Source organism: Streptomyces sp. NPDC058864, from assembly GCF_042742985.1.
In the GTDB taxonomy this organism is placed as follows: Bacteria; Actinomycetota; Actinomycetes; order Streptomycetales; family Streptomycetaceae; genus Actinacidiphila.
Window position 1 is genome coordinate 1 of sequence record NZ_JBHYMQ010000045.1, and the last position, 57,671, is coordinate 57,671.

At 71.4% G+C, this 57,671-nt stretch carries 41 protein-coding genes and 2 pseudogenes (1 of these 43 running past the window's edge); 23 read left to right on the forward strand and 20 right to left on the reverse strand.

Annotated features, from left to right (window positions below; all coding sequences use genetic code 11):
• Positions 1-324: 324 nt before the first annotated feature.
• On the reverse strand, positions 325-1,611 hold the full coding sequence (locus tag ACFW3D_RS28050; RefSeq protein ID WP_500508423.1) for a nucleotidyl transferase AbiEii/AbiGii toxin family protein: 1,287 nt from the start codon (positions 1,609-1,611) through the stop codon (positions 325-327).
• A gap of 149 nt (positions 1,612-1,760) precedes the next feature.
• Here ACFW3D_RS28050 and ACFW3D_RS28055 point away from each other — a divergent pair, with 149 nt between their 5' ends.
• From ACFW3D_RS28055 to ACFW3D_RS28070, 4 genes are all read left to right on the forward strand, one after another.
• Positions 1,761-2,663, forward strand: coding sequence for a metallophosphoesterase family protein (locus ACFW3D_RS28055; RefSeq protein ID WP_500508425.1), 903 nt, complete (start codon positions 1,761-1,763; stop codon positions 2,661-2,663).
• Between the two features lie 186 nt (positions 2,664-2,849).
• Complete coding sequence (locus tag ACFW3D_RS28060; RefSeq protein WP_500508427.1) at positions 2,850-4,871, forward strand: alkaline phosphatase family protein; 2,022 nt, start codon at positions 2,850-2,852, stop codon at positions 4,869-4,871.
• Positions 4,872-5,110: 239 nt separating this feature from the next.
• A complete protein-coding gene (locus ACFW3D_RS28065; RefSeq protein ID WP_500508430.1) occupies positions 5,111-5,878 on the forward strand; it encodes a dienelactone hydrolase family protein in 768 nt (255 codons plus the stop codon).
• Positions 5,879-5,940: 62 nt separating this feature from the next.
• The gene (locus tag ACFW3D_RS28070) at positions 5,941-6,801 is read left to right on the forward strand and encodes an alpha/beta fold hydrolase (protein ID WP_500508432.1); all 861 of its coding nucleotides are present in this window, start codon (positions 5,941-5,943) and stop codon (positions 6,799-6,801) included.
• Here ACFW3D_RS28070 and ACFW3D_RS28075 read toward each other — a convergent pair.
• Positions 6,796-7,689 carry a class I SAM-dependent methyltransferase gene (locus ACFW3D_RS28075; RefSeq protein WP_500508434.1) on the reverse strand — a complete coding sequence of 298 codons (894 nt, stop codon included), beginning with the start codon at positions 7,687-7,689 and terminating at the stop codon, positions 6,796-6,798. The genes ACFW3D_RS28070 and ACFW3D_RS28075 overlap by 6 nt on opposite strands.
• Positions 7,690-8,113: 424 nt before the next feature.
• Between ACFW3D_RS28075 and ACFW3D_RS28080 the strand changes: the two genes are divergently transcribed.
• Together ACFW3D_RS28080 and ACFW3D_RS28085 are read left to right on the forward strand one after the other, a co-directional pair.
• Positions 8,114-10,000: an ABC transporter ATP-binding protein gene (locus ACFW3D_RS28080; RefSeq protein WP_500508436.1), complete on the forward strand. Its 1,887-nt coding sequence runs from the start codon at positions 8,114-8,116 to the stop codon at positions 9,998-10,000.
• Positions 10,001-10,850: 850 nt separating this feature from the next.
• Positions 10,851-11,414, forward strand: a complete 564-nt coding sequence (locus tag ACFW3D_RS28085) for a glycine-rich domain-containing protein (RefSeq protein ID WP_500508438.1) — start codon at positions 10,851-10,853, stop codon at positions 11,412-11,414.
• Between the two features lie 45 nt (positions 11,415-11,459).
• On the opposite strand, the gene ACFW3D_RS28090 is transcribed toward ACFW3D_RS28085, so the two are convergent.
• Complete coding sequence (locus ACFW3D_RS28090) at positions 11,460-11,630, reverse strand: hypothetical protein (protein WP_500508441.1); 171 nt, start codon at positions 11,628-11,630, stop codon at positions 11,460-11,462.
• Between the two features lie 369 nt (positions 11,631-11,999).
• On the opposite strand from ACFW3D_RS28090, the gene ACFW3D_RS28095 reads away from it, so the two are divergent.
• The 8 genes from ACFW3D_RS28095 to ACFW3D_RS28130 all read left to right on the forward strand — a co-directional run bounded on the left by ACFW3D_RS28095 (position 12,000) and on the right by ACFW3D_RS28130 (position 20,349).
• A complete protein-coding gene (locus ACFW3D_RS28095; RefSeq protein WP_500508444.1) occupies positions 12,000-12,443 on the forward strand; it encodes a hypothetical protein in 444 nt (147 codons plus the stop codon).
• A gap of 91 nt (positions 12,444-12,534) precedes the next feature.
• A complete protein-coding gene (locus ACFW3D_RS28100) occupies positions 12,535-13,464 on the forward strand; it encodes a hypothetical protein (protein ID WP_500508446.1) in 930 nt (309 codons plus the stop codon).
• A 582-nt stretch (positions 13,465-14,046) separates the two neighbouring features.
• A complete protein-coding gene (locus ACFW3D_RS28105; RefSeq protein ID WP_500508449.1) occupies positions 14,047-15,093 on the forward strand; it encodes an aldo/keto reductase in 1,047 nt (348 codons plus the stop codon).
• Positions 15,094-15,163: 70 nt separating this feature from the next.
• Entirely contained in the window at positions 15,164-15,916 is a 753-nt protein-coding gene (locus ACFW3D_RS28110; protein WP_500508451.1) for an SDR family NAD(P)-dependent oxidoreductase, read from the forward strand.
• A gap of 59 nt (positions 15,917-15,975) precedes the next feature.
• Positions 15,976-16,794, forward strand: a complete 819-nt coding sequence (locus ACFW3D_RS28115; protein WP_500508453.1) for an oxidoreductase — start codon at positions 15,976-15,978, stop codon at positions 16,792-16,794.
• A gap of 93 nt (positions 16,795-16,887) precedes the next feature.
• Complete coding sequence (locus ACFW3D_RS28120; RefSeq protein WP_500508456.1) at positions 16,888-17,562, forward strand: TetR/AcrR family transcriptional regulator; 675 nt, start codon at positions 16,888-16,890, stop codon at positions 17,560-17,562.
• A gap of 532 nt (positions 17,563-18,094) precedes the next feature.
• Positions 18,095-19,714 (forward strand): tannase/feruloyl esterase family alpha/beta hydrolase, encoded by a 1,620-nt coding sequence (locus tag ACFW3D_RS28125; protein ID WP_500508529.1) that lies wholly within the window; start codon positions 18,095-18,097, stop codon positions 19,712-19,714.
• Between the two features lie 44 nt (positions 19,715-19,758).
• The gene (locus ACFW3D_RS28130) at positions 19,759-20,349 is read left to right on the forward strand and encodes a DUF308 domain-containing protein (RefSeq protein ID WP_500508458.1); all 591 of its coding nucleotides are present in this window, start codon (positions 19,759-19,761) and stop codon (positions 20,347-20,349) included.
• A gap of 78 nt (positions 20,350-20,427) precedes the next feature.
• On the opposite strand, the gene ACFW3D_RS28135 is transcribed toward ACFW3D_RS28130, so the two are convergent.
• Positions 20,428-20,709 carry a hypothetical protein gene (locus ACFW3D_RS28135; RefSeq protein WP_500508460.1) on the reverse strand — a complete coding sequence of 94 codons (282 nt, stop codon included), beginning with the start codon at positions 20,707-20,709 and terminating at the stop codon, positions 20,428-20,430.
• A gap of 316 nt (positions 20,710-21,025) precedes the next feature.
• On the opposite strand from ACFW3D_RS28135, the gene ACFW3D_RS28140 reads away from it, so the two are divergent.
• Together ACFW3D_RS28140 and ACFW3D_RS28145 are read left to right on the forward strand one after the other, a co-directional pair.
• Positions 21,026-21,472: an LppU/SCO3897 family protein gene (locus ACFW3D_RS28140; protein WP_500508462.1), complete on the forward strand. Its 447-nt coding sequence runs from the start codon at positions 21,026-21,028 to the stop codon at positions 21,470-21,472.
• A gap of 73 nt (positions 21,473-21,545) precedes the next feature.
• Positions 21,546-22,430, forward strand: coding sequence for a metallophosphoesterase family protein (locus tag ACFW3D_RS28145; RefSeq protein WP_500508464.1), 885 nt, complete (start codon positions 21,546-21,548; stop codon positions 22,428-22,430).
• Here the strand turns inward: ACFW3D_RS28145 and ACFW3D_RS28150 are convergent, their stop codons facing one another.
• Positions 22,431-23,282, reverse strand: a complete 852-nt coding sequence (locus ACFW3D_RS28150) for an endonuclease/exonuclease/phosphatase family protein (protein WP_500508466.1) — start codon at positions 23,280-23,282, stop codon at positions 22,431-22,433.
• Positions 23,283-23,503: 221 nt separating this feature from the next.
• On the opposite strand from ACFW3D_RS28150, the gene ACFW3D_RS28155 reads away from it, so the two are divergent.
• Positions 23,504-24,619, forward strand: a complete 1,116-nt coding sequence (locus ACFW3D_RS28155) for a DNA polymerase III subunit beta family protein (protein ID WP_500508469.1) — start codon at positions 23,504-23,506, stop codon at positions 24,617-24,619.
• Between the two features lie 33 nt (positions 24,620-24,652).
• On the opposite strand, the gene ACFW3D_RS28160 is transcribed toward ACFW3D_RS28155, so the two are convergent.
• The 3 genes from ACFW3D_RS28160 to ACFW3D_RS28170 all read right to left on the reverse strand — a co-directional run bounded on the left by ACFW3D_RS28160 (position 24,653) and on the right by ACFW3D_RS28170 (position 30,498).
• Entirely contained in the window at positions 24,653-25,810 is a 1,158-nt protein-coding gene (locus tag ACFW3D_RS28160; RefSeq protein ID WP_500508472.1) for a HupE/UreJ family protein, read from the reverse strand.
• A gap of 116 nt (positions 25,811-25,926) precedes the next feature.
• The gene (locus ACFW3D_RS28165) at positions 25,927-29,907 is read right to left on the reverse strand and encodes a metallophosphoesterase (RefSeq protein ID WP_500508474.1); all 3,981 of its coding nucleotides are present in this window, start codon (positions 29,905-29,907) and stop codon (positions 25,927-25,929) included.
• 306 nt (positions 29,908-30,213) lie between these two features.
• Positions 30,214-30,498: a hypothetical protein gene (locus ACFW3D_RS28170; protein WP_500508476.1), complete on the reverse strand. Its 285-nt coding sequence runs from the start codon at positions 30,496-30,498 to the stop codon at positions 30,214-30,216.
• Positions 30,499-30,589: 91 nt separating this feature from the next.
• Between ACFW3D_RS28170 and ACFW3D_RS28175 the strand changes: the two genes are divergently transcribed.
• From ACFW3D_RS28175 to zwf, 3 genes are all read left to right on the forward strand, one after another.
• Positions 30,590-30,907 (forward strand): hypothetical protein, encoded by a 318-nt coding sequence (locus ACFW3D_RS28175; RefSeq protein WP_500508480.1) that lies wholly within the window; start codon positions 30,590-30,592, stop codon positions 30,905-30,907.
• A gap of 313 nt (positions 30,908-31,220) precedes the next feature.
• Positions 31,221-32,252: a phosphogluconate dehydrogenase (NAD(+)-dependent, decarboxylating) gene (gnd, locus tag ACFW3D_RS28180; RefSeq protein ID WP_500508483.1), complete on the forward strand. Its 1,032-nt coding sequence runs from the start codon at positions 31,221-31,223 to the stop codon at positions 32,250-32,252.
• 7 nt (positions 32,253-32,259) lie between these two features.
• Positions 32,260-33,717 (forward strand): glucose-6-phosphate dehydrogenase, encoded by a 1,458-nt coding sequence (gene zwf, locus ACFW3D_RS28185; protein WP_500508485.1) that lies wholly within the window; start codon positions 32,260-32,262, stop codon positions 33,715-33,717.
• Positions 33,718-34,260: 543 nt separating this feature from the next.
• Here the strand turns inward: zwf and ACFW3D_RS28190 are convergent.
• The 3 genes from ACFW3D_RS28190 to ACFW3D_RS28200 form a co-directional block, all read right to left on the reverse strand.
• Complete coding sequence (locus ACFW3D_RS28190; RefSeq protein ID WP_500508488.1) at positions 34,261-35,970, reverse strand: hypothetical protein; 1,710 nt, start codon at positions 35,968-35,970, stop codon at positions 34,261-34,263.
• A complete protein-coding gene (locus tag ACFW3D_RS28195) occupies positions 35,967-36,692 on the reverse strand; it encodes an ABC transporter ATP-binding protein (RefSeq protein ID WP_500508532.1) in 726 nt (241 codons plus the stop codon). Before ACFW3D_RS28195 ends, ACFW3D_RS28190 begins: the two co-directional genes overlap by 4 nt.
• 489 nt (positions 36,693-37,181) lie before the next feature.
• Positions 37,182-38,945, reverse strand: a complete 1,764-nt coding sequence (locus tag ACFW3D_RS28200) for an NlpC/P60 family protein (RefSeq protein WP_500508491.1) — start codon at positions 38,943-38,945, stop codon at positions 37,182-37,184.
• A 390-nt stretch (positions 38,946-39,335) separates the two neighbouring features.
• Between ACFW3D_RS28200 and ACFW3D_RS28205 the strand changes: the two genes are divergently transcribed.
• Positions 39,336-41,564, forward strand: coding sequence for a carbohydrate-binding protein (locus ACFW3D_RS28205; RefSeq protein WP_500508493.1), 2,229 nt, complete (start codon positions 39,336-39,338; stop codon positions 41,562-41,564).
• 248 nt (positions 41,565-41,812) lie between these two features.
• Here ACFW3D_RS28205 and ACFW3D_RS28210 read toward each other — a convergent pair whose 3' ends face one another.
• Complete coding sequence (locus ACFW3D_RS28210; RefSeq protein WP_378356551.1) at positions 41,813-42,139, reverse strand: hypothetical protein; 327 nt, start codon at positions 42,137-42,139, stop codon at positions 41,813-41,815.
• Positions 42,140-42,832: 693 nt separating this feature from the next.
• Here ACFW3D_RS28210 and ACFW3D_RS28215 point away from each other — a divergent pair.
• Entirely contained in the window at positions 42,833-43,126 is a 294-nt protein-coding gene (locus ACFW3D_RS28215; RefSeq protein WP_179279986.1) for a hypothetical protein, read from the forward strand.
• 134 nt (positions 43,127-43,260) lie between these two features.
• Here the strand turns inward: ACFW3D_RS28215 and ACFW3D_RS28220 are convergent.
• Positions 43,261-43,712: pseudogene (locus ACFW3D_RS28220) on the reverse strand (transposase family protein); the annotation flags it as partial.
• An 837-nt stretch (positions 43,713-44,549) separates the two neighbouring features.
• On the opposite strand from ACFW3D_RS28220, the pseudogene ACFW3D_RS28225 reads away from it, so the two are divergent.
• Positions 44,550-44,795, forward strand: a pseudogene (locus ACFW3D_RS28225) (IS110 family transposase); the annotation flags it as partial.
• Between the two features lie 707 nt (positions 44,796-45,502).
• Here the strand turns inward: ACFW3D_RS28225 and ACFW3D_RS28230 are convergent.
• The 7 genes from ACFW3D_RS28230 to ACFW3D_RS28260 all read right to left on the reverse strand — a co-directional run.
• Positions 45,503-46,675: a hypothetical protein gene (locus ACFW3D_RS28230; protein ID WP_500508495.1), complete on the reverse strand. Its 1,173-nt coding sequence runs from the start codon at positions 46,673-46,675 to the stop codon at positions 45,503-45,505.
• 163 nt (positions 46,676-46,838) lie between these two features.
• The gene (locus ACFW3D_RS28235) at positions 46,839-50,144 is read right to left on the reverse strand and encodes a type ISP restriction/modification enzyme (RefSeq protein ID WP_500508498.1); all 3,306 of its coding nucleotides are present in this window, start codon (positions 50,142-50,144) and stop codon (positions 46,839-46,841) included.
• Between the two features lie 549 nt (positions 50,145-50,693).
• Positions 50,694-53,477 (reverse strand): DUF5682 family protein, encoded by a 2,784-nt coding sequence (locus tag ACFW3D_RS28240; RefSeq protein ID WP_500508500.1) that lies wholly within the window; start codon positions 53,475-53,477, stop codon positions 50,694-50,696.
• Entirely contained in the window at positions 53,474-54,592 is a 1,119-nt protein-coding gene (locus tag ACFW3D_RS28245) for an ATP-binding protein (protein ID WP_500508503.1), read from the reverse strand. The genes ACFW3D_RS28240 and ACFW3D_RS28245 overlap by 4 nt, the downstream gene beginning before the upstream one ends.
• A 90-nt stretch (positions 54,593-54,682) precedes the next feature.
• Positions 54,683-56,122 carry a VWA domain-containing protein gene (locus ACFW3D_RS28250; protein WP_500508505.1) on the reverse strand — a complete coding sequence of 480 codons (1,440 nt, stop codon included), beginning with the start codon at positions 56,120-56,122 and terminating at the stop codon, positions 54,683-54,685.
• Positions 56,119-57,537 (reverse strand): hypothetical protein, encoded by a 1,419-nt coding sequence (locus tag ACFW3D_RS28255; RefSeq protein WP_500508507.1) that lies wholly within the window; start codon positions 57,535-57,537, stop codon positions 56,119-56,121. Before ACFW3D_RS28255 ends, ACFW3D_RS28250 begins: the two co-directional genes overlap by 4 nt.
• Positions 57,507-57,671 carry the 3' portion of a hypothetical protein gene (locus ACFW3D_RS28260; RefSeq protein ID WP_500508510.1) on the reverse strand. Its footprint extends 339 nt past the window's final position, so only the last 165 of its 504 coding nucleotides appear in the window; its start codon lies off the right edge, out of view — the gene reads right to left on this strand; the stop codon is at positions 57,507-57,509. Before ACFW3D_RS28260 ends, ACFW3D_RS28255 begins: the two co-directional genes overlap by 31 nt.

A 57,671-nucleotide genomic window follows, 5' to 3' on the forward strand; every position in this document is an offset into this window, starting at 1 on the left:
CCCCTCGCGAGGGGCGCCGCACCCGCCCGCGTCCGCCGTCACTGCGGACGGCGCCCCCAACCCTCCGGCCACACCCGTGCTTTCGATTGCCGACGCCGTCGAGCCGACCGCGCCGGACACCCCGGCGGCGCCCGGACGCACCACGTGCGGACGCCGCCGACCTCGCGAAGGTTCACACCGCACCCGCCCACATGGCCGTCATCCTCCGGCCGTGAAAGGTGCTCCCGCGCCCGCACGTGCCCTGCCCCGGCATTGGACACCCGCTGCGGTCACCAACCGCCCGAACCCTCCGGCCGAAGCGCAGGCCCCGGCCGGAGGCCGCCCTCACTCCCCCGGCGGGATCAAGTGCTCCCGGCGCCAATGCGGTTGGCGCTCATAGATCTCCACCCACTGGGACCAGGCGGGGTCGGCCAGCATGACCTCGAGGGCGTCCTCGGGACTGCACCGGCCGGGCCCGAGCACGTGCCGGGTGATGACGACGGCGACCGGCGGGCCCGCCTCGGCGGCCAGCCGCTTCTGCAGACCCGTCATGCCCTCGCGCTCGTGGACGTCGCGGTACTCCGCGAGCCAGGGCGCCATCCACCAGGCCCGCAGGTCCGCGCCCTGCGGGGCGCCGTCGAACGTCGGGGCGAGTGCCTCGGTCAGGCGGCGGCCGTACGGCGCCGCGTCACCGCCGAGTCGGGGGTACTCGGAAACGAAGTGCCGCCACTCCACCGCCGGCACCAGTTCGCCGAGCGCGTCCGCGGTGACGGGCCGCAGCGCGTACCAGCCCTCGGCGTCGAGGAAGACGTCGCGCAGCACCTCGTAGCGCAGCCGGCAGGACTCGGCGAGCAGCACCGCGTCGTACAGGTCCTTGCCCTGCGGGTGCCGGTCGCTGACCAGCCACATCAGCTTCCACGCCAGCGACAGTTCCGGGGAGACCCCGAGCACCGCCGCCTCGGGGCCGCCCGCCGACAGGGCGGGGAGCCGGACCGGCTCCGGTGGCGTGGGCAGCCGCTCGTTGAAGACGATGTCGAGCTGGACGATCCCGCCGGGCAGCCCGTCCGCCGTCCACGGCAGGACGAGGCGGCGTCCGGGCACCCGCTCGTACGTCCAGATGTCCTCGGCGATCGCGTCCTCGGCCGAGATCCGCACCGGCCCGGACGCGGAGCCGTGCCCGGCCGCGCGGGCGATGCCGTCGAACATCGCCTTCGTCCGCGGCTCCTCGATCCGCCATTCCCGGGGCACGACGACGAAGTCCAGGTCGCCGGGCTCCCGGGCGGCGTCCCCGAACCACGCGCGCAGCAGCCTGCTGCCGCGCAGCACCAGGTGCTTCCCCCACGGCGAGTCCGCGACGGCCGCGAGCACGAGGTCCGTCGCCAGGCGACGCGCCTCCAGCCACGCGGCCTCCACCTCGGGGTCCGGGAACCGCGGGTCGGCCGCCCGGTAGGCGTTGGGGTACTGCTTCAGCGCCGGGTCGAACACCGGCCGCTGCACGGCCCGCCGGTCCTCCACGGCCCGCAGCGTCAACGGCAGCCCTTCCTTCAGGCGTCGCCGGTCGTCCAGCGGCGTCTGCGGCAACTCGGTGGCCTCGTCGGCCCCCCGGCCGAAGCCCCTCCACGACCATCCCATGGTGCGCCCCCTTCCGCGGCTCCCACCTGCCGGGACAAGCCTCACGAGCGACACGTCCGCCCGCAACCGGGTTCCGGCGCGGCGCCGTCGTCCGTTGCGCGGCGCAATGATCGGTGACGTCGCCGCGCGAGCCGAGTAGCGTACGCGCAATGCGGATCCTGCATCTCTCCGACACCCATCTCGACCGCTTCGGATCGCCGAAGGCGGGTGGTGTCAACGCGAGGGAGTCGCTGCGCGGGCTGCTCAACGACCTGGAGCCCCTGGCGGACATCGACGTCATCGTCATCAGCGGCGACATCGCCGACGACGGCTCGCTGGACGCGTACATCTCCGTGCGCGACATCGTCCGGGACTTCGCCCTGCGCCGGCAGGCGCCGGTGTTCTACAGCACCGGCAACCACGACGAGCGGCGTGCCTTCGCGCGGGCGCTGGGCAGCGGGCACCTGCGGCCGGACGGCCGCAACCACGCGCGGGCGATGCTGACCTCGCCCGCCGGGGAGCGGGCGGCCGTGAGCCTGGTCGACGGCTTCCGCTTCATCACGCTCGACTCGCTCGTGCCGGGCATGGGGTACGGCATCCTCGGCGGGGCCCAGCTCGCCTGGCTGCGGGAGGTCCTGGCCACCCCGGCCCCCATGGGCAGCGTCCTGGTGATGCACCATCCGCCGATCGCGCTGGACGTCGAGGTGCAGCACGCGCTGGGACTGCGGAACCCCGAAGAACTGGCCGACGCGATCCGCGGTACGGACGTCCGGCTGATCCTCTGCGGTCACTTCCATCTCCAGTTGTCCGGGCACCTGGAGTCGGTGCCGGTGTGGGTGACCCCGGGGGTGGTCGGCCGGGTCGACCTGACCGCGGCGCCCGGCACCGAGCGCGCCGTCCGGGGGGCCTCGGCCACCCTGGTCCAGATCGGCGCCCACGGCGGGCCGTTGTTCCACACCCTGCACGCGCGCGACCCGCGGGCCGGCGAGACGATCTACGAGCTCGACCGGGAGCAGCTGCGTACGATCATCGACCAGCTCGGCCCCAACGCCTGGACCACGCAGGGTCGTTGAACCCGGGTTCCGACCGGCGGATCCCTCCCGATTCCGTAAAGACCTGCCCATGCGTTGGTCCGTTTTGGCGATGCGCCGGATTCGGGTGAACCGGGGCGGCAGGTGAGCCGTACAGGCTTGTCGGTGGCCCAAACTCTCCAAGGGGGTCGCCCTCCATCACTGTGGCTCGCTTGGAAGGAACTTGGGGTGTCGCTCTCCAGCGCTCATCAGCGACCGGCTGCGAACCAGGCGGACACTAAGGACACATCGGAGCAACCGCCCCCGGGTGGCGACCTGGAGGAGACGGCCGCGGCAGGCCCCGGGTCGGACGCGGTCCCCGGGAACAAGGACGGCGCGGGGAACCCGGAAGCGTCGGATGCCGGCGACGACGCCGCTCCCGCACCGGATACCGCTCCCGCCGACGCCGGGGCCGAGGACGCCGGGGCCGCCGAGACCCCGACCGAAGACGCCGGAACCGCCGACGCCGCAACCAGCGAAGCCGGGACCGACGACGCACAGGCGCGCGACGAGGACCCCGGCGAACCGGCCGCCGCCCCCGCCGCCCCCGCCGCGAAGAACGCCCTCGCCCGGTGGCGGGAACGGCATCCCGACCTCACCCGCGCCCTGTCGCTGAGCCTGACGGTCCTGGCCGCCGTTCTGGTGCTCTTCGCCTTCGTGATGCCCAATCAGTTGGCCCAGCTGACCGTCCCGCGCATCGTCCGCATCCCGGCGGAGCCGATCCTGCTCGCCGCCCTGCTGCTCGCACTGCCGCCCAGGCCCCGGCGGGTGGTGGCGGTCCTCGTCGGGGTGCTCCTCGGGCTGCTGGTCGTGCTCAACTGCGTGGACATGGGCTTCTACCAGACGCTGGAACGGCAGTTCTACCTGCTGTTCGACTGGCCCCTGTTCTCCGACGGACTGTCGTTCCTGAAGGACTCGGCCGGGGCGACGACCGCGTACGGCGCCCTGGCCGGGGCCCTGCTCGCCGTCCTCGCGCTGCTCGTGCTGATGCCGCTGGCGATCGTCCGGCTCACCAAGGTGATGCTGCGGCACCCCTCGGCGGCGCGTCGCGGCACGCTGGTGGCCGGCGTGGTCTGGATGACGTGCGCGACACTCGGCATCCAGGTCTCCGGGGTGGGCCTCGCCGCCAAGAACGCCAGCCTGCGGGTCCAGGGCGAGATCGACCTGGTCCAGCGGGGCCTGGCCGACCAGAAAGTGTTCGCCAAGAAGGTGGCCAACGACCCGTTCGCCGACGTCCCGTCGGACCAGCTGCTGTCCCGGCTGCGCGGCAAGGACGTCATCTTCACCTTCATCGAGAGCTACGGCCGCGACGCGGTCGAGAACCCGGTGATGGCACCGGACGTCGACGCCGTGCTCCGCGACGGCACCCGGAAGCTCGCCGACGCGGGCTTCTCCGCCCGCAGCGGCTGGCTCACCTCCCCCGTCACCGGCGCGGGCAGCTGGCTCGCCCACACCACCTTCCTGTCCGGCCTGTGGGTCACGGACCAGCAGCGCTACCGCTACGTCAGCTCCAGTGACCGGATGACCCTGACCAGCGCCTTCAAGCGCACCGGCGACTTCCGGACGGTCGGCATGATGCCCGGCGTCACCCGGGCCTGGCCGGAGGGCAAGTTCTTCGGCCTGGACCACATCCACGACTCGCGCACCATGGGCTACCAGGGGCCCAAGTTCAGCTGGTCGCCGGTGCCGGACCAGTACACCCTGTCGGCGTTCGAGCGCCTGGAGCACGGCAAGGCGGCCAACCAGCCGATGATGTCGGAGATCGTCTTGGCCTCCAGCCACAATCCCTGGGCCCCGATCCCGCACATGATCGACTGGGACCAGGTTGGCGACGGCTCGGTCTACGACGCCATCAAGAAGGAGGGCAAGGACCCCAAGGAGGTCTGGAAGGACCCCAAGCAGGTGCGCCAGGAGTACAGCAAGGCGATCCAGTACTCGCTGAACAGCCTCATCGAGTTCGTGACGAGGCACGGCAACGAGAACACGGTGCTGGTCTTCCTCGGCGACCACCAGCCGGTGTCGACGGTCGTCGGCGTCAACGCCAGCCGGGACGTGCCGGTGGCGATCGTCGCCCACGACCCCAAGGTGCTGGACCAGGTCTCCGACTGGGGCTGGAGCGACGGACTGCAGCCCGAGCACGACGCTCCCGTCTGGCGGATGGACGCCTTCCGCGACCGCTTCCTGACCGCGTTCACCACCCCGCAGCCGTAGGGCCGTTCCCGTCGTCCTCCTGGCCGGCCAGGGGGACGACGGGAGCCGCGCGAAGGTGCCGGGAAAACCGGCTGCCCCGCGATCACGGGCGTGGTAGCGTCACCGCGCAGTGACGACCGAGGAGGTGAGACCCATCAACGCTGTATCAGGCCGGGTGCTCCCCTCCCGCACGGCTGCGCGGACCCTCTGACGCAGGTGTCCCCGGGAGTGCCCGCAGGCATCCCGAAAGGCACCGACCCATGCGCTTTCTCCCGGAGACGACCGCCGACGGCGTCTCGGAACACCTCTTCGTGCTCGACGGCATCACCGGCGTGCTCTGGTCCCCCGCCGGCGCGGACGGCGACCGCCCGCTGATCCTGCTGGCCCACGGCGGCGGACGGCACAAGAAGGCCCCGGGCCTCCTGGCCCGTGCCCGCCATCATGTGACGACCGGCGGCTTCGCGGTCGCCGCCATCGACGCGCCCGGGCACGGCGACCGCCCGAGAACCGCCGACGACGAGGCCGCCGCGGTCCGCATCCGGGAGGCCGTGGCCTCCGGAGTGCCCGTCGCCCCGCTCGTCGCGAGCCACAACGCGGCGCTGGCCGCCCGGTCCGTCCCGGAGTGGCGGGCCACCCTGGACGCCCTGCAGGCCCACGGCCGTGTGGGCCACGACGTCCCCGTCGGCTTCTGGGGCATGTCGATGGGCGGCGCCGTCGGCATTCCGCTCGCGGCCGCCGAACCCCGCATCACCGCCGCCGTGTTCGGGCTGGTCGGGAACGAGGAGCCGCTGGCCGACGCGGCGGCCCGGATCACCGTGCCGGTGCGGTTCCTCCTGCAGTGGGACGACGAACTGGTGCCGCGGTCGTCGTCCCTCGCCCTCTTCGGTGCCTTCGCCTCCCGCGACAAGACGCTCCACGCGAACCCGGGACGGCACGCCGAACTGCCCACGTACGAGATGGAGAGCGAACACCGCTTCTTCGCCGGTCGTCTCGCCCGGGTCCCCGGTGCGACGCGTGCGCAGCACTGACCTCCAGGCCCCGCCACCCGCCACCCCGCTTCCGCCGGCACACCGCCGAAAGGACCTCCGCCATGCCCGCCTTCCCCTCGTACGACGGCACCGAGCTCACGTACCACGACCTCGGCCCGGGCCGCCCGCTGGTCTGCCTGCCCGGCGGGCCGCAGGACTCCGTCTACCTCGGTGACCTCGGCGGCCTGTCCGCGCACCGGCGGCTGATCAGGCCGGACCTCCGCGGCACCGGCCCGTCCGGGCTGCCCGGCGACCTCGCCTCCTGCCGCTGCGACCGGCTCGTCGACGACGTCGAGGCGCTGCGCGCGCACCTCGGCCTCGACCGGATGGACCTGCTCGCGCACAGCGCCGGGGCGAACATCGCCGTGCAGTACGCGAGCCGCCATCCGGAGCGGGTCGGCAGGCTCGTCCTCGTCACGCCGAGCGTCCGCGCCGTCGGCCTCCCCATAGAGGGCGGCCTCAGGCGTGAGACGGCCCTCCTGCGCAGGGACGAACCGTGGTTCCCGGAGGCGTTCGCGGCCCTGGAGGCGATCGTGGCGGGCGAGGCCACCGCCGAACGGTGGCAGGCCATCGCGCCGTTCTCCTACGGCCGCTGGGACGAGGCGGCGCGGGCCCACCAGGCGGCCGAACGGGAGCAGACGAGGGACGAGGTGGTCGCCGCCTTCGGCGCCGAGGGCGCGTTCGACCCGGACGGCACCCGTGCCGCACTCGGCCGGCTGGCGGCGCCGGTCCTGCTGCTGGCCGGGCAGGTCGACCTCGGGGCGCCGCCGGCCACGGTCGCCGGGTTCGCCGGGCTGTTCCCGGACGCCGCGCTCGTCGTGCAGCCCGGCGCCGGGCACTTCCCCTGGCTTGACGACCCCGGCAGCTTCGTGACGGCCGTCGTGGGGTTCCTGGGGGGTGACGCCGAGGTCAGGGCCTCATGACGTACGGCGGCGGCGGGACGCCCGCAGCGCACGGGCCAGCACCGGCGGGACGAGGTCCTTCGCCAGGCGGCGCGCGGCGGAGGCCCGTTCCCCGACCAGGGACGCTCTGCCGTGCGGCGGCGCGTGGCGGGAGACCGGCGCGGCCGGGGACTCGGCCTTCGTGCCCCTGACGCGGATCAGGGGCACGCCCGCCACCTGGTCCACGGCGTGCCACAGGTCCTTGCGCGTCCTCAGCCACCGCAGCAGCTCCTCGCCCGCCGGGGCCGGGTCGCCCCAGGTGCCGTAGAGCTTGGTGCTGGTGACCACAATGGGTTTGAGCCCGACCGTCGCCACCGCCGCCCACACGGCGGCGGCGACGCCCGGGCAGTGCTCGCTGCGGAAGTCGTCGAAGGCCGCGATGCCCTCCGGGAGCAGCAGTTCGCGCGCCGCCGCGACGTCACCGGAGACGTGCTCGTACAGATGCGACGCGTCGACGTGCACGAAGCGGCAGCTGCCGGCGCCGACGTGCGAGGTGATCACCGAAGTCGGACCCTGCACCATGGTCGGCAGCCGTTCGTGGAACGACAGGTAATTCACCTCGAAAGCGCGCCGGGTGAGCGTCGCGTACGCCGAATTCATCTCGGCGCTGTTGGGGTCGTCCACTCCCGGGGAATCCCACAGGTCGCACACCGTGAACCGCTCCCCCTGACGGAGGTAGCTCCCCATGAAGATGGCGCTCTTTCCCAGGTAGGCACCGAGTTCCAGCAGGTCACCCCGGTGTTCCCGGTCGTCCTGCCGTCGCAGGAACCAGTCGAAGAGCAATTGGTCGACCGGCCAGAACCAGCCTTTGACGTCCGCGAACCGCTGCGGCCGGGGAATTCCGTCCGCGGTTTCTCCCGAATGTGGCATGAACTGCTCCCTGGAGAGGTCGTCCGCCGAACCGAACGTGAGGATATCGATCTCCGGCCGGGATGGTGGGACGACGCCCTCGCCACCGCCGAATGGCAGCGCGTGCCTCACCGGCCTCCCGCGGGATCGGCTCGACGATGCGCCCCTGGCTCTCGCGAGCTCGGGGCGTTTTGTCATCTTGTCGACTTTGCGGGTGGCCCGCGCTCTCGTTGTCCGGGGACGGATCGGGGGCTGCGGTGGCGGTGTCGCAGTGCACGCGATGCGGGTCGACGCAGGTGCAGAGCCTGGAGCTGTACGTGGCGACGATGGATCCGGGCCCGGCGCCGAGGAAGGATCCGGCACAGCCGGCGGAGGAGCATGCCCGAGCCGGCGCGTGTCCGGGATTCCTTGACCTCAAGGCGGGTCGAGGTTCTACGGTCGCTGCATGAGCATGGAGACCACGGCCTGGACGCAGCTGCACAGCGTCATGAACGCCACGCAGGACCGCCGCCCCCTGGCCCGCGACACCCTGCGCCGCGTCGGCGCGTTCGCCCGGCCGCACCGGCGCCGCATCACCCAGTTCGTCCTGCTGAGCACCGTGACCGCGCTGCTCGCCGTGGCGACCCCGGTCCTCGCCGGATGGGTCGTCGAAGCCATCGTCTCCGGCGGGGACCCCGGCCGGGTCACCACGCTCGCCGTGCTCATCGCCGTGATCGCCCTGGCCGAGGCCGGCCTCGGGCTGCTGGGCCGCTGGCTGTCCGCGAACCTCGGCGAGGGGCTCATCCTCGACCTGCGCACCGCCGTGTTCGACCACGTCCAGCGCATGCCGGTCGCCTTCTTCACGCGGACCCGCACCGGGGCCCTGGTCAGCCGGCTCAACAACGACGTGATCGGCGCCCAGCGCGCGTTCAGCAACACGCTCTCCGGGGTCGTCGGCAACCTCGTCACCCTCCTGCTGACCCTCGCCGTCATGCTCACCCTGTCCTGGCAGATCACCCTGCTCGCCCTCGTCCTCCTCCCGGTCTTCGTCGTCCCGGCGCGTCGTATGGGAACCCGCATGGCCCGCCTCCAGCGGGAGGCCGCGGAGCACAACGCCGCCATGGGCACCCAGATGACCGAGCGCTTCTCGGCGCCCGGCGCCACCCTGGTGAAGCTCTTCGGCCGGCCCTCGGACGAGTCCGCCCGGTTCGCGGAACGCGCCGGCCGGGTCCGGGACATCGGCGTGCGGACCGCCATGGCGCAGTCGGCCTTCATCACGGCCCTCACCCTCGTCTCCGCGCTCGCGCTGGCGCTCGTCTACGGGCTGGGCGGCCACTTCGCGCTCACCGGCACACTCGACGCGGGCTCCGTCGTCACCCTCGCCCTCCTCCTCACCCGGCTCTACGCGCCGCTGACCTCGCTCGCGGGCGCCCGCGTCGACATCATGAGCGCCCTGGTCAGCTTCGAGCGGGTCTTCGAGGTCCTCGACCTGCGGCCCCTCATCGCGGACCGACCCGACGCCCGCCCGGTGCCGGCGGGGCCCGTCGCAGTCGAGTTCGAGAACGTCCGCTTCGGCTACCCGTCCGCCGACAAGGTGTCGCTGGCCTCGCTGGAGGAGGTCGCGACGCTCGACAACCGCGCCGGCGGCGAGGTCCTCCACGGGATCTCCTTCCGCGCCGAACCCGGCCACACCGTCGCGCTCGTGGGCTCGTCCGGCGCCGGGAAGTCGACCATCGCGCAGCTGCTGCCCCGCCTGTACGACGCCGACGAGGGCGCCGTCCGCGTCGGCGGCACCGACGTCCGCGACCTGACGGCCGACTCCCTGCGGGCCACGGTCGGCATGGTCACCCAGGACGGCCACCTCTTCCACGACACGATCCGCGCCAACCTGCTGCTCGCCAGGCCCGACGCCGGCGACGACGAACTGCGCGACGTCCTGCGCCGCGCCCGTCTCGACCGGCTGGTCGCCGAGCTGCCCGACGGCCTGGACACCGTCGTCGGCGAACGCGGCTACCGGCTCTCCGGCGGGGAGCGCCAGCGCATGACCATCGCCCGCCTGCTCCTGGCCGGGCAGCGCGTCGTCATCCTCGACGAGGCCACGGCCCACCTCGACAGCACCTCCGAGGCCGCCGTCCAGGAAGCCCTCGCCGAGGCCCTCGCCGACCGCACCGCCGTCGTCATCGCCCACCGACTCTCCACGGTGCGAGCCGCCGACCTCATCCTCGTCGTCGAGGAGGGCCGCATCGTCGAGCGCGGCACCCACACGGAACTCCTGGCGGCGGACGGCCGGTACGCGGAGCTGTACCGTACGCAGTTCAGCGCGGAGAGCGTCCTGCCTGGCACCCTCCTCTGACCCGGGCCGGAGGATCCCGCTTCGGAACGGACGAACCCGTCCCGCCCCGTTCCGAGAGACAGCGAGCCTTCAGCAAGGGGCACCCGGAGTGACAGTCCACCGATCTCGGATCGTGCACCCGCTGAATCCGCCTGTCCGGGGGGCTGGCGTTGAGCCGGCAAGCCCTACACGAAGTGAGCATGCTTCGGCGCTACCCGATGGGGCCGAGCCGATCGGCACGACGCTCGTCGCGGTCTTCGTGGCGACCGTGCCTCGTCGGCCTCGTCGGCGGCGGGCCGTGACTGCGGGGCCCGCGAGCACCGTGTGGCGCGCCGGGCCAGGGCCGTTCCGGATCACCCGGCCAGCCACTGAGTGTGCACGACGCATCACTAAGAGCGATTCTTGCTGTGGGCTCGCTGCTGTCCCTCGACAGCTCTCTCTCCTGGTGAGCGGCGTCCGCCGCGCGTTGTGGGCCCCTTGCTGGAGGTGACGTGTTGTCCCGAATAGCCATACCTCGGGCGTGGTGGGCGGTGGCCGCGAGCGTGGCCCTGACGTCCAGTGCACTGACGGGTGCCGCGTATGCGGGGGGCGCCGACGGCGGTCAGGCCGGCGCTGTGAAGCCCGGCGCGGAGACCGGTCTCGCGGACCCGTGCTTGCTGTTCCCGTACTTCCCCGGGTACTGCCCCGGCCGCCCCGGGCATCACGGGCACCCGGGGCGTCCCGGGATTCCCGGCCCGCCAGGACCTCCCGGCCCTGCGGGTCCCGCTGGTCCCGCAGGGCCGGTCGGTCCTCCAGGCGACACCGGTCCCCAGGGGCCGCAGGGCGGTCCCGGCCCGCAGGGGCCCCTGGTGTCGCGCCGGCTCACGGCCTGATGGACTACGACGATCCCGGTACCTTCGAATTCGTCCCGCCCGCGAATGTCACCACAATCTTCGTCCAGGCGTGGGGCGGCGGTGGAGGTGGTGCGAGTGGTTCTCCCCCCCTCAGTGGATCCGGTGGGGGCGCCGGGGGCTTCGCCTGGTGCGTCCTGCCCGTCCAGCCCAGTACACCGGTCACGGTGTTCGTGGCCGCGGGAGGCGTGGGCCAGTCCGGAGAATCGGACGGCCTTGTCGGCGGTAACAGCGGGGCGATCAACAGCCTCGGCAATTTCGCCGCCGGCCGCGGCGGCCTCGGTGGGAAGTTCCTGCCCCCGGCTGGTGGTGCGGGCGGCATGGGCGAATGCAACGGCATCCAGGGCACGGCCCGTCAAGGCGCCGACGGCAGCCCTGGAACGTTCTCGAACACCGCGCCTGGCGGCCTGGGAGGCCGTCCGGCAGTGGACGGCATCATCCAGCCGGCGCCGGAAGGTGCCGGCACCGGCGGCACCGGCGGCGCTGCCGGCGCCGACACCACCGGCGACAACGGCGGCACCGGATACGTCGTCATCTGGTGGTAGAGCGCCCGGGCCCGACGCACCGTGTGGCGCACCGGGCCCGGCCGGTCAGGCATCAGCGCTCTTGGCTCGGGCCGGCTCCTTCTTGCGGACCACGCTGTATGGGTAGCGCTTGGCGACGGTATCGGCGGTGGCCTTGTCGCCGGACGTGAAGGCGACCTTGCCGCTGGAGGCGACCACCTCGAACCGCTGACGCTCGGACTGGCACGAGCACGGCATTACCGGGCTCCCTCACTGATGGTTGCGGGGCCGGCCACGAGGGCGGCCAGGGCGTCGACCAGGCCGCCGTCCGCGACGAGGCACCGGCGGCGACCAAGGGAGGAGTCCCCGTCGGCAAGTTCACGAGCCTGGCGAGGCCCCGCCCGGAGCCTCACCGGAAGGGCCTCGCCGCTCGCTCGCCGGGTCCGGCGGACCAATGGGCAGCCTGTGAGCGCGACATGGGACCGCGAGGCCGAAGCACCCGTGCTGCGCCGCGGGCGTGCGCTCGAGCGCTTCCCCGTTCGTGCGATACCGGACGGTTCCGCCCCGTACACCCCGCTGGTGCCATTACGTTCTGCGCTCCCGGAACGACCAGGAAGGCATCACCTCATGCGTACGCGACTTGCCGTCGTCGCAGCGGCTTTGGCCGCGGCGGCGGTCTTGACCGGCTGCTCGGGCTCGAACGACACGGCCGGCTCGTCGGCACCGGCCGCGGGCAGCGACGACCGGAGCGCCGCGGCCGCGGCCGCGCTGGAGGAGTCCGTGCGGACCTACACGAAGGCCCTGTTCGGCAACGACGCGACCACGGCCTACAAGCTGGTGTCGACGCGGTGCAAGAAGGAGATGACCGCCGGCGACTACGTGACGATGGCGGAGACCGCGCATCACGACTACGGGGCGCTGACGATCAAGAACGTCAAGGTCGACCAGATCGGCGGCGACCTCGCGCGGGTGTCGTACGGGGTGGGGGTGCCGCAGTTCGAGCGGACGGCTCAGCCGTGGGTCCGTGAGGGCGGGACGTGGCGTTGGGATGCCTGCAAGTCCTCGGCCTGACCGGCGTGGAGCGGCGGCCCCCGCCTGTGCCGGGCGGGGGTCGTCCTGCCGAGTGCCACGGAACCGGTGGGCGCAGCCGAGGGCGGTCGCCATGCTGATCCGCATGCCGAGCATTGACGAGCCCGAGGACCCGACCGCCCGTGAGAGGGAGATCCTGCGCGGCCGAGCAGTGCGCTACCGCGTCTTCGGACTGGCGTGTACGGGCCTGGCGTGTGTCGCGGCCACCCTGGCCGGCTGCTTCGCACCTGACACGCGACCGCTCGCCCTGCTGTTGTTCGCCCTGACAACGGCTTATATCTGGCTGAGGGATCCCCATCTGTGGCTCACCGGATATTCGGCGATCGAGGACAGCCGCGTCCGCGTCCGCGAGGCGGAGCGCGACCTTGAGAATGCCGTCCGCATCCAGGCGGGTGGCGACATGCATGCCGTCAGGCTGGGGGATGAGGCCCCGCCACAAGGGTCGCAAGACCACTTCCCTTATGGGCAGCACCATTACGGCGGCCCGCGCGTGGGCCCGGCGGCCGACAGCCACCGCTTGACGCTGGCGGAGCAGTGGAAGCTCACACATGCGCGCCTCGACCTCTACCACCACATCGCACTGGAGCAGGCAAGGAAGTCCTTCCACAATGCCCAGATCTCCATGGGGCTCGGCTTCGCTCTCCTCGTCGGCTTCGTCATCGTCGCATTGAAGGCAAGCACTACCGCGGGAAGCATCGTCGCCGGTGGCCTCGGTGCGGTTTCCGCGGGCTTGGCCGGCTATGCCGGCAAGGCGTTCGTCCGGTCCCAGGAGGCCGCGGCCACTCATCTTCGGTCGTACGTCGACCAGCCGTTGGAGTTCTCCAAGTGCCTCGCCGCCGAACGGCTCGTGGCCGATGCCGGTCTGACCACTGAGCAACGGCGCGAGGTCTTGATGGCCATCGCCCAGGCCATGGTCGCCCCGCCGGATGCTCCCGCATCGGCCGGCGGGGAGCAGCAGGCCGCGCAGGTCCCGCCGTCGCGCAATGGGGCTGCTTCCGCGTAACCCGGGGAGAGCCGGTCGGGGACAGCGTTCCGGGACCCGGGCGGGCTCGTTCTGTCGGCAGACACGCCGCCAGGCCGGAAGTGGCCGGAGCGCCGGCGGGGTGTACCGAGGGTCAGGGCGCACGGTGCCGTCGGCGCGGACGCCCACGCCCGGGACCCCGTCTCGGGCCGGTCCGCGGTGCGCGCGGCGGTCCAGCGGGGCAGCAGGACCTGTCACCGAACCACTGCGGATCGTTCTCCTTCCGTGCGGCCGCGGGTGCACCGCGTTGCCGCCGACGGTACGGACGACGAACCTCGCGCACCGCACGACGACCACCCCTGGCGGTTCGCCCGGCAGAGGCCCGCGTGCCCGCTGCCGCGGGCACGCCGTCCCCGCCTCGTCCGGTCTGCGCCGACCCCGGCGTGGCCGGTTGCCCGAACCGAGCGACCCGGCCCATCCGCCGCCCCGGGCCGGGGGTCGCGTACCTCACTCCGGGCCGCCGGGACTCGACAAGAGGCCAGTGGACCTTTACCGTGGAGACATAAAGTTCCAGTGGCCTCTTAATGGGGGCTGTGGACCAGACTCCACACAAGGCGGCAGGGCGTGAACGAAGACACCACAGCAGCGGCGCGTACGCCGCTCGGCAGCTCCGGCATCTCTGTGCGGCCCGTCGGCCTCGGACTCATGGGGATGTCGCAGTTCTACGGAGCGGCGGACCCGGACGCCTCGGTCGCCACCATCCGGGACGCGATCGAGCTGGGCGTGGAGCTGTTCGACACCTCGGACTACTACGGGGCGAGCAGCGCCACCCCGGGCCGGCCGGTGCCCGGCTTCGGGCACAACGAGGAACTACTGGGACGGGCCCTCAAAGGCCGCCGGGACCGGGCGGTCGTGGCGACCAAGTTCTCCGCGCGCCCCACCCCGGAGGGCCGCAGCTTCTTCGACGGCCGCCCGGAGTACGTGAGGGCCGCCTGCGAGGCCAGCCTGAAGCGGCTCGGAACGGACCGGATCGACCTGTACTACTACCACCGGCTGGACCCGGCCGTCCCCGTCGAGGACACCGTGGGCGCCATGGCCGACCTCGTCGTCGAGGGCAAGGTCCGGGGAATCGGTCTGAGCGAGGTGGGCACGGATATTCTCCGGCGGGCCCACGCCGTCCACCCCGTCTCCGCCCTGCAGAGCGAGTACTCGCTCTGGGAACGCGGCGTCGAGGCCGAGGTGCTGCCGGAGTGCCGTCGTCTGGGCATCACCCTGGTGCCCTACAGCCCGCTGGGCCGCGGCATGCTCACGGGGGCCTTCCGCCGGGGAGCCGAGTTCGGCCGCGACGACTTCCGCTCGACGCTGCCCAAGTTCCAGGGCGAGAACTTCGAGGACAACCTGCGGCTCGTCCGTGAGTTGGAGCGGTTCGCCTCGGGCGCCGGTGCCACCCCCGGACAGATCGCCCTCGCCTGGCTGCTGGCCCGGCACCACGACATCGTCCCGATCCCCGGCTCCAGGCGTCCGGACCACGTCCGAGCGAACCTCGCGGCGACCTCGGTCCGGCTCAGCGCCGACGACGTGGCCGGCCTCGGCGCCCTGTTCGAGCCCGTACGGGTCAAGGGCGGCCGCTACGGAGCCCTCAACACCCTCCAGGACGCCGCCGAAAGGTGACGTCCCCACCGGACACCGCACGCAGGGGCACGGCCGGGACCGGCCGCCCCCTGGGCAAGGAGCACATCCCATGAACTTCGACGACCAATTCGCCGGCCGGACCGCCTTCGTGACGGGCGCGGGCAGCGGCATCGGATCCGACATCGCCCGGCTGCTCGCCGCCCGCGGGGCCGCCGTCGCCCTGGTGGGCCGCCAGGAGGAACCCCTGAAGGAGCTCGCCGGCGAGATCGCCGCGGCGGGCGGCAGGGCTCTCGTCCTGCCGGCCGACGTCAGCGACCCGCTCGCCGTCGAGCACGCTGTGGCCGGGACCGTCGAGCACTTCGGCGCCCTGCACCTGGCCGTGAACAACGCGGGCACCTCCGGCGTCCTCCACGAGGTCCCCGACCTCCCCGAGGAGGAATGGAGCAGGACCATCGGAATCAACCTCTCCGGCGTCTTCCACGGGATGAAGTACCAGATCCCGGCGATCCGGGAGGCCGGTGGCGGCGCCATCGTCAACATTTCCAGCGTCTTCGCCGACCGCGGCCTGTCCGCCCGCGCCGCATACAGCGCGAGCAAGCACGGCATACGCGGGCTGACCCGCACGGCGGCCTCCGAGTGGGCACGGCACGGTGTCCGCATCAACGAGCTCCAGCCCGGCGTCATCCCGGTGCCCCGCCAGCAGGGCAACCCCGACGAGGTCGCGAGGATCGCCGAGCGCATCCCGGCCCGTCGGCTCGGCACCGGCGTGGAAGTGGCCAAGGCCGTCGCCTTCCTGCTCTCCGACGAGGCCTCCTACGTCACCGGCGCGCACCTCGCGGTCGACGGCGGATTCCTCGTCTGAACCGCTAAGACCCCCGACACCCCTCTCCCCCACCGAGCAACAGAGACAGAGGCACCACCATGAACAAGACCTGGCTGATCACCGGAAGCTCCCGCGGCCTGGGCCGCGCGATCGCGGAGGCGGTCCTGGCCGCGGGCCACAATCTGGTCGCGACCGCCCGGCGCGTCGAGTCCCTGAACGACCTCGTCGACACCTACGGCGACAGGGTCCGCCTGGTCACCCTCGACGTGACCGACGCCGCCGCCGCACGGCGGGCCGTGCAGACGGCCGTGGCCGCCTTCGGACGCCTGGACGTCGTCGTGAACAACGCCGGCTACGCCGACATGGCCGCCATCGAGGACATGTCCGAGCATGCCTTCCGCGACCAGATCGACGCCAACCTCCACGGCGTCGTCAACGTCACCCGGGCAGCCCTGCCCGTCATGCGCGAGCAGGGCTCGGGGCACATCGTCCAGATCTCCTCCGTCGGCGGCCGCGTGGGCGGCCCCGGTCTGGGCGCCTACCAGGCGGCCAAGTGGGCGGTCGGCGGCTTCTCCGAGGTCCTGGCCAAGGAGGTGGCCCACCTCGGCATCAAGGTGACGGTCGCCGAGCCGGGCGCCATGCGCACCGACTGGGCGGGCTCCTCGATGGCCACCCCGCCGGTCAGTGACCCCTACAAGCCGGTCGTCGAACCCGCGATCGCCCGCCAGCGGGCGTCGGACGGCAACCAGACCGGCGACCCCGCACGCGTCGCACGCATCCTGCTGGACATCACGGAGTCCGAGGAGCCGCCGCTGCGTCTGCTGCTCGGCAAGGACGCGGTCCGGGTCGGCCGGGTCGTGGCCGAGACCCTCGCCGCCTCCGACGCCAAGTGGCGTGAGGTGAGCGAGTCCGTATGACCAGGGGCATCGGGCCTGCCTGCCCGGTCGGGGCTTAGGCTTACGGCAGGCGGCGCCGAGCGCGGGCCGAGAAGGTTTCCCGGGGAAGTGACAGTGGCAGACGACCGGTCGACGGAATTCCAGCGGGCGCGAAGCGCCGAGCAGCGCGAGATCCGCAAGCAGGCCATCATCGACGCCGCGACACAGCTCCTGGCGGAGATGCCGGTCGGCGAGATCAGCCTGCGCGAGCTGAGCCGGCGGGTCGGGCTTTCGAAGACCAACGTCGTGCGGTACTTCGAGACCCGGGAAGCGGTCTTCTTCGAACTGCTCAACCGGTCCCTCGCGCAGTGGATCGAGGAGCTGCCCGCCGAACTCCCGTCCGCCGGAACTCACGCTGCCGCCTCACCGGAGGCCGTGACGGACGCCCTGGCCCGGTCCCTGGCCCGCAGGTCCCTGCTGTGCGACCTGCTGAGCGCCCTGGGGTCCGAACTGGAGCGGAACCTCTCCGCCGACGCGGCCCGCGAGTTCAAGCTGGCCCATGGCAGATTGCTGGGCACGCTGGCGGATCTGGTGCGGCGCAACATCACCGCACTGACGCCGGCGGCCGCCCGGGAGCTGGTCTCCCTGACCGTCGTGTGCACGGCCGGACTCTGGCCGTTCGCCCACCCGTCGGAGGCGGTTGCCGAGGCCCAGCGGGACCCCGAACTCGCCGGCACTCGGGTCGACTTCGCCGAGCGGCTCGGCCGTACCCTGCACGTCGCGGTCACCGGTCTGCTGACCCTGGGCTGACGCCGGCGGCCGGTCCGCGCGGATCGGACGGCGAGCCGGGTCAACCGCACCGGCAGCTCCGTCCCGACGTTCGCCGGACCATCGGGGCGGGCGTATCCGGGGCACCGGATGCGCCTCGGCGACCTGCCCGGGCCGGGGCGGGGCGGGCCGGGGCGGCGACCGCACCGGCGACCGCAAAGCCCCACCCGCCGGTCGTACCCGGCGAGTTGACCTGCGAATTCCAGGCGGGTCCACCACCTGACCCGGTCTCGGATGTGCGGCGCACCGCCGGACGGATCGCATCGAGGCCGCGGGTCACACCTTTGACATCCCACCCACTTTCGTCACCCACTTTCTCGCCACCCACTTTCGTCACCGCCTTAACCGGTGATACGTTCGGATCAGTCTTGACGCCCCGAGGTCGCCTCGGGGCGCCTGCCGAGGTCACGGGACAGCCCACCCGTGGACCCGCCCTCGCCCTTCCCGTCGTGCGATGTGCACATGTGTCGCCGCGGTCGGGCGCACAGCTACCCAGGATGTGAAAGCAATGAAGATGAAGAAGAAACTTCTGACCGTGATCGCGGCCGGAGTGCCGCTGGTCGCGGCGGTGTACCTGCCGACCGCTTCGGCACAGACCCCGGCTCCCGCTTCGGCCACGCCGTTCGACTGCGCGTCCATGCCGGTGCGGGCACCTGCCGGGACCGAGGTGGAGGCCGTGGCGGCGGTCCGCGACGCGGGCGGCACCATCAAGGGGACCGGCGTCCTGCGAGGCGAGGTCACCGGCGTCCCGGCCTTCTGCAGGGTGACCGTCACCCTCACCCACCCGGGCGAGGGCGACCACGCCACGGTGACCACCTGGCTGCCCGAGAAGGGCTGGAACGGCCGCTTCCAGGCGCTCGGCGGCAGCGCCTACCTCGCCGGGGACAACGGTGTCGGGATGGGCACCGCGGTCAAGAACGGCTACGCGGCGACCACCACCGACGCCGGCGTCGGTGACGCCCTCGACGTCAGCTGGGCGCTGGACAGCGAAGGCGAGGTCAGCACCACCCCGCTGAAGAACTTCGCCTCCCGTTCCCAGCACGAGGCGGCGGTCGTCGGCAAGGAGGTCGTTGGCGCGGTCTACGGCAAGCACGCCGCCTACTCCTACTTCACCGGCTGCTCCACCGGCGGCCGCCAGGGCTACATGGAGGCCCAGCGCCACCCCGGCGACTACGACGGCATCCTCGCCGACGCGCCCGCCGTCAACTGGGACGAGTTCGAGGTCGCCACCCTGTGGCCGCAGGTCGTCATGAACAACGAGAAGACCTTCCCGTCCGGCTGCGAACTGGACGCGTTCACCGATGCCGCCGTCAAGGCGTGCGACTCGCTCGACGGCGTCAGGGACGGCCTGGTCAACGACCCGGAGCGGTGCGACTTCGACCCCCGCAAGCTGATCGGCACCAAGGTCGCCTGCGCCGGCACGGAGTTGACCATCACGGCGGCCGACGCGGCCGTGGTGCGCAGGATCTGGGACGGCCCGCGCACCGCCTCCGGCAAGAAGCTGTGGTACGGCGTCCCGATCGGGGCCGACCTCAAGGGCCTCGCGGCCGTCACGACCGACTCCGACGGCACCGTCGAGGGCAGCCCCTTCCCGGTACCCGCCGCGTGGGTCCGGCTCTGGCTGAAGAAGGACCCCTCCTTCGACCTCTCGAAGATCACCTACCGTCAGTTCACCGAGCTGTTCGAGCAGTCCCAGGCCGAGTACGACAAGGTGATCGGCACGGACGACCCCGACCTGTCCGGCTTCCGCGCGTCCGGCGGCAAACTGCTGACCTGGCACGGTCAGGCGGACCAGTTCATCCCCACCCAGGGCACCGTCGCGTACCGCGAGCAGGTCGAGCGGAAGATGGGCGGCTCCAAGCGGGTCGACGACTTCTACCGCCTCTTCCTCGCCCCGGGCACCGACCACTGCGGTCTGAACGGCACCGACGGCTCGGCCGACGGCCTTGCCGCGCTGACCTCCTGGGTCGAGCACGGCAAGGCCCCCGAGACCCTGCCCGCCACCCTGGTCGGCGCCTCCGGCCGGAGCGTCACCCGTGACCTGTGCAGCTACCCCGAGGTGTCCCGCTACAAGGGTCACGGGGACCCGGACGTCGCCTCCAGCTTCCGGTGCGTCCTGCCGCCCCGGCACTGACACCGCCGCCGCCCATCCGACCCACCCGAGAAAGGCCGAACCCCATGAGTACGCAGACGACGCCTCCCCCGACCCGGGGAGCGGCGGGAGAGCGTTCCTCCCTGTTGAGGCTCTACCTGGTCCGCGGCGTCCTGGCTGTGGCGTGGGCCCTGGTGTTCGCCGGTGCCCATGACGCCGTCAACGCCCCCGCGATCACGCTGCTGGTCGTCTATCCGCTGATCGACGCCGTGTCCTCGCTGATCGACCACCGCGCCACCCCCGACGGCCCCGAGCGCCGGGTCACGGCATTCAACGGCGTGTTGAGCGCGTTCGCCGCCCTCGCCGTCGGCATCGCCGGAGCGGGCGGCGTGCAGCCGGTGCTCCACGTGTTCGGCGCCTGGGCGGCCGTCTCCGGAGCGGCCCAAGTGGTCGTCGGTCTGCGGCGGCGCGGCTCCGATCTGGGCAACCAGTGGCCGACCCTGATCTCGGGCGGACTGTCCCTCCTGGTCGGCGTCTTCTACAACATCCAGGCCGTGGGCGACAGCCCCTCGCTCGACGTGCTGTCGACGTACGCCACGGGCGGCGGGGTGTGGTTCATACTCCAGGCCCTGCTGCTGGGCTGGAGGAGCCGCCGGCTGCGCACCCGGACCGTCTGACGGTCGCCCCGCATCCGTCCCCGGCCCGGCGGTTCTCACCGCCGGGCCGGAACGCGTGTGCCTTCGGGCGGCCCCGGCTCAGTAGTACACCCAGTACCCGTCGTAGTAGTCGTAGGAATCCGTGTAGTCGTAGTAGTCCGTGTACTCCCGGTATCCGTAGTCGTAGTCGTCCCAGCAGTCGCTGCCGCCGCCGTGACCGGCGGTCCTCGTCTGCTGGTGGGGCGCCTGGGTGGACACGGCGCCCGCCTGTGCGGATGCGGGGGCGGCGAACGCGGTGGTGGGGATCAGCGCGCCCCCTGCCGCCAGGGCGGCGGAGGCCGTGAGGATCGCGAAACGCCGGGTGCGAGGCGTGCGGGCCATGGGAATTCTCCTTGGGAAGTGGTCAAGGGAAAGGAATGTCCGGCAGGCGGTGGGACGCGTGTCCCACCGGCACCGCCCGGATGCTCCCGGTGGAGGCCGCCGGCCGTGCGCGACCCCGTATCTCCATTGACCCCGGCCCGGCACGTCACGTCACGCCCCTGGAATTCGGGGCTTGACAACCACGGCGGCACTCCCCGCGCTGCCGACGGTTACGCCAAGGCCACAGATTTCCGTCTCCTGGCCACGTGAACCGCTCCCGGTGGTAGCTTCCAGCGGCCACTTGACCTTGTCTTTACGCACCCCAGGGGGACCCGCGATGACCACTCCGCCGCCGCCCGGCACCAACCCGTACAACCAGCAGCCGCCCGCCCCGTACGGCCCTCAGGGCGGCAACCCGTACAGCGTGCCCGGCCCTCCGGCGCCCGCGCCCCGGCGCCCCCCGAGCGTCAAGGGCATCCTCAAGGGGGTCGTCAGCCTGGTCGTGATCGGATTCGTGGTCTACGGCGGCTACACCACCTGGTTCGGGGGCGCCGCGACCGCCGACGCCGGCGACTGCCTGCACGCCGGGAACGCGGCGGCCACGGGTGTGATCTCCGTCGGGGACCCGGAGTTCGAGATCGTGGACTGCGGCGACCCCGGTGCTCAGTTCAAGGTGGCCAGCAGGCAGTCCGGTACGGACGGGGACTGCGACGAGCCGTACAGCCGGTACACCCAGGGCGGCTCCGGCCGGGACTTCACGCTCTGCCTCGAACGGTTGAAGTGACCCCGCGCCGAATCCGCTGAGCCCGCACCCGGCCCCGGTGACGTCGCGTCAGGCGATGCGTACCGTGGTCGGGATGCGGATCCTTCACCTGTCCGACATCCACATCGGCCCCGTCGAGGGGCCCAACTCCCGCGGGATCGACGCGAGGGAGTCCCTGCGCCGGATGCTCGCCGGCCTCGACTCGGTCCCGGACGTCGGCGCCGTCGTCGTCAGCGGTGACGTCGCCGACGACGGTTCCGCGGAGGCGTACACCGCCGCCCGCGACATGGTGCGGGAGTTCGCCGCGCCCAGGAAGGCGCCCGTGGTGTTCTGCACCGGGAACCACGACGAGCGCGGCTCCTTCGCCAAGGTGCTGGGCAGCGGCCACCTGGGAGCCGACGGCCGTGACCTGGCGACGGCGGTCGTCGACTCCCCGGAGGGCGAGCGGGCGGCCGTGAGCGTGGTCGGCGGCCACCGCTTCATCACCCTCGACTCCCTCGTCCCCGGCAAGGTGTACGGACGGGTCGGCCCGCGCCAGCTCGACTGGCTCCGCGAAGTGCTGGCCGAACCCGCGCCGCACGGGTCCGTGGTGGTCCTGCACCACCCTCCGGTCACCCTCGAGGTGGAGACCCAGAAGGCCCTCGGGCTGCAGGACGGGCCGGAACTGGCCGACGCCGTGCGCGGCACGGACGTACGGCTCGTCCTGTGCGGCCACTTCCACCTGCAGTTGTCCGGCCACCTCGGACCGGTCCCGGTGTGGGTGACCCCGGGGGTCCTCAGCCGGATCGACCTCACGGGCCCGCCGGGCACCGAGCGGGCGGTACGCGGGGCCTCGGCGACCCTCGTCGACCTCGGCGGTCCGTACGCCCCGCTGTTCCACGTGCTCCACGCACGCGATCCGCGGGCGGGCGAGACGGTGTACGAGCTCGACCGCGACCAGCTCCGCTCGGTGATCGAGCGGCTGGGCCCCGGCGCCTGATCAGGGGGTGACCAGGACCTTGCTGATCAGCGGCAGGTGGTCGGAGGCCGTCGGGTCGGCCTGCACCACGCGGGTGACGAGAGGCTTGACCTCGTCGGTGGTGTAAATCGCGTCGATGCGCTCGGTCGGGGCCTCGGCGGGGTAGGTCGCGCCGTCGCCGCGGCCGTGCAGCGAACGGGCCCACGCGTCGGTGTAGGCGGCCTGCAGCGGCTGCGACTCGGGGGCGTCCGGCAGGGCGTTGAAGTCGCCGACGAGGACGGCCGGCTCCTTGTCGCCGATCAGGTCGACGATCTGCGGGGTCTGCTGGAGGCGGTCCGTCTGCGAACTCGCCGCCAAGTGCGTGCAGTAGAAGTGGACGGCCTTGCCGCGCACGTTCAAGGTGGCGTGCAGCAGCCCGCGCTGCTCCTGGCCGGGCGACTTGTAGAGCCAGGTGTTCTCCGACGCGGTGATCGGGTAACGGGACAGGATCGCGGTGCCGTACTGGATCCGGTGGTCGCTGCCGGCCGGGGGCGCGTTGTCGATGTTGGCGCCGAAGACGACGTGGTAACCGAGCAGCTTCGCCAGGTCCGCGGCCTGGTCGGCCCAGTCGCTGCGCGCGGAGTAGTGGTTGTCGACCTCCTGCAGTCCGACCACGTCGGCGCCGCTGCGGCGGACGACGTCCGCGATCCGCGGGACGTCGAGCACGTCGTCGGTGCCCTGGGCGTGGTGGATGTTGAACGTCATCACGTCCAGCACGCGGGCGCCGCGGCCATCGGCGGCCGGGGCCGCGCCCGTGGTGGCGGCGGCGGTGCCGGCGGTGGTGCCGGTGAGCGCGAAGACGACGGCGAGAGCGGACAGGGTCCGGCGCAGCATGACGGGGGTCCTCCAGGGACGGCGACAGGAACGATCACGATCGTGGTCGGGGCTCCTGGCGGACGCGTGACGGGCAGATGAAGACCGGGTCCCCTCCTCCGGTGCCGGACGTCACGTCCCGTTCAACCCGCCGACCTGCGCGTCTGGTTGGGGTCCGGCCGGGGAGGCGGGTTGACCCTCGACCTGGTGGAGGGGGCAGAGTCCCGGGTGTGGAGAACGACATGCGCAGTATCGGTGAGCTGGCCCGGGACAGTGGACTGGGCGTCAGCGCGCTGCGGTTCTACGACACCGCCGGGGTGCTCGTGCCGACCCGGGTGGACCCGTCGAGCGGCTACCGCTGGTACGGCCCGGAGCAGTTGGAGGAGGCCCGGTTGCTGGCGCGGCTGCGCCGGACGGGTATGCCCCTGGCGGACGTCCGCCTGGTGCTGGCCGGCTGGTCCGGCAAGGACACCGGCCTCGTCCGCAAGCTGCTCGAGGCGCAACTGCGCCGTCTCGAGCTGGGGCTCTCCGACGCGCGCACCGAGTTCTCCGCGATCCGGGCACTACTCGACAGCAAGGAGAATCCCATGTCCTCCCCCGTCACCGACGGCACCGTCCGCCTGGCCGTCCCCTCCTCCGGGATGGCCGCCGCACTCGACGCGGTCCGCTTCGCCGCCGGGACCGATCCGGAACTGCCGGTGCTCGGCGGCGTCCTGTTCGACATCGAGGGCGGGACGCTCCATGTCGTCGCCACCGACCGGTACCGGATGGCGGTCGCGCGGACCGAGGTGACCGGGGTGGCCGGGGTGACCGGGGTGGCCGGGCACGGCGGGCCCCGCAGGCAGGTCGTCGTGCCGTCCCCGCTCGCCGACGCGATGCGGGCGCTGCTGACCGGCGGCGACGAGTCCGTCGAGCTCACGGTGGACGGTGACCGCGTCGCCCTGGCCGCAGGGGACCGTCAGGCCGCCGGCCGCTGCCTCGACCACGACTTCCCCGACTACCGGCGGATCGTGCGCCTGCCGGAAGGACGCCGCGTCCTCGTCGAGGTCCCGGCCCTGCGCACCGCGCTGGAGACCGGGCCCGTGCGCGCCGGCGAGAAGCGGGAGCAGGACGGCGGGTCTCCCGGCATCAGCGTGCTCAAGGTGGCGGCCGACGGCACGGTGGGCGTCTGCGAGGACGGCGACGAGGGGCCGGACGACGTCGCCGTCAACCGCGAGTACCTGCTGCAGGCCCTCGCTGCTGGGGACCGGGACCGGCTGGTGCTGGAGTTCGGCGCTCCCACCGCACCTCTGACGGTCCGCCGGCCGGACGCCGAGGACACCTTCTCCCTGCTGATGCCCGTCCGCCTGGACGCCTGACCGCTTCCGGGGAACCGGCGCGACCGCGCCCCGTCACGCCGGCACGGCCACCCGCTCGCAGAACCAGTAGACGCTCACGAGCACGATGGGCGCCGTCATCGCGGGCAGGGCCCAGCGGTGGGCCGGCGTGCGGCGCAGCAGCGCCAGCAGGGGGAACGTCACCGCGATGAGGCCGAGCTGCACGGCCTCGATGCCGAGGTTGAAGCTGAGCAGGGACAGCAGCAGTTCCCAGGACCAGCTCTCGTCGATCCCGAGGGCGCCCGCGAAGCCCAGGCCGTGGACGAGGCCGAAGAGGAAGACGACCGGGAGCCGCCAGCGGCCCGTGGCCTCGCGGTCGCGGAGGAAGAGGCTCGCGAGGGCCACGGCGGCGATGGACGCGGCGATGACCGGCTCGACGACCGAACCGGGGACGTGGACGACGCCCATGGCCGCCAGCAGGAAGGTGACGCTGTGCGCGGCGGTGAAGGCGGTCGCGGCGAGGACGACGTCCCGCAGGCCGCGGGCGCCGATGAGCAGCGAGAGCAGGAAGAGGATGTGGTCGAGGCCGAACAGCAGGTGTTCCATGCCGAGCAGGAAGAAGTCCGTGATCTGGCGGGACTCCTGGTGCCCGGTGGTCTCGAGGGTGGGCTCGGCGGCGGTCAGCACCTGGGAACCGCTCCGGCCGTCGATGTCGTAGTGGACGATCGTCTCGGTGCTGTGCACGAAGCTCTCGGCGTCGGGGAAGAGGGCGCTGGAGACGGTGTACGTGCCGCCGGCGCCAACCGGGCAGTCGTAGGCCAGGGTCAGGACGGCGAACGGGCGGCCGCCGCGGGTGTGGACGTCCGCGTCTCCGGCCGGGCGGGGTGAGCACGAGGCGTCCCCGTGACCGACGGCGAAGCGCCCGTGGACGTACTCAGCCACCGCGTCGGCGTTCTTCTCCAGCTGGTGCAGCTGCTCGGTGCGGCCCTTGGCCTCGTACGCCTCGGCGTAGAGCCAGGCCGACTTCATGAGCAGGTCGTACTCGAGGTCGAGGGTCGCCTCCACATGGTTTCCGGCGCCCTTGACCTCGACGTACGCGGTCGAGGTCGCGTCGTGCGCGGCGGCCGGTGCGGCGGAGGCGAGGCCGGTGGCGAGCACGGCCACGAGGGCTGCGAGGGCCACGAGGGCCGCGCGGAGTACGGCCGGGAGCCGGGGCGGGGTGGTGGAACGCATGGGGTCGGTCCTCGTGGTCGGAGGGGAGATGAACGGCGGCGGCCCGCCGTCCCGGACCGGTCGGGTCCGGGACGGCGGGCATGGGCGGCGGGCGGCCCTACCGGCGTGTCAGCCGGTCACCGTCCGCCGGTGGACGGCGCGAACCACGGGTACGCGGGCGCGTCCGGTCCCCACGTGCCGGGGCGGCCGTGGGCGTCCTTGGTCACGAACACGTTCGGCTCGGAGGCGGTGACACCGCCGCCGGTGGAGCGCGCCGTGACGAACCAGGCGTGCGTCGTGCCCGGCTTGAGCCCGCGCCAGGTCACCGAAGCGGCCTCACCGGAGCGGACCTTGGCCCTGCCGATGACGCTCACGGGGTCGTAGAGCGCCAGCGAGTCGGTCGTGAAGGTCGTCTTGCGGCTGGTGAGGTCGATCGGCAGCACCATGTTGTCCTCGGTGCCGTCGTAGCGGTGGTCCGTGTCGTACTCGGTGGCGCCGAACTCGTCGAGCAGCGGCGAGTAGGTGTCCACCGTCAGCTCGGAGCGCTTGACGTCGAACTGCAGCATCCGGAAGAAGCTGGCGCCGAACTGCAGCTGGTCGTCGGGCTTGTAGCCGCCGATCTCGGTGAGCCCGAGCCGGTCCGCGGAGACCGTGTAGAACTGGTAGTCCGCGAGCAGCTCGACGACGTCGTGCTCGACCTCGCCGACCTTGGGCTTCACGTTGGTGCCGACGCCGTGCTCGTGACCGGCGAGGATCAGGAACACGTTCGGGTTGTCCTGCACCACCGTCTTGTAGAGCATCGACCCGTCGGGCGCGGAGAACGGGGCGCCGCGTCCGTCGGGGTTGCCGCTCGGCGCGAGGTAGTCGTGCGAGAGCAGGATGCCGTTGCGGTCGGGGAAGCGCTTGAAGACCGAGTCGGCCCACTCGGCCTCCTCGCGGGTCACCCCGTACGAGAGGCCGACCACGACGAAGTCGAGGCCCCCGGCGGAGAACAGGTCGTAGTGGTTCTGGTTGTCGCCCGCGCGCCAGGGGCCGCCGTACTCGGCGTGCTTCCAGCCCTTGGAGAGCGCCTGGTAGCGGTCGGGACCGTAGTACTTGTTGTAGATGGCGCCCGGGCCGTTCTCGGTGCCCGACTGGTTGTCGTGGTTGCCCGCGATGACGCCGTTGGGGATGCCCGCGTCGTCGAGGATCTTCTGCTGCCTGGAGGACAGCTCCAGCTCGCCGGTGATCTGGCGCTGCGTGGCCTCGTCGGCGGGCTTGCGGATGTTGTTCTCGATGATGTCGCCGGTGTGGGCGACGTAGGCGATCTTGCGCTGGTCCTTGTTGGCGGCGATCCAGCGGGAGACGTCGCCGTAGGCCTTCTCCCAGACCGCGCGCTCCTCGGGCGTCTCCTGCTCGACCGCGCCCTCGGAGAGGTACTGGGTGTCGGTGTAGTGGACGATCGAGAAGTCGTACGAGCCGGGGTCGGCGAAGCCGTCCGGGTCGCCCGCGTCGATGTCGTCGGCGAACGGGTCCTCGCCGGTGACCATGACGTGCACCTGCTGGTGGTCGACGTACCTGCGGTCGACGACGGCGGTCAGCACGGTGCCGCCCTCGACGGCGCCGCGGGCGCTGGTCAGGACGTCCCAGGTGTCCGTGCCGGTGTTCCACACGCGCAGCGCGGCGAGCCGCTCGGGGTCGATGACGCCTTCCCAGCGCAGCACCGGTGCGTCCACGTGGCCCTTCACCTGGACGTCGTACCGCTGGAAGGTGACGTCCGGGCCGGCCGGCGCGGCGAGGGTGCGGCCGTCGGCGGGCTCGAGGCCGGCGGCCTTGACCTTCTTCTCGCCCTTGACCTTGAGCGTGGTGGGAACGGACGAGGCCGTGCCCTGGTACACCTGGTCCGGGGTGAGGATCTCCGTCTCGGAGAAGGTGGCGGTCACGTCGCCGCCGTCGGGCTCGGCCACCTCGGCCGACAGCTTCACGCTGCCGCCCGCGTCGGTCGTGCCGGACTTCGGGGCGAGGTCGGCGGGGGCGTCGGGGATGCCGGCGGAGGTGAACTTCACCTCGCGGGTGCCGGTGTTGCCGAGGCCGTCGGTGCCGGACACCTTCAGCGTGTGCTCGCCGGCGGACAGGCCGGGGCCCACCGCGGCGCCGGGCTCCACGGGCTTGCCGTCGAGCGTGACGTCCGGGCCCTTCACGACGCCGGACAGGTCCTGCAGCCGGACGTCGAGGACGACCGAGGCGGTGATCCGCTGCCCGGCGGCGGGGACGCTCGACGCCACCGCGGGGGCGGAGTTGTCGGTGACCAGTACCCGGGTCGCGGACTCGCCGCTCTTCGACGTCGCGGCCAGGGTGTGCGTGCCGTCGGCGATCTCGTCGGTGTCGAGGTCGGCGTACAGGCCCTGGGCGGGTCCGTCGACGAAGAACTCGAGGTCGATCTCGGTCAGCGGGTTGACGTTGTCGCCGCAGTTGCCGTCGCCGAGGCCGTACGAGCCCTTGAGCATCCGGCCGGCGGCGGTGCCGCTCACCGGGGTGAGGGTGATGTCGGAGACGGCGAAGTCGTCGCGGTTGTCACCGCAGGAGGTCGGGAAGGTGCCGGTGACGAAGTCGATCGTGTTCCAGCCGGGAACGAGCCACTCGTTGGGGAACGTGAGGTCGACGTGCCGGCTGACGAAGTCGGCGTCGAGCAGCTGCTTCTGGCCGTTGATCAGGATGTGGTTCTGGTAACGGGCCTCGATCGAGTTGGTGCCCACGGTGAAGCCGAGGGTCGCGTTGCCCGAGCCGAGGGTCGGCGAGACGTGCACGGCCGGGGCGTCGATCGTCCAGTGCAGCTCGGCCTCGCGCAGGCGGGTGGCGCTGTCGCCGCAGCTGCCGTCGCCCATGGCGTACGAATCCGCGATGCCGTGGCCGGTGACGGTGCCGCCGTCCAGCGCGAGGGCGAGACCCGAGATGTCGAAGTCGTCGCGGTTGTTGCCGCAGCTCTCCTTGTAGGCGCTGGTCACGACCGTGATCGTGTTGTCGCCGGGCACCAGGAAGCGCGCGGGGACGGCGATGTCGACGCGCTGGCTGACCCAGGTGCCGCCCAGGTCGATGCGCTTGCCGTTGACCAGGAGGTGGTTGTCGTACCGGTCGTCGATCGAGTTCGACCCGACGTCGAAGGAGAAGGTGGCCGCGCCGTTGCCGAGGCTTGCGGCGGTGGCGGGCTCCTTGCCGTCCACGGTGAGCTTGGCGGGCTCGCCCTCGGCGCCCGCGGGGAAGTTCGCGAAGACCGGCTGGCGGCCCTTCACCAGCGTGCCGTCCTTGGGCAGCAGCCGCGGGGCGCCCGCCGGGGCGTTGTTCACGGTCACGGTGTTCTTGACCGTCTTGCCCGAGGTCGTCGTCGCCGTGAGGGCGTGGGTGCCGTTGGCGAGCTTCGTGGTGTCCAGGTCGGCGGTCAGGCCGGTGGTGCCCTGCGGGTCGCCCAGCACGAAGAAGGTCAGGGTCGCCTTGGTGAGCAGCGTGGTGTTGGTGCCGCAGCTGCCGTCGCCGAAGGAGTACGTGTACTCGTTCTCCTCGCCGTCCGCGACCTCGCCGAGCAGGTCCAGGCTGATGTCGGAGAGGACGAAGTCGTCGAAGTTGGTGCCGCAGGAGCTGTCGACGGTGCCGGCGAGGATCTCGACCTTGTTCTCGCCCTTGACCAGTTCGCCGTTGGGGATCTCGATCGTGCCGCGCTGGTTGACGAGGTCGCCGATGTCGGCGCGGTAGCCGCCGTTGACGATGACGTGGTTGTGGTAGCGGGCCTCCGTCGAGTTGGACCCGACGTCGAAGCTGAGCCGGGAGGTCCCGGCCGTCCGCTCGGCGTCGACGGCCCTGCCGTCCACCGCGAGCCGGGTGACGGAGTCGCCGGCCAGCGTGGGCGTGGCCGCGATCTTCTCCATGCCCTCCAGGTAAGTGCCGTCCCCGGGGGCGAGCTTCGGGAGGCTCGTGGCGTCCGCCGGCTGGTCGTGCCCCGGCGGATGTCTGTCGGCCGCGCTCTCGGCGTGCGCGCCGGTCAGGTTCCCGCTCAGCAGGAGCAGCGCGGCGAGCGCCGCCCCCGCGAGCCGTTGGCCCGCCGTACTGCCAATGGGCCGTCCGAGCCGCTGTGTTGGCCGTATCACCAGCTGTCCTTCCGATCGCCGCGAGGTGAAGGGCATGCCGGGTCGGAGAGAGCCGGCATGGCCCTGGCGGATCCTGGTCAGCGCAGGTGAACGCAGTTAAAGCAGAGGTAAACAACCAGCGGAAAGGTCTCGTTGACCCCCGGGGTGCCCGTCGTCCGGGCGCGGCGCACGGCTGCACGGCGTACAGGTATACGGAATCGCAATCGTCGATACGGCCCTCCGTGCAACCTGCCGGCGTCGCGGCGTAGTAGTGAGGGGCGGGCGGATCACCGCCTCCGTCGGCCGAGGCCGTACGGATGAGGGTCATCAACCAGCAAGGAGCGTCACGTTGTCCGGATTCAGAGGTGTCCCCACGGCTGCTGCACTGCTGGGCGGGATCCTGTTGCTCACGGGGTGCACCGGTTCCTCCGGGTCCGACTCCGCCGCCGGGACGGCCACTTCGCCCGCGCCGAGCGCGTCTGCCTCGGCGAGCGCGTCGGCGAGCACGTCGGCCCAGGCGGATGCGTCGGCGAGCGGTTCGCCGTCGGCCCTGCCGTCAGGCTCCGCCGCGTCGCCTTCGGCCTCGGCGCCGCGGCCCTCGTCCCGCTCCACCGCCCCCGCGACCCCTGCCGGCACCCGGCAGGCGCCCGCCTCCGTCCCCGGCTGCCGCAACCTGACCGCCGCCGGCGAGGTCAAGGGTGCGGTGACACGGGCGTACCAGCGCGGTTTCCCGCGCTTCGTGCACATCGCACCGGCGCCGGGACGGTTCTTCTACGGTCAGTGCGGCACCGTCCGCTACGCCGCCACCCAGTTCCAGCCCACCGGGGGCGCGACCGAGGGGGAACTGGTGGGCCTGCAGGACGAGGGCAGCGCGATGAAGTACTTCCGCGCCACTTCCGGGAGCAACTGGAGCTACGTCGCCACCGACGGCTTCCCCGCGAGCGAGGGCGGTTGCCGCGCCGTCCCGCAGATCCCGCGCGCCCTGGCCACGGCCTGGCGGAACTGCCGCGTCGCACCCTGAGGTGCACCGCCGGGCAGGGCGGCGGCGAGGACGCCGCCCCGCCCGCGCCGGGGACCGGCCGGCCGCGGCACGAGCGGCGCGTCACCGGGACGGCGCAGTGCGGCAGGGGCGCCCGGGCCGCGGCGCGGCTCCGGTCGCGCAGGAAGAGTGCAGGTCAGAGCCACCCTCGCCGGTAGTGCCCCAGCCGACGGACGACATCCCTCTGATCGCACCGAATGCCCGGATTGGCTAGATTCCCAAGGAGCCGCCCTGAGGCATGGGACAACAGGACCTTCGGCCCGCCGGAGGCCGCCGAGGAACGGGGAAACCGACGATGGCCACTGACTCACCCGTGCAGCTCGGCATGATCGGGCTCGGGCGCATGGGGGCCAACCTCGTACGCCGGCTGATGCGCGACGGCCATCCATGCGTCGTCCACGACCTCAACCGCGACGCCATGCTGGAACTGGAGAAGGAGGGGGCGACGGCCGCCGCCTCGCTCAAGGACTTCGTGGCCAAGCTGGCACCGCCCCGGAACGTGTGGCTGATGGTCCCGGCGGGGGTCGTGCAGTCCACGCTCGACGAGCTGACCGGGCTGCTGCAGCCCGACGACACCGTCATCGACGGCGGCAACTCCTACTACCGCGACGACATGGCCCGCGCCCGGCAGCTCGCCGAGCGGCGCATCCACTACGTCGACTGCGGCACGTCCGGCGGCGTCTGGGGCCTCGAACGCGGCTACTGCCTGATGATCGGCGGCGAGGACGAGCCGGTGGCACGGCTGGACCCGGTCTTCCGCACCATCGCTCCCGGCCGCGGCAACGCCGAACCCACGCCCGGCAGGACCAGGACCGACGGAACGGCGCCGGAGGGCTATCTGCACTGCGGCCCGAGCGGCGCCGGCCACTTCGTGAAGATGGTCCACAACGGCGTGGAGTACGGGATGATGGCCGCCATCGCCGAGGGCCTCAGCATCATCCGGCACGCGGACGCGGGGCTCGGCCGCAGGGACGTCGACGCCGAGACCGCGCCGCTGCGCGAGCCCGAGGCGTACCAGTACGAGATCGACGTGGCCGAGGTCGCCGAGGTGTGGCGGCGCGGCTCCGTGATCGGCTCCTGGCTGGTCGACCTCGTCGCCGACGCGCTCGCCCGCTCGCCGCGACTGGACCAGTTCACCGGCCGGGTCTCGGACTCCGGAGAGGGCCGCTGGACCGTCCAGGCGGCGATCGACGAGAGCGTGCCCGCCCCCGTCATCAGCGCCTCGCTGGCCGAGCGGTACGCGTCGCGCGGACTGGGCGAGTTCGGCGACAAGGTGCTGTCCGCGATGCGCGGCGAGTTCGGCGGCCACGCCGAGAAGACCGGGTGACGGCGCCATGTCCCAGCATTCCGCCTCGCCGGGTCACGGTCCGGTCCCCGACGACCACGTGGTGGTGCTGTTCGGCGCGACCGGCGACCTCGCCCGGCGCAAGCTACTGCCCGGTCTTTTCCACCTCGCCAAGGCCGGGCTGCTGCCCGCCCGTTACCGGATCGTCGGCTCCGCGCCGGCGCAGAGCACGCTGAGCGACGAGGACTTCCGCAAGCACGCGCGGGACGCGGTCTCGGAATTCGGCCGGTCCAAGCCCCAGGGCCGCGCGTGGCAGGAGTTCGAGGCGGCGCTTTCGTTCGGCGCGTGCGACCCGGGCGCCGCGGGGCCGCTGCTCGCGGCCGTACAGGAGGCGGAGCAGGCGATCGGGGGAACGCCGCGGCGGCTGTTCCACCTGGCGGTGCCGCCGAGCGCCTTCGCCTCCGTGGTGGAGACACTCGGGGCGAGCGGACTCGCCGAGGGCGCCCGGGTGATCGTGGAGAAGCCCTTCGGCACGGACCTCGCCTCGGCCCAGGCACTCAACGCGTCGATCCACGCCGTCTTCGACGAGTCCCGGGTCTTCCGCATCGACCACTTCCTCGGCAAGGAGTCGGTCGACAACATCCTCGCGCTGCGCTTCGCCAACGGCCTCTTCGAACCGGTCTGGAACCGCGACCACATCAGCCATGTGCAGATCGACGTGCCGGAGAGCATCGGCATCGAGGGCCGCGCCCAGTTCTTCGAAGGCACCGGAACGTTCCGGGACATGATCGTCACCCATCTCTTCCAGCTCCTCGGGTTCATCGCGATGGAGCCGCCCACGGCGCTCCAGGCGCAGTCCCTGCGCGACGAGAAGGAGAAGGTCTTCGAGTCGCTGCAGCCCGTGGACCCGGCCCATGTCGTCCGCGGGCAGTACGAGGGGTACCGGTCCGAGCCGGGCGTCGACCCGAAGTCGGACACCGAGACGTTCATCGCGCTGCGCGTCGGGATCGACAACTGGCGCTGGGCCGGCGTGCCCTTCTATCTGCGCTCGGGCAAGTCCCTGGCCGAGGCGCGGCATGTGGTGACCCTGGGCTTCCGGGAGCCGGCCCTGCGGATGTTCCCGCTGGCCGCGCGGGGCCACGCCGGGGCCCGCAGCAACGCCCTGGTGATCGACTTCGACGACCCGGGGCGGATCACGGCCTCGTTCCTGGTGAAGGACCCGGGTCCTGCCATGCGCCTGAGCAGGGCGGAGATGGTCTTCAGCTACGCGGAGTCCTTCAACTCCATGCACGCGCTGGAGGGCTACGAACGCCTGCTCCTGGACGCGATGCTGGGCGACCAGTCGCTGTTCACCCGCTCGGACGGCATCGAGCGCCTGTGGGAGGCCTCGACCCCGCTGCTGGAGAACCCGCCCCCAGTCGAGCCGTACGCCCCGGGCTCCTGGGGCCCGGACAGCGTCCGCCGGCTGATCGCGCCGTACCACTGGAGCCTGCCGCACCACAAGTGAGCGCCTGGGGCCGGCCCAGGCCTCGGCGGCCGGCCCGCCCCGGCCAGGGGGATTCACCGTGGCCGGGGGCGGCGGCGCAGTCGGCCTCGGCCCCCGTCAGGCACCGCCATCTCGGTCAGCGCGCTCACCCACCCCGACCCCGACCGCGCCGACGCCCCCGTCCCGCAGTGCTCCGGTATCCGCACCGCGGTGCCGCACGGGACCCCTCGACGGCATACGCGGTGGCCTGCACCTGCCGCCCGCCCAGCGCCGGGAGACCGCGGAGCGGCTGGGTCACCGACGGGTTCCGGGCCGCCTGGCCGGCCGTCACCCGCACCCCCGCGCCAGAACCGAGCCCGGCCGGAGGCCGCTTCCCACCACCCAGCACCTCCAGTCGGCTGCCGAGGCCGCGGGCCGGGACGGACACCGACGCCGCCCCGGCGATCGCGGGCGCCCTGCCCCGCGTGCGCCGGGGCTGCTCCGGCATCCCGCCGGAGGGGCAGCAGACCGTCCACGGCCGGCCGACAAGAGGGATGCCGGCGGTACGGCCCACCGGCACCCCTGTCAGTCCGCCGAGGGAGCCGTCAGCTTCCCGATCCGTGTGACCGCCCAGCTCACCATGATCACCGTCACCATGCCGCTCGCCGCGGCAGCGGCGACGATCGAGGCGGCCGAGCCGGAATGCAGCGCGGTCAGGAACGGGACGACCAGCAGGGCCACCGCCGCCAGCATCCCGGCGCCGTACCAGCCCAGGAACAGCACCGGGCCCATGCCGCCCGCAGGGGACTGGGCCGACGACATCAGCAGATGATGCTTGGTCGCCCCCCGGCAGGCGTTGACCAGCGAAGCGCCCACCAGCGGCGGCACCAGGGCGGGTGCCAGCAACGCGCGAGCCCCCGCGCCTTCCCCGGCCAGCACGCCCGCCGCCACCAGGGCGCCCACCAGCCCCAGCACGACGGGCACCGCCGTGTGCCTCAGCATCAGTCCCCGGTAGGGATACGGCGCCCACGACCCGCGCCGGGTGTCGTCTGTCTCCACCCGGGCCGGCTCCAGCAGCTGGGTCAGCGACCAGTAGCCGAAGACCAGTGAGGCCAGCGCCGCCGCCACGCCCGACCCGCCGTGCGCCGAGGCCGCCAGCACCGCGCCCAGCACCGCGAGCACCCCCAGCACCACCGCTCGGCCCAGCCGGCCCGGAGTCCGCAGCAGCGCGAGCGTGTCCCGCCACGGCACGGCCAGTTCCGCCAGGCGGGGTGCCGGCAACCGCCATCGCGCCGACCGTCCCCCGCCGGTGACCCCGGCCACTGCCTGCCGCGCGGTACGGAACTCCACCGTGCGCAGCGCGGCCATCACACCGGTCGCGGTCCGCGAACGCCGCCGTACCGCGGACAACGCCAGCGACCCGGTGGAGCGGTGTGCCGCGGCCAGCGCGCCGGCCACCACCACCGCCAGCAGGACGCCCGCGGCCCAGCCGCCCGGCAGCGCGGCCGGCGTGGGGGCCAGCGCGGCCAGCCCGGCCCAGCCCCAGGGCCCGGACCACAGCTCCACCCGTTCCAGTCCCGGCAGCCGGTGGCCGGCGACCGCCAGCACGGTCTGCGCCACCAGTGCCAGCACCGCCATGGCGACGTACGGGGTGGCCAGCCGGGCCCAGCGGGCCACCCGCTCGCTGCCCTCGACCGCGGTGGCCAGCGCGATCGCGAGCAGCGGCAGACCGCTGCCGCCGAGCAGGCACCAGCCGAACGCGGCAGGCAGCCCCACGCCGACCGTCAGGCCCAGCGCGATCATGCCGATCGCCGAGACCAGCAGCCCGGCTCCGCCGGCGATCGCGGCCGACCCCCAGAACCACGGCCGCAGCACCTTGGCGACGTTCACCGGCTGGGCCAGCATCCAGTCCACGGTCTCGCGCGGCGGCACCACCGGGCCGCGCCACTGGGCGTCCCAGGCGGCGACCAGCAGCCATCCCAGCCCCAGCGCGCAGGACCCGGCCGGCAGCGCGGCCAGGATCGCCGGTCCGTGGCCGGAGTAGTCGGCGCCCATCGACTTCTCGAGGAACAGCCCCAGGCTCGGCAGCCCGCCCCACACCGCGAGGAGCAGCGCCACGCAGTACACGGCGTAGGCGATCTGGCCGGTCCTCTTGCGGCGGTGCGGGGTGCGCAGGTCGCGGACCAGCCGCAGGGTCTCCCGCGTCCAGTCGTCGGCGTCGGACCAGGCCGCGGCGTGCTCCGCGGTCTCCCCGGTCTCCCCGGTGTCGTCGGTTTCCTCGGCGAGCGTGGTCACCGGGCACCGTCCGGGCTCTCGGCCAGCCAGGTCAGTCCGTCGGTCCCGGTGGCGAGCACCTCGTCCGGGTGGCCGTCGGCCACCACCTTGCCGTCGCGGAGGACCAGCACCTGGTCGGCGACCGCCCGGGCCAGTTCCGCGTGGTGTGTCACCAGCAGCACCGCGACGCCGTCCGCGGTCTCCTTCTTGATCAGGTCCGCCAGCTGCCGCCGCGCGCCAGGGTCCAGTCGCTGTTCCGGCTCGTCCAGCAGCAGCAGGTCGCGCGGCCGGACCATCGCGGAGGCCAGCAGCAGCGACTGGAGCTGCCCGGAGGACAGCGCCCCGGGCAGCGCGTCGGCGTGGTCGGTCAGCTTCCGCTCGGCCAGTACGTGGCCGATCCAGTCGCCGGCGTCCTCCACCCCGTGGGCCACCGCCACCAGCTGCAGGTGCTCGCGCACGGTCAGGTCGGGGTAACAGGCCGCGGTGTCGCCGACCACCGCCACCCGGGCCCGGACCGCCGGGTCGTTCTCGTTCATCGGCTTGCCGTCGAACGTCACGGTGCCGGTGCTCGGCCTGTCCCGGCCGGCCGCTATGCGCAGCAGTGTCGATTTGCCCGAGCCGTTGTGGCCGAGCAGCGCCACGCACTTCCCGGACCGCAGTCGCAGGTTCATCGTGGCCAGCGCCGTGCGCTTGCCGTAGACCCGGCTGACGCCGCTGAGCTCGAGCAATGGTGGTGCACCCATGTCGCCGGGCCTCTCGTCGAACACGATCGCTGTCCCCGCTCCGGCCTCGGGACGACGGCCCGGAGCGGCCCGGCCATTCTCCACGCTCCGCCCGGCCGGGGGCCATCGGCCCGCTGTTCACCCGCACCGACGGCATCGAGCGCCTGTGAGAGGCCCCCGCTCCCGGAGAACCCACCGCCGATGGAGCTGTACGCGCCCGGTTCCTGGGGACCGGACTCCGTACGCCGCCTGATCGCGCCGCATCATGGGACCCTGCCGCACCGGAAGTGAGCTGTGGGGCGGGCGGCCGGTGGCCCGGGGCCGCGCCTGGGCGTGCGGCCGGCGCGGAGCAACGGAGCCGGAACCCACCGTGACCGACCGCGGTCCCGCCCTCGCTCTGCGAGGCTCAAGGCGGCTCGTACCTCGGCCACGGCTCAAGGGATACCCCCCGGCACTTGGCTCGAACTCGGGCCGATGGCGGCGGGGGGCGTCCCTCGTCTCGTTGCCGGGTCAGACGCGATGGACCGTGTGGAGGGTCCGGGCGTAGGTGCCCGTGCCGTCCAGGAGTGAGGCCCCGCCCAGGTCGGACATCGTGGGCCCGTTGATCGTCTTCCGGCTGGAGAGGAAGCGCCTCCCGCCCTCCGCGTCCTTGCCGACGTAGATGCCGACGTGGTCCACCGTCGACGTCGCGCTGTCATCACCGGAGTCGGCGTTGAACAGTACGAGGTCGCCGGGCTGGAGGCCCTCGGCGGCCGGCGGATTCGTGCCGTCCGTCCGGTCGACACAGACGCCGGGCGCGTAGTCGGCCATGTGTCTGGATTGACGCGGTATGCGGGAGCGGGAGGTGTCCTCACCCGCGGCCAGCGGCACGCCCATGTGGTAGCCGTAGACCATGCGCGTGTAGCCCGAGCAGTCGAGGTTGCCGACCTGCTTGGAGGACGGGCCTGTGTAGGTGCCGTCGGGGAAGGTCCAGCCGATGTTCATGTACTCGTGGAAGTCGGCGCCCTCGTAGCGGTACCCCTGCGGGTCGAGGTAGCCGTAGCCCGACTCGCCCAGGACCTGTCTGCCCTCGGCCGGCCCGGCGCCGGCGACCACCGCGGGCGCGCCGGTGAGGAACATGGCCGCGTAGGCGAGGACGTCCGGGGCCGTGGAGCCGGACCAGTCCCGGATGGTCTTCTCCAGCTCCTGGGTCCAGGTGCCGTCATAGGGCTGCGGGAGCACGCGCACCCAGTCGCCGTGGGTGACGGTGGGCGGGGCCGCCCAGTTGGCCGCGTCCACCTGGAACCGGCTGACGAGCAGTCCGACCGGCAGGTTGGTGCAGCCGTCGTTGGCGAGTGCGCGCAGGCCCACCCGTCCCTTGCCGAAGGTGGAGTCGACGACGTCGAAGGCCCAGTCGGACGGCTCCGTCGAAGCCGTACGCCATGCCTTCGCGCGTATCCGGGTGCCCTCGCGGCGGACACGGATCGTCCAGTCGGTGCCCGCGGGGACACCGGTGGCGAGGGACACGGCCGGCGCCAGCTGGGTGACGGCGTCGGCGACCTCCTTCTCGACCCTCAGCTCGACCGCGCCGGAGGTGAGGAAGGACAGCCGGGCCCGGTAGTTGTTGTGGGTGTCCTGGTAGCCGAAGGACAGGGCGAAGGAACATGCTTGTCCGGTGGGCACCTTGTCGAACCGTCCGACCGAGCGCACGTCCACGTCGGTGATCTCGTCGTCGCGGACGGTGGCGTGGCGGCTGGCGAAGTCGGTGGTCAGCGTGATGACGCCGGTGCCCGGCACCACCGCGTAGTCGCTGTCGGCGGGTCCGAGGGTGGACCAGCTACCGCCCCCGGGGGATCCGCCCCAGTACACGCGCTGGTCCTGCGGCACTGCCGGGTCGGGCAGCGTTCTCCGGAAGTCGTCCGCGAACGGCTTCTTGTTCTCCGTAAAGGTGCGCTCCGGGCCGGGCAGCAGCACGGTGCGTGCCCCGTGGGTCAGCAGCGCCACCCGCCTCCCGCCGGAGGTGACCTCGGTGCGGACCGGGACCCCCGGCAGCACGGTCGCCGTGAGGTGCGCCGCGAGCGTCTCGCGGATGAAGTAGTCGGCGTTCAGCGGCGGCAGGGTCACGGCCGAGCGGCCGGAGGCCGGTCCGGTGGGCAGCGCCGACGGCTGGACCGCGGTGGGTGCGGCAACCGGCTCGGCGGCGTGTGCGGGGGCGGCGGTCAGGCCGCCGAGGGGGACGGCGGCAGCGGAGGCCGCGAAGACGGCGAGTACATGACGCCGAGAGGTGTTCGACATACGTTCCATGATCCCCGGATCGCGGCCGGTACCCGTAGCGGACCGGGAGTTGACCTGCTCGTCCCGCGAGACGTGGGGGTGCTTTCTTCACGCCTTTGTTCATGTCTTGACAGAACCCCGACAAGACTGTTTCGATCTGGTCGCGTCCCGAGGAATGCGGAGGGAGGAGAGGTTCCCCGTACGCCGTCCGGCCCGGCAGCACGCACAAGGGCCGACGACCGGGCACCGCCCGACCGCATTGTCCTCATGCCCGTCCGGGAACTCGGGAGACCCCCCGGGCAGGGAGCAGTGTGGGCGCGTTCCACCGAGTCACCGTCAGGGGCCGTGCGACAGCGCCCACGGGGCGGGACCGCGCATGGCCTCCGTATCCCACCAGGAAGGAAGGACATCGTGAGACGTTCCCTCATCGGGGCAGCCGCGGCTCTCACCTTGGTCGTTCTCGCCGGCACGGAGTCAGCGGCCCCGGCCGCCGTACCGCACCACGGCTCCCCGGTAACGGGCACCTATTCCACAGGGGCCGGCCACGCGTGGCAGTCGTTACCGGACGCGGGCTCTGACACCAGCCCGGGCACCCCCACCGACGCGACCGTGGTCGTCGATCCGAGCGCCACCCGTCAGAAGTACGCGGGCATCGGGTTCTCCCTCGACGAGACCAGCGTGTCCAACCTGTGGAAGCTCACCCCCGCCAAGCGCGCGGAGGCCGTCCGACTGCTCGTCGACCCGAAGACCGGGGCGGGCCTGAACCGATTCCGCCTCACGATCGGCAGCCCCGACCTCATCGAGCACCTGCCCTTCTGGTCCGAGGACGACCTCCCCGCCGGCGTCACCGACGACTTCCAGCTGAAGCACTTCTCGATCCAGCGCGACGTCGACCTGCACATCATCGACACCATCAAGCTGATCCAGCGCTACAACCCGAAGGCCACGTTCTTCGCGTCCGCGTGGAGCGCCCCGGCGTGGATGAAGACCAACAACCGGTTCACGGGCGAGGTCGCGCTCAAGCCCGGAAGCACGACGGACTACTACCAGGTCGGCAAGCTGCGGGACGACTGCATCGACGTCTTCGCCCGCTACTACGTCAAGTTCGTCCAGGCGTACGCCCGTCACGGCATCCGCGTCGACGCGCTGACCCTGCTGAACGAGCCCGGCATGGACGTGGTCTACCCGGCGATGGACATCGATGTCGCCCAGCAGCAGAAGCTCGCCCTCGCGATCAAGAAGGCCCTCCGCAAGGCGGACCTGAACACGGGGCTGTACGTCCACGACTTCAACTTCTGGGACTGGCGCGACCCGAACAGCACCGCGACGAAGAACTACCACCGCATCTTCGACGACGCCCCCGACGGATCCGTGACCGGCAAGCAGGTCCTCAACGCGACGGACGCCGTGGCCTTCCACCCCTACTGGGGCGACCCGAAGGTGATGCGCGACGCGTTCGAGCAGACGGGCAAGCCGGTCAACATGACGGAGACCAGCAACCTGTCCGCGGCCACCATCCTGAACTACTTCCGCCTCGACGCGAGCTCCTACGTCCTGTGGGCGCAGGCCACGGACCAGGACGGCGGCACACTCCACTGGACGCCCGCACGGGACAACAACGTCGACTGGGACGAGATCGGCGCGACCACCAAGTGGCCCGACCGCCTGGTCAAGGTGAACACGACGACCAAGGACTTCACCGTCCGGGACGAGCTCTACGCCATGGGGCAGTTCGCGAAGTACCTGACGCCCGGCGACGTACGGCTGGAGTCGAGCGCCACGGAGGGCGGCGTGAGCAACGTCGTATACCGCCATGGCGCCGACGGGTACGTCGCGGTCCTCGGCAACGCCAAGAGCACGGACACCACGGTGCGGGTCGTCCTCGCCGGCAGGTCGTTCGTGGTGAAGGTCCCGGCGAACTCGTACGCCACGTACCGGTGGCAGCAGCGCATCCCCCGGTCCCCGCACAACAGGGCGCCCGTGCTGGCCCCGGTGGCCGACGTGGTGGCCGACCAGTACGGCACGGTGCAGGTCCGGCTCATGGCGACCGACCGCGACGGCGACCGGCTCGCCTTCTACGCGACCGACCTCCCGGACGGCGTCACCGTCGACCCCGCCACGGGCGTGGTGACGCTCAAGCCGACGGTGGCCGGCGAGCAGGACGTGACGGTGGTCGTCACCGACGGCACGGCGCACGCACAGGTGACCCTGCACGTGACGGTACGGCCGCACAGTGCGCCGGTCGGGGTGAGGGTGGAGGCGGAGTCGTACGCGGACCAGCATGGCTGGACGGCGGGCGGGGCCAACTTCATCGAGTCCAACCCTGCGGCGAGCGGCGGCGCCAACGTGGGCTGGACGGCGGCGGGCAACTGGCTGGACTACGCGGCCGACGTGCCGAAGGCCGGAACGTACGACCTGGAGCTGCGCGTCGCCACGGGCACCGGGGCGCCCGTCCCGGACGCCCTGACCTTCCGGGACGCGGCCGGCACCACTCTGTCCACGGTGACCGTCCCGGACACGGGCGGCTGGGCCTCCTACCAGTCCGTCCACGTCCCGGTCACCCTGGCCGCGGGCGACCAGGTGGTCAGGCTCTACTGCGAGGCAGGCGGCTTCAACATCGACTACCTGCGGTTGTCGTAGCGCTCCCGGCCACGTAGCGCCGGTGGGGGCGTGGCTACACCTGACAGTTGAGGAAAGGCCCAGGTCGGGGATGGATTCCCGACCTGGGTCTTGTGCCGTCCAGAGCAGTACAGCCGTCCGTATCCGTCCGCAGCGTCCTCGTCGTCCTTCGCGGTCAGCCGGTTACGGCGCTGGGGGCTGCTCGGCCTTCCCGTTCAGCGTCTGGCGGTGCGGTGAACGGGCCGACCTGCCCTGGCTGGTACTCGCCATCAGGCCATGCAGCGGGCAAACGCCTGCACAGTGCCTGAGGTCTTCGACTCGTTTTGGAATGTGATCTGCCACTGCGTGGCACTCATCGCACGGTTGTCCGTCACGTCGATGCTGGCGGAGGACACCTTCCAGCCACCGCTGATGGCATTGGTGCCCGCAGGACAGGTGACAGTGACGGTCTTGCTTTGGTTGGCCTCGATCGACCCCACCGGACTGTTCACGGTGTCGGGGGACGAGGCGGTCACTTCCACAGCCAGCGCAGGGGACGCCAGGCTAAGAGCCAGCGCGGGGGCGGCGGCCAGGGCGAGGAGCTTGGTGCGGATCATGGTTCGACCTCCCTTGAGTGGCTCGCGCATTCGGACGAATCGAACGCACCAGCCCAGACTGGGCGGGGCGGAAGGGAACCGCCATTCGATACCCCCATTGGTGTGACGGAATGCGTACCGTTGTTTCTTGATCATGGTGGAGTGGGATTGACGACCGCCGAAGGCCCTGCACATCGGCGCAGGCCGCGAAGCCCGCGGCCTCGGCAACGACCCCGGGATGGGGATCGAAGTGGCCGTCCACGAGAACCCGCGGTTCGACCTCCTGGCACCCCTCGTGCCGTACAGCATCCACTCAGAGAGATGGAGCCGAGGCGCCGCGGCGTACAGCACCGGGCCAATGGGGCGAAGTACCCCGAGGTCGCCAGGGTGATCGTTGGCTGCGTTCGCTGCGGTTCGCCCAGTTCGAAGGAGGAGCACTGGCGGGCCCTGGATCACGCGTGAGACCACGTGTACGCAGGGGTTCGCCGCCCGGAATGTGGCTGGGAACAGGGTGGCGAGATCGCGTGGCAGGCGGGTCTCAATGCCGGTCGTCCGGGGGTCACGTCCGGCGCCGAGCCGCTCCCCGATGACGAGGAATTCGCCGTCGTCCAGCTCCAGGACTTCGGGGCAGTTGTTGGAAGCGGTCGACCCGCGCTCAGCGGGCGTCGATCCGATACGGCGCAGCAGACTCTTTGCAGTGACAGCATCGGTGCTATGGGCACCGAGACGGATTGGGTGTACCGGGTCTTCGAGCCGCACGGCTCCGAGGGATGGCGACCTTATGGCAGGGATTCCGAGCGGTGGCGGGGCACGATCACCGCCGACGATTCGAGCGAGGGCCCCCGATACGCCGTCGCCCTCGTCGTCGCCGACCTGATGACCGAGTGGACGGTACGCGGCCTTTCCAGGGCGAGGCACGTGCGCGTCCTCCTCTGGCGTGAGGAGGAGGGCGACGAGGCGGACGCGGACATCATCGTGGAGGTCCGACCGGACATCCACGATGGGTGACCGGCAGGTGCCCGATTCACCGCGTCTGGACCGATCAAGGTCCAGGGCGAACCTGCCCCCGAGGCCGCGTCGGCGCGGCCAGGTCGACCGACTGGTTGTTGAGGGACATCGCGAGGTCGGTGGGGGAAGGCATCGCCGGCGCCCAGGTAAGCCAGATCTGCCGAGGCGGGGATGCCGTGGCGGACGCAGGTGGTCACGATGCGATGGGTGCGGGCCGCGGTCAGATCGTGGATGCGTCCGGGCAGAGCGCGAGAGATCCACACGGTCTCCCCTAACGGGTCGGTGATGACCTGGAGATTCACGGCGTGGCGGCGGTGCATGCCGGAGTAGTCAGCGCGGCCGTCACCGGCCCGGTCGCACTCGGCGAGGGTGCCGTCCACCAGCACATACTCCGCATCGGCTGCGCGCAGGGCATGGGCCAGACCGGGAGCACGGCGGGCAAGGAGACTGGTGACGGACCGGACGTAGGTGTGGGCGGTGCCGACGCTGATCCGGAAGCCGGCAGCGATCTGCGCGAGGGTTCGTGCTTGCGCAGGTACACCAGCACGACCAGGGCCCGCTGTCAGGGCCGGAGCTTGCAGCGGCGCCGCAAGGCGGACCGGGTATTGCAGTCGAAGGTGATCGTGTGGAGCTTCCTGCAGAATTTACCTAAAACATATTGACTCGCTACACATGTAGTGCATCGTGGTTTATAGGCCATAACACCGAAAGAGTTGCAAAGTCGATGAGGACGTCTACTCGGCGGAGTGACTTGGACAGGATGTGGTTCAGGCCCCCGGCAAGCCGGCGCGATACCGAGGCGACAGTGACGACTGAAGCTTCAGGACACGCGCAGATCTACCGGGGACTGTTTTGCCCTCGGAGCCTTCGCACGGGCCGAGCGCCCGTGCGAAGGCTCTGGCACGTCCACTCTCCCAGCGGAATCGAAGAGCAGCAGACGTGGCCCGTTCCTGCAGGCGAGACCTGTTCATCGGAAGTCTGCCTACTTGATCAAGACGCTCCCGCCAGCACAGCGCGGCGGCGCGCGGGGCGACGCCTCGGGCCGACGCTCCTAATGGGGACGTAAGTGTTGGGGATGGCCGGCCCACGGTGAGCCGTATCCGCTCCAGAGGCACCGACCTCTTAAGACGGAGCCGGGCCCGGGTGCCGGCCATCCCCGGCATTCGCCGGGGACGCGTGGCCCGGCGGGGCCCGGGCAACGTTCTAGCCTTCGTCCCGTTCGCCCGGCCCCTCCGGGCCACGCCACCAGGAGCGTCGAAGTCGTTAGCGTCGTGGACCAGACCGCTGGCAGGGATCACCTCTCACCGCATCGGGAACCACAGAGTTCCCCCGCAGACCGAGGGCCCCGCCGGTCGCCGGGGATCGCGAACGGCTGATCGGATGACGGGCCGCATGAGCCCTTCCATGAGGGAGCCGTGCATCCCTGCAAGGCGGAACCCCGTTAGCCAAACTCCGCATCAACGACAACGCCGCCGGCCTGACCCAGCTATTGGATCTGCTGGCCGACCACTGCGACACCCCCGAGTTCCCGATCCCGGTGGCCATCGAGACCTTCCACGGACTGCTGGTCTCCTGCCTGTGCACAACCGGCCGACCCGTCTGCGCAATCAACCCGCTCACCGCCGCCCGCTACCGCGGCCCATACGCCCTGACCCGCAAGAAGTCAGACCACCTTACGAAGGCAATCGACATGCCGTCCCGGTCGGCACGGGCTGCCGCGTCAGCGGTCGCTGGTTCCTTTGCACGGCGTCACCTGAGACGCCGGAGGAGCGGACCCGAGTAGCCCGGGCCCTGCAACTGCCCGCGTATGGCGACCAGGTGCGGCCTCGCCCCTCAAACCGGACAGCTTGCGTACTTGTGGTCGCGTCGCGAAGGCCCCTCCCCGACGGCCGGAGGCAGGCGCGGCCCCTGAAGCCGGAATCGGCGGGCCGCTCGCCGGTGCTCGACGCGAAGGCCGGTGCCGGGGCTCTTCTGAAAGTCATCGGTTCGACCCATGAACTCGCATGCAAGATGGTGGGGTTGGGCGTCGAACATGGCCTGCCGGCGCCGGCCCTGATGACGGGCATCAACAGGCCGCTGGGCCTGCCCGAGGGCAACGCCGCTCGACGTCCTGCATGCGTCAAGGTGTTGGCGCGGCGGTGGCCTGGCCGACAGCGTCGAGCTGACCCTCGCCATCGGCCTCGAGAGGCTCGACGCGACGCGTCTGAAGGACGTCGCCCCGGCGTACTAAATCAGAAACGCACCCTCTGACGGATGCCCCCCACGGCCCGGCGCCGGACACCCGCGTCGTCCAGGGCCCGACACCGAGCAACCTGCAGCTCGGCACGTGAAGGCGAGCCTCGTGCCGGGCGATCACCCTTACACCAGATGGGCCGGTCAGGAACTGGGGATGCCCATGCCGTCGAAGCGCTGCATGAGGGAGGGCTTACCCCGGTGCGCGGCCCGCAGTTCCCCGACCCGCCGGTCGAAGTCGGTGGTGCCACCGGTGCGGGCCTCCAAGGTACGCAGGTCTCCCAGGATCACGACTGCGGCGTCGTAGGCGCCGGCCTTCTTCTGGGCGATCAGGTCGTCGACCTCACGCCAGGCCTGTTCGGTGTTCTGGGCGAGCTTGTCGAGGCGCGCCTCCTGCGCCTCGGAGGCGGCGCGTGCGCGGGCCTGCTCGGCAGCGGTCCGGGCGTCCTGCTCTCGCTGCCTGCGGCCGGTGCGACGGCGGTAGGCCGCGTCGAGCAGTTCGGCCGCGGTGCGCCGGCCGGCTTCGTCACGCGGTCCGGGGACGGTGGCGGCCGCTCGGTAGCGGGCCAGGAGTCGGGGCCCCGGGGACGCCGTACCCAGCGCGGCCTCGACCAGCAGGGCGTCCTTGTCGGCGGCGGGGAGGCCTGCAATGAATGCCGTCAGTGCGTTGTGGTCCACCGCGTCAGCGGTGGCGGGCTGGCTGTCTTCGGCGGCGGCAGTCAGCAGGTCCGCGTCGACGCCCAGGAAGTCCACCAGGGCCCGCTGCGTGCCGGTGAGCGAGGCGAGTCCCGCGGGGACGGGCGGTTCGACCTCGCGGGCGTAGTTCTCCTCGTCGTCCTCCGCGAGCTCCCAGGCGGTGAGCCCGGCAAGCCATGCCAGGTACAGCGGCCGCAGGTCTCCCTCCGCGAGTTCGGCGCGCAGCCCCACGAACGTGGAGAGCGTGTAGGACGTCTCGAATTCCCACTCGCCGCCGTCCTCCGAGAGCACGGAGAAGTCCAGCAGCGTGTGTCCGGACCGGGTCCAGACACTGAGCGCATCGTCCATCGCGTACTTGGTGGCCTCCTTGGCCGTGAGCGACCCTGCGGGCAGGCGCAGGAGGAGGCGGCGGCTTCCCCAGTTCGCGTAGTACAGATGAGCGTCGTAGAGCTCCTCGACCAGCTTCGTCGTATCGCCCCGGAAATCGCCCCAGTGGTACTCGTTGACGAAGCGTGTCGCGGTGATGTCGGCGCGAGTGGACAGCGCCCGTACCCGTCTGACCTGGTCCTCGTCCAACGGCCGGTCAAGCGCGAGAAACTCGTAGTACTGGTACTCGCTCACGCTTCCGGAGCCTACCGGCCGTACGCACAGAGGTGGGGTCAGCCAGGGAGCCGGCCGAACAACCCGCTGCGGCAGTCGCGTTCCCGCCTCGGCCTCTGCTTCGGCCCATTGCTCGGCATTCGCCACAGCATCCAGAGGGCACCGTGTCTCCGAGCGCATCACGTCAAAGGTCAAACAGACCGTCCGAGACATCCGAGTCACCCCTGAGTGGCTTGGTAGCGCCGGAGGGCACAGGAAGAATTCCTGCGGTCGTCAATTCGGCCACCGTGATCAGCGGCTCCGTGCAGATCTCGTTGAGTAGCTCGGCCTGCCCGGGCTCCTCGCAGACCAGCAGTCCCAGGACGTTGAGAAGTTCCAATAGTTCTGTCGTCCATTCGGGAGACCATCGATCGGCCACGATGTGATCCAATTCCAGGCGTCGCTTGCCTGCGGGGTTACGTCGGCGATAGCCGAACCACTTGTCGAGCACGTTCATCCCCGAAACCTGGTACGCCCGGACCTCTGGGGGGACGGGATTGATGCGTCCCGTCCCGACCCACAGGTCTTGGGTCACCGGGTCGTAGGCCAGTCGGTCGGGCATGTCCTCGGGCGCGTCCGGGATTTCTTGCAGGCACCGGGGACGGTTGGCTGGCAACAGTGGCTGCCTCTGCGGTCTCCCAGCGGCAGGGTCTGCGTACCGCTCGCCGTAAGTGTGCAACCACAGGATCCGTCCGCCCAAGGCGACTGCTCTCGCCCACAGGTGCCGGTCGGTCGTCAGAGGGATGCGGGTTCCTGGCACCTGCAGGTCGTCCAGAAAACGCTCGGTGTAACCGGGGTGGGAGGTGAGCGCTGCGATGTATGCCAGGGCGTCCTCGGATGTGAGCGATAGGCCCAATCGACGGTTCAGCAACCGGAGGAGTCCCGGCGTCAGGTTGGGGAGAGTGCCCGCAGCGTCGCGGTAGAGGGGGCGCGTGCAGCCGCTGCGGTTGTTGTAGTAGTGCATGTCCGGTATGAGAGCGCTGAAGAGGAGCGCGGGTCCGTTGACCACCGGGTGGGAGTTCTGCTCGACGGTGTAGATCTGACGCTCGCCCCGTACCCGCCACAAGTCGGGACGGGCCACGACCATGAGGCGATGATCCGGCATGACCCACTGACGGTCGAAGGCCCGGTAGCCGATTCGGACGGACTTCGCCTGACTGCTGTGCTCGGTACGCAAGGGCGTTGTGTCGTAGCCTGCAATGCCTGGAAGAGGGGCGACCTTGCTGTCGAGGTGGCGGTCACGTGCCTCGCCGAACATCACCCGGCGTCGTTCGGGATCGGCGGCCAGGAACCGTCGCCACCGTTCGCGGAGTGTCTCCTCATCGGGCGCGTACACCCACATCCGTCCTGGGGTGACGCCACGCGATGACCAAGGCATGAGGTCTTCGAGACGCGGAGATGACTCCCATAGGTCACTGCCCGGTGGCAGGAACGGGTCTGTCTCACCCGGAGCACACTCACGCCACTCCGGGTCTTCGAGGGACAGTGCGGTGAGGCGCTCGATCTTCTGGTGACGGCGCCCGTGGACCTGAAGGTGCCGGAAGACGGACGGACCATGTTCTTTGTTCTTCCATCGCACGAAGACTGCGATACAGAGCTCCTGGGCGACTTCTGGGAAGAGTCGAGTGGCCACGTCAGCTCGCTGGCCCTCTGGCGAGACATCGATGATCCATCCCGCGTCGCTTGTTTTCCGCAGGTACTGGCGCATGCCCGCAAAGGCGCGGCCCTTGAGCCATGCCTTTGGTGTGAGGAGTGCGACGACACCGAAGGGGGTGTCTTCGTGTGCGTCAAAGACCTTCCACGTCGCCCAGCGCCAGAAGTAGACGTGGAGGTTCGCGAACTTCGATTCGTACCGGCCGTTGCCCTTAAGCCGGAACGCATCCAGCGGGGGCCTCTCCCCGAGTTCAGGATCGCCGCGTTCGACCCACTTGCCGGCGCCCTTGCCCACGGCATCGTGGGGTGGGTTACCTATGACGACCATGACACGTTCGTCGCGTTTGATCCGATTGGCCTGGCGACGCGACTCGGCCAGCGCCCGATAGGTGTGGGGAATCCAGTTCAAGTCGGCCGTAGGACTGTCGAGTGCATCGGCTACGAGCAGCCTGAGCCCCTTGGTCGGGGCAGCCGAGCCGTAGCGTTTGAGCATGGCGTGCATGCGCAGTTCCGCCACGGCGAAGGGGCCGGTCTGCATTTCGAAGCCGATCAGTCGACGTCCGACCATCTCTCTGAGGCGCGGTCCCACAGCGCCGGGCCCCTCCTCAGCGGCGATCGTGCCGGCCGCGCGTTCCACGGCGGTCAGGAGAAATGTACCCGTGCCCATCGCGGGGTCGACCAGTACCACGTCAGGTGAGGCGAAGCCCGAAGTGATGCCGAATCCCTCGTGCTTGAGGATGTCCTCTGTGATCCGGGTCATCGCGGCGACCACACCGTGGGGGGTGTAGTAGGAGCCGGTCCGGATGCGAAGCTCGGGATCGTAGATGTGCAGGAAGTGCTCGTACAGGAGGAAGTAGGCGTCTCCGGTCCCGTCGTCGAGCGCCTCCCAGTCCACTGCGCCCACGACGCGGAGAAGCGTGTTCAAAGTAGTTTCCAGCTCGCTCACAGACTCCCCGGCTAGAACCTCCAGCGCCTTCCCCATCAAGGAGTGTTTCTTACCGAGCTTCGTGGCTATGCCGTGTACGGTGTCGCCTTCGAAGACGATGCCCTCCACCCGGGCCAGTAGGAGTGCGAACACCACCGCTTGCCCGAACTGCTCAGTGAACTCGGAGTCCGTGGTCTCCGGAAAGAGCAGATTTCGCCAATCCCCGGCGAGTGTGGTGAAGGCAGGTGGGCGACTGCGCGCCTTCTCCAGGGCGATCGCCTCTCCGACCTCCGAGGACAGTAGTTGGCACAACCCGGCTACGGCCCGCACCAGCTGGCTCGTCGTGCGCGGGGTCAGAGGCTCCCAAAGGAGGAAGTCCCGCAGTACCCGGGCGAGCTTCCCATCGGCCGGGCCGAGGCGGGCGCTGGCTGTGCGAACAGAGCCTTTCGTCCCTGCCACTTCGCCGACCCTCTGTCCGTTCTGGTGGACGGAGAATTCGTCACCGTCGCACAGGAGGACGTTGGGGAGCAGCCGGAGCTTTCCCCACTGGTCTGCATTGCGCCCGGCAAATATGGAAGGGTCGGCCCCGGTTCCCGGTTTCTTGAGCTCGATGTAGCCCACCAGAGCGCCGCCCACGGCGACGGCATAGTCGGGGCGCGCATTGAGGTCGACGAGCGGCACCTCGCCGATCAACGTGACCTCGAGCCCGAGGCCACGGCCGGCCGCACGGATCAGGTTCTCCAGCGGGCCGCGCAGTTGATCCTCCTGCCAACCACCGCCCTTGAGTTTCGGCGTGACCTCGGAACCGAACGTGGATACCGCGGCCCGGATGGCTTCTTCATAACTGGTGTGACCCCCGCCTCGGGATACCATGCCGCCCCTCCCGCATGTCCGGCGGCCGAGACGGAATTGGCAGCGCGCGCCCTCCCCGACCGCGCTGTGCTCCCAGTAAGGCCCGGAACTCGTTCCGGCGCCTCGTCCCCGATCACCATAAGTTCGTACCAAGGGCGCCAGAAGGGTGCATTGGCGTGGCAGAGGCGCACGCGGGGCGCTCTCAGCAGCGCACAACGGCATGCACAGCTACGAAATCAGCGGAACGAGCAGAAGTCTTCAATCCAGTCGCCACGCGTCGGCGGTCCGTCGTCTTCTGGCCCGCCGGGGATTTCTTGCCAGCCGGACCACGTCGGCGATCAGCAGCCGGGGCTGCGGGTGATCACATCGAACCGGGCCGCACCTTTGGGCGTTATGGTGCCAATCGTGTCTCTATGGATGCAGATCGGTAACCTTCCGAGTGTGCACCCTGCAGTCGCGACAATCAGAGGTTCATCCGCGAAGGTCGCGTCATCACTGGATGCGCAACCCACGTAGCAGCAGCCGCCCCCTGGTGGTGGGCCCAGCTCGAGGGCCCACCACCTAGCTGCCTCACGCCCGGGCGAACAGTGCCTCCAGCGCAACCATGGTGGCCGGGTAGCAGTCGAGCAGGGCCGCGCCCGATGGCTTTGGGGCGGCCGTGGTCCAGGGGACGTCGCAGCCCAGGAGGCGGGCCAGTGCGTCGGTTGTCTCCGGGTGGGCGGCGAGGAGGGTCGCGCCGCGGGGGGTCTGTCGGGCCGGGGTCAACGCTGGCGCCGGCTGGGCTGCGCGCCACGGGGGGATCCAGGCGTCCAGGGCTTCCAGGCGGCCCGGGAACATGCGGCCGGCCTCGCGGATCAGAAGGGGGGCCAGCTCCGTGCCGCCTGCGCGGAGGCTCGTGATCAGGGTCGGCAGCCACGGCAGCAGCACCTGGTCCGGCAGGCGGCCGAACGCCTTCGAGACGGCTTCCACCACCACGTCCGCGAGGCCCGGGACCGGTTCCAGGGCGTGCAGCAGGCCGCTCAGGTAGCGCGGGTACGCGGGGACCACCAGCGGGTTGGCCAGCAACTCGTCGCACTTGGACCGCAGTTCCCTGCGGGTCATGGTGCCCAGGTGGACCTGGGCCGCCCACAGCAGGGCCGTCTTCGACGGGTCCTGCGGGTGGGACTGCGCCACCGCCAGTTCCAGCTGGGTGCGGTCGCAGCCCAGCGACAGCGCCAACGTCTCCATGCTGAACAGGAAGCCCAGCATCGCCGCCACCTGGCGAACCGTTGCGTCCTCGTCCGTGAACGCCGTCGGCAGCAGGGTGCAGTAGTGCGCGTAGCCGGTCTTGACGAAGGACTCGATCCACGACGGCAGCGTCGGCTCGCTCGTACGGTAGTAGGCGAGGAGCCGGCGTACGCGGCGCAGCACCTCTGGTGCGCCGTCCACCGTGCGCTCGGCCGACAGCACCTCCAGGGCGCGCGTGCCGAGTTCGTCGGCAAGGCGGCGGCTGTTCAGGTACAGCGTCGCGTCCTCGACGGCTTCCAGGACGGTCGCCGCGGTGGCCTTCGGGTCGTAGCCGCGGCGGCGCAGGCGCTGTTCCAGGACCTGCTCGATGCTGACGCCCTCGTAGCCGAGCTCGATCAGCGCGCGCTGGTGCGTGCCGAGGGCCAGGTCCCAGGACTCCTGGATCGGGCGTTCGCCGAGCTTCCGCTCGCCCATGATCGGCCGGGCGGTGCCCTCGGGCATCAGCCGGCGCAGCATCCAGAGGACGTCGGAGCACGGGCCGAGTTCCGGACGGGACGCGATGTCGAGCAGGGCGCGCTGCACCCCGCGCTGCTGGAGCTTGAGGTTCAGCGGTGCGAGGCGGTCGTGCACGTCGCGGGCGAGGGGCGGCAGTGCGTCGTAGCCGACCTGGCCGATCCGGTCGCCGCCCATCATGATCTCGACGAGTCGGCGTACATCGCGCCGGCCGGGTACCGCGTCCTTCTCGATGCAGGTGACTGCTGCGTCCTGGAAGTCGTACGGCGTGGGCCTGGCCCGGTCACGCATCCCCGCCAGCAGGATCGACGTCTCGAACACGGCGATCGCGTCGGCCGTCGAGGCGAGGTAGCCGTTGCGCCGGGCGGCGCGCACGATGTCCACCGACCAGCCGAGCAGTTCGGCCTCGTCCAGCTGGTCGAGGACGGGCGGGCGCTGCAGGAAGCCGGTCAGCTGGTCGGCGGGTACGGCTTGGGGTGCGGGTGGCAGGGCCTTGGCGACCGTCTTCTTCGCGCCCGCCTGTCCCGTCAGGCGGTACGGCTTGACCCTCGTACGCTTGACGTTCTTCGTCCACTGCGTAGCCGCGATCGACACCGAGCCCGCGGCCAGGCCGAACTGCGCCTCGATCGCCGCATGGCTGGACGGGATCAGGCCGTGCAGCCACTTGGTGGCGCTGCGCGGGCTGATCTCGAACGTGTCGGTGCCCGCCACGCCGAACTCGGCCACGCGGCTCGCGGCGTGGAAGGCGCCGCAGACGTAGACGCAGTCCGCCGGATCGGTGCCGGTGGCAGCCAGGTGCTCGCGCATCCGGGTCCACATGTGGCGCTCCCGGTCCTCGTCCACCCGCACCCGGTGCGGGTCGCCCGGGGCGAGGCGCCGGAAGAGACTGCCGATGAGGAACATGACCTGGCGGTACGTGTCGTGGTCCGCGTCGCCGAGCGGCAGCTCGACGTACTGGTGCCACCACTCCGACCAGTGCCGCACCCGGCCGTGGCGCAGCAGGTGCTCCTCCAGTTCGGCGAAGCGCGGCCGCAGGTCGCCGATCTCCACGCCGACCGCGTCTCCGTGCAGCGCGGCCTCCTCCTCGGCGGGCGGCGCGTCCGGGTCGTCCGGTGTGTCGGGACGCTCGGCGCGGGCGTCCCACTGGAAGACGTGGTCGGAGGAGCGGTCGACCAGGACGAGTTCCACGCCCGGGGTGTCCAGCGCGTAGGCGATGGCCTGGTACTCCGCCGAGGCCTCGGTGATCGGGGCGACCACCGACAGCGGGGCCCAGTCGGCGGGGAATCCGTCGACCTCGCTGGCGTACGCCTGGACCGCCACCGGCAGCCGGCAGTTGCGCAGCTCGGTGAGCAGCGGCGTCATGTCCTCGCACAGCTCCAGGTACACGACCTTGGGCTGCTTCTCGCGCAGGCGGCGCGCCATGGCGACCGCCGAGGCGGGCGAGTGGTGGCAGACGGGGAAGACCTCCAGCGGCTCGCGCACGGCGCGGTCGACGTCGTCGACCATGCCGAGGAGGATGCCCTCCAGGGCGTCGGGCCCGTCGGCGAACGTCGTGGCGGCTTCGCGGAGCTGGCCGCGCAGTGCCTCGAAGGTGCCCTCGTGGGTGCCGCTCATGACAGGGTGGCGATCGCGTCGCGGCCGCCCTCCAGGAACTCCGGCCAGGCGCCGCCCTCGTCCTTGCTGCGCGGCTCGACGACGCCGTGCAGGTACTTGTTGAGGATGGCCAGGTCCTCGGGTTCGCGCCTGGCGAGTGAGCCGACGAGCGAGGACGCGAGGGTGCGGGCGGTCAGGGCGCGCTCGCCGAAGAAGTTGCTGTGCAGGATGGAGTCCTCCAGCACGCCGATCTGCTCGGCGGTGGACAGGGCCGACTCCAGCTTCTCGTCGTCGCTGCCGGCCGCGGCGGCCGAGGCGCGCAGGTCGGCGAAGCTCTGCAGCAGCACGTCGAGGAGGGTCGGCGGTACGTCCAGCTCGATCTGGTGGCGGCGGAGCAGTTCTTCGGTACGGAAGCGGACGATCTCCGCCTCGCTCTTCTTGTTCGTCACGACGGGGATGCGGACGAAGTTGAAGCGGCGCTTGAGCGCGGAGGACAGGTCGTTGACCCCGCGGTCGCGGCTGTTGGCGGTGGCGATGATGGAGAAGCCGGGCTTGGCGAAGACGATGTTGTCGCTGTCGCCGTCGAGCTCGGGGACGGAGATGTACTTCTCGGAGAGGATGGAGATCAGCGCGTCCTGGACGTCGCTGGTGGAGCGGGTGAGCTCCTCGAAGCGGCCGATGGCGCCGGACTCCATGGCGGTCATGATCGGCGAGGGGATCATCGACTCCCTCGACTGGCCCTTGGCGATGACCATGGACACGTTCCACGAGTACTTGATGTGGTCCTCGGTGGTGCCGGCGGTGCCCTGCACGACGAGGGTGGAGTTGCGCGATATGGCGGCGGAGAGCAGCTCGGCCAGCCAGCTCTTGCCGGTGCCGGGGTCGCCGATGAGGAGCAGGCCGCGGTCGGAGGCGAGGGTGACGATGGAACGTTCGACGAAGCTGCGGTCGCCGAACCACTTCTGTGCGATCTCGCGGTCCAGGCCGTCGGAGGGCTCGGAGCCCAGGATGAACAGCCGGACCATCTTGGGCGACAGGCGCCATGAGAAGGGCTTGGGGTTGTCGTCGACCGACTCGAGCCAGTCCAGTTCCTCGGCGTACTTGGTCTCGGCGGGGGCGCGCAACAGGTCGGACATGGGGGGCCTTTCGGGCGTGTTGGGGGTGTCTGGGACTGCCGGGTGGTGCCTTGGGGTTGCCTTGCGGTGCCTTGGACTGCCCGGGGGCGCTCAGGCGAGGAACGTCTTGAGCTCGTTGACGAGCTTGCGTATGTGGCCGGAGATCACCGGCGTGCCGAGGTCCTTGAAGCGCTCCCGGAACCACGGGTTGACACTGCCGCGGCCGGCGCTGGTCACCGAGCCGACGGGGATGAACTTGACGCCCGAGCGGTGGAGGGCGGCCATGCTCTCGAACAGGGGCTCGGTGCGCCACTCGTAGAAGTCGGAGATCCACACCACGACGGTGTTGCGGGGCTCGGCGACCTTCGGCTGCGCGAGCGCCATGGCGACCGTGCCGTCGGTGCCACCGCCGAGCTTGGTGCGCAGCAGGGTCTCGAAGGGGTCGTGGACCCAGGGCGTGAGGTCGAGCGCCTGCGTGTCGTACGCGATCAGGTGGACGTCCACCTTCGGAAGTCCCGCGAAGATCGAGGCGAGGATGGTGCAGTTCACCATGGAGTCGACCATCGAGCCCGACTGGTCCACGACGACAATCAACCGCTGGGGCGTCGTCTTGCGCGCGGTGTGCCGGTAGTAGAGGCGGTCGACGTACAGCCGTTGCTCCTCCGGGCTCCAGTTGGTGAGGTTCTTCCAGATGGTGCGGTCGAGGTCGAGGTTGCGGAACACCCGCTTGGGCGGGATCGAACGGTCGACCGCGCCGACCGAGGCCTTCTCGACCTGCGTGCGGAGCACTTCGGCGACCTCGTCGACGAAGCGCCTGATCAGGGACTTGGCGCTGGCGAGGGCGACACCGGAGAGGTTGTTCTTGTCCCGCAGGAGCTGCTCGATCAGGGACATGCTCGGGGTCAGCTGCGCGGCGAGCTTGGGGTCGGCCAGGACCTCGCGAAGGTGCATGCGCTTGACGAGGTCGGCCTCGATCGCGCCGAGTTCCGGGCCGATCGCCGGGATCAGCCGGCTGAGGTCGGGGGTGGTGCCCCCGCCGCCGGTGCCGGTCGGGCTGACGCCGGGGCCTGCGACTCGTCCGCCGGCGCGGCCTCCGCGCAGTTCGCCGGGGCGGCAGCCCAGCGCGCGTTCCAGCCAGCCGGCGTCGGACTGCCAGCGCGCCAACTGCCCGGCGGTGACGGTGCCGGAGCCGGACGCGAAGACGTTGAGCAGGACCTTCGACACCAGCGCGGCGCGGCGGACCTCGGCGGCCCGGTCGCGTGCGCCGTCCTCGGGTTCGGGTTCGGGTGCCATCAGGCCGTCGAACTCGGCGGCCAGATCCGGGTGGCGCTGCACGATGGAGTCGACCGAGGCCTGCGGGTCCAGCAGCGCGGGCGGCAGCCCGATGTCCTCGACGACGGCGAGGCTCGCCGACTCCAGCGTGGCCTGCTCCTCGGGGTCGAAGAGCCGGGCGAGCAGGCGCCAGTACAGGACCTGGCGACGGTTGTCGTGCGGGTCGGCCACGGGAGGCCCGTCCGGGCCGTCGGGGCGCCCGGTGGTCTGTTCGGTCATTTGCGCAGCAGCCTTCCTGCGCGTTCCCGCAGGACGTCCACCGCGTCGGTGGCGGCCTTCTCGGCCTTGACACCGTTCTTGTCGGTCGTCCCGCCCGCCCATGCCCCGGCGTGGACGGTGACGGCCTTCTTCCGCACCGTCGTCTCGACGGCCAGCGACTGGACCCGGTACGCGCCGTCGTCCCAGCGGAGCAGCGCGATACAGGCGCCCGACGCCGCGATCGCCTCGGGGGTGAGCGGGCCGGCGGCCGGGACGCGGTCGGTGTCGACGGCGAGGGTCTGCCCAGCCGCGGTGAACGTCACCGCGCCGTCGTCGGTCGCGGCGGCGTAGCCCTCCAGGAAGACCGGTACGGCGATGCGTGCCGGGTGCCGGTCCAGGGGCGCGACGGCCGGGTCGGCGGCGGTGGGCAGCGCGACGCGGGCGGTGGCGAAGGCGTCGGCGGGCTCTCCCGCCTGCGCGTGGGCGTCGTTCCAGAGCAGGTCGCCCTCGGCGGTGACGGGCATGCCGGTGAGGTCCATGGAGCGGCCCTCGCTGACGGCCGCCAGCAGCGACATGTGCGGGCGGAGCAGTTGCCAGAGTCCGGCGCCGACGACGGTGTCCGGCTTCGGCACCGACACACTGGCACGGACCAGGCGGGCCGTCGTGCCGTCCGCGGGCTCGAACACGGCATGGACCTGGGCCTGTACGGCGGTGGCGTGCTCCTGCAGGTCGACGCCGAGGGGCAGCAGGCGGCCGGTCGCCGTCCCGGGGGCGGGCGTAGCGGCCGCGCCGGGCAGCGCCAGCAGCATGCCGCGCGACCAGAGGTCGGCCCAGCGGCGTACGGGGAACCGTTCCATGGTGGCCCCGGGGCAGGAGGCGGCGAGTTCGGCGGCGAAGCCGTCGAGGAGGGTGGCCAGGCGGCGCAGCGCCGGGTCCGGCAGCATCGCGGAGACGATCTGCGCGGCGCCCGACACCATGTCGTGGTCGAGGCCCTGCCAGCCGGAGCGGGCCAGGTCGGACAGCCAGGACCGGGCGGCGGCCAATAGGTTCGTAGCCTGTCCGTCCGCGGGCTCCTGGGCGTCCACCTGGGCGCGGGACCGGCCGGTCCCCTCCTGGATCCGGGCCGTCAGCGCGTCGTGGACGGAACCGAGCAACGCGATGCGGGCGGCGGCGAGCACGACCAGGTGGTCCTCGCTCGCGGCTCCGGCCGCCGCCTTCCCGGCCGCCTCGGCGACCCTCGCGGCCAGCGGGGTTCCCGCGACGGCGTGGACGAGTTCCGTCAGGCCGGCCGCCTGGGCGGCCTGCGGGCGCAACAGTCCCCCGACGAGCGTGGCGTCGAAGGCGTCGACGGCCGCGAGGGCCTCGTCGAGCCCCGGGACGGTCTCCGCGAGCACGTCGATGCGCATCACGCCACCGCCCTGGTCGGCGGGAACCACTGCATCTCCGGCAGCGGGGCCGTGGTGGGGGCGAGTTCGAGGTAGGCGAGGTGGCGCAGGAAGCGGCTGAAGACCGGCGCCGCGGCCTGCTTGTCCCCCGGCGACGGGCGTGCGCTCGTCATGGCCGCCGTGAT

Coding starts and splice junctions, on each gene's coding strand:
- ACFW3D_RS28130 (WP_500508458.1), top strand. CDS start 19,759: ATGAGTACGCAGACGACGCCTCCCCCGACCCGGGGAGCGGCGGGAGAG.
- ACFW3D_RS28210 (WP_378356551.1), bottom strand. CDS start 42,139: ATGATCCGCACCAAGCTCCTCGCCCTGGCCGCCGCCCCCGCGCTGGCT.
- ACFW3D_RS28050 (WP_500508423.1), bottom strand. CDS start 1,611: ATGGGATGGTCGTGGAGGGGCTTCGGCCGGGGGGCCGACGAGGCCACC.
- ACFW3D_RS28145 (WP_500508464.1), top strand. CDS start 21,546: ATGCGGATCCTTCACCTGTCCGACATCCACATCGGCCCCGTCGAGGGG.
- ACFW3D_RS28090 (WP_500508441.1), bottom strand. CDS start 11,630: ATGCCGTGCTCGTGCCAGTCCGAGCGTCAGCGGTTCGAGGTGGTCGCC.
- ACFW3D_RS28095 (WP_500508444.1), top strand. CDS start 12,000: ATGCGTACGCGACTTGCCGTCGTCGCAGCGGCTTTGGCCGCGGCGGCG.
- ACFW3D_RS28075 (WP_500508434.1), bottom strand. CDS start 7,689: ATGCCACATTCGGGAGAAACCGCGGACGGAATTCCCCGGCCGCAGCGG.
- ACFW3D_RS28240 (WP_500508500.1), bottom strand. CDS start 53,477: ATGAGCGGCACCCACGAGGGCACCTTCGAGGCACTGCGCGGCCAGCTC.
- ACFW3D_RS28250 (WP_500508505.1), bottom strand. CDS start 56,122: ATGACCGAACAGACCACCGGGCGCCCCGACGGCCCGGACGGGCCTCCC.
- ACFW3D_RS28195 (WP_500508532.1), bottom strand. CDS start 36,692: ATGGGTGCACCACCATTGCTCGAGCTCAGCGGCGTCAGCCGGGTCTAC.
- zwf (WP_500508485.1), top strand. CDS start 32,260: ATGTCCCAGCATTCCGCCTCGCCGGGTCACGGTCCGGTCCCCGACGAC.
- ACFW3D_RS28110 (WP_500508451.1), top strand. CDS start 15,164: ATGAACTTCGACGACCAATTCGCCGGCCGGACCGCCTTCGTGACGGGC.
- ACFW3D_RS28055 (WP_500508425.1), top strand. CDS start 1,761: ATGCGGATCCTGCATCTCTCCGACACCCATCTCGACCGCTTCGGATCG.
- ACFW3D_RS28115 (WP_500508453.1), top strand. CDS start 15,976: ATGAACAAGACCTGGCTGATCACCGGAAGCTCCCGCGGCCTGGGCCGC.
- ACFW3D_RS28215 (WP_179279986.1), top strand. CDS start 42,833: ATGGGCACCGAGACGGATTGGGTGTACCGGGTCTTCGAGCCGCACGGC.
- ACFW3D_RS28065 (WP_500508430.1), top strand. CDS start 5,111: ATGCGCTTTCTCCCGGAGACGACCGCCGACGGCGTCTCGGAACACCTC.
- ACFW3D_RS28235 (WP_500508498.1), bottom strand. CDS start 50,144: ATGGTATCCCGAGGCGGGGGTCACACCAGTTATGAAGAAGCCATCCGG.
- ACFW3D_RS28100 (WP_500508446.1), top strand. CDS start 12,535: ATGCTGATCCGCATGCCGAGCATTGACGAGCCCGAGGACCCGACCGCC.
- ACFW3D_RS28085 (WP_500508438.1), top strand. CDS start 10,851: ATGGACTACGACGATCCCGGTACCTTCGAATTCGTCCCGCCCGCGAAT.
- ACFW3D_RS28140 (WP_500508462.1), top strand. CDS start 21,026: ATGACCACTCCGCCGCCGCCCGGCACCAACCCGTACAACCAGCAGCCG.
- ACFW3D_RS28080 (WP_500508436.1), top strand. CDS start 8,114: ATGAGCATGGAGACCACGGCCTGGACGCAGCTGCACAGCGTCATGAAC.
- ACFW3D_RS28135 (WP_500508460.1), bottom strand. CDS start 20,709: ATGGCCCGCACGCCTCGCACCCGGCGTTTCGCGATCCTCACGGCCTCC.
- ACFW3D_RS28125 (WP_500508529.1), top strand. CDS start 18,095: ATGAAGAAGAAACTTCTGACCGTGATCGCGGCCGGAGTGCCGCTGGTC.
- ACFW3D_RS28245 (WP_500508503.1), bottom strand. CDS start 54,592: ATGTCCGACCTGTTGCGCGCCCCCGCCGAGACCAAGTACGCCGAGGAA.
- ACFW3D_RS28150 (WP_500508466.1), bottom strand. CDS start 23,282: ATGCTGCGCCGGACCCTGTCCGCTCTCGCCGTCGTCTTCGCGCTCACC.
- ACFW3D_RS28070 (WP_500508432.1), top strand. CDS start 5,941: ATGCCCGCCTTCCCCTCGTACGACGGCACCGAGCTCACGTACCACGAC.
- ACFW3D_RS28200 (WP_500508491.1), bottom strand. CDS start 38,945: ATGTCGAACACCTCTCGGCGTCATGTACTCGCCGTCTTCGCGGCCTCC.
- gnd (WP_500508483.1), top strand. CDS start 31,221: ATGGCCACTGACTCACCCGTGCAGCTCGGCATGATCGGGCTCGGGCGC.
- ACFW3D_RS28155 (WP_500508469.1), top strand. CDS start 23,504: ATGCGCAGTATCGGTGAGCTGGCCCGGGACAGTGGACTGGGCGTCAGC.
- ACFW3D_RS28160 (WP_500508472.1), bottom strand. CDS start 25,810: ATGCGTTCCACCACCCCGCCCCGGCTCCCGGCCGTACTCCGCGCGGCC.